This is a genomic window from Rhizobium etli 8C-3, assembly GCF_001908375.1.
In the GTDB taxonomy this organism is placed as follows: domain Bacteria; phylum Pseudomonadota; class Alphaproteobacteria; order Rhizobiales; family Rhizobiaceae; genus Rhizobium; species Rhizobium etli_B.
Genome location: NZ_CP017241.1, coordinates 515664 through 571068 on the forward strand (window position 1 = coordinate 515664; position 55405 = coordinate 571068).

Sequence of the window (55405 nt, forward strand, 5' to 3'; positions counted from 1 at the left end):
CAGATGAACCTTGCCCCGCTTCAGAAGGCCAGAATGGCCCAGCCGAGCAGGCCGTCCTGGACCGTACTCTTCTTGAAGGGATACGCGCTTCTCTCCCGGGAGACACCGGACCTCAGGCGCGCTTACATCAAGTTCCCGAGAGCTCAGCTCTACGAGTATCCAGAAAGCGTGGCCTCGATTGCCCACGAGCGCGAACATGACGGCGAGCGGATCGTCCTGCTGAGCTCCATCAAGGCCCCCGAGCGGCGGCCGATCGCCGAACTCGAAGCCTTGATCCAGGTGGCGCGCTCGCGCCCGGTCCTGGAAATCAAGGAGTTCCGGCGTGCATTGAAGTTCGCCCGCGCACCGGCGCCTTTGAGGTGGCTGTTGATGTGGCTCGGGCTGAACATCGGGCGGCAGCGTGCCCGCCGGTTCGGCACTTTCCAGCTGTCGGTCTATTCCGGTCTCGGGGCAGAGTCCCTCAACCCTCTTTCGCCTTTGACCACGCTCTTCAACTACGGCCCGATCTCGGCAGATGGATCGGTCACGGTCCGGATCCACTACGACCATAGGGTCATGGATGGTGCCAATGTCGCGCGGGCGCTGGAACGGTTCGAAAAGATATTGAACGGCGAAGTCGCCAGCGAAGTGAAGAGCATCGCCCCACAGGGTGCTGCCGCTCTCGATAAGACGGCTTCAGGGACGGCAATATGATCATGCAGAATGAGTTTCGTCCGGCCGCCGTCGTCATCGGTGCGTCGCGCGGCATCGGCAGGGCAATTGCCAAAGTTGCCGCCCGGGAGCACGGGGCTGTCGTTGTGCTCGTTGCGCGATCGTCTGAAGGCCTGCTTGGCGCCGCGGCAGAGGTGGGGGCGGCCGGCGGCGAAGCATTCACGCTGGAATTGGATCTCCTTGCGGCCGATGCCTCGGCGCGCTTGCAGGAGTTCCTGACTGCAAACGAATTGTATTGCGATGTTCTGGTCAACAGCGCCGGATATGGATTGCGCGGTGCAGCGACGCTGCTTCCGGTCGATGATCAGCTTGGCATCATCGATCTCAACATACGAGCCCTCAGTGAATTGACCCTTCGCTTTCTGCCGGAAATGGCAGCGCGCGGGCGCGGCGGCGTTCTCAATCTAGGTTCCATCGCCGGTTTCACGCCGGGGCCGAACATGGCCCTTTATTATGCGAGCAAAGCTTTCGTGCGCTCCTTTTCGGAAGCGCTTCATCAGGAGCTGCAAGGCACGGGCGTCACCGTCACATGCGTTGCGCCGGGACCGGTGTCTACCGAGTTCCTCGAAAAATCGGGCGCCGGCCGGGCACAGCTTTTCAAGATATTGCCGAAACTGGATTCGGAGACTGTGGCAGAGTGCGCCTGGCGCGGCTTCAGATCCGGCCGTCGGCTTGTCGTGCCTGGCATCTCGGCCAAGCTTGTCGCCCTTGTGGCCGCCCTGCTGCCTTCAGCAGCAACGCTTCCTCTGATCGGCCGCCTGCAGCGGCGCAGCGGCGATCCATGTCCATGCGGTTCAGGAAAGACCTTCAAGGAATGCCGCCGCCTTGGCCATCGCGCAGTGACGACGGCAGGCCCCTGAGGGGCAAGCTCAAGGCGAGCGAACGCACGCAACTGGTCACTGCGCATAGAGCAGCAACACCTAGAGCGGACAAACGCTGCCAAGCCGCCCCCCTCGCGAATTCCATCAGGCGGACGCAAAACAGCGAGAAACAGACCCCTACCGCGAAGAAATGCAGACGCTGAATGGGCAAACGGCGCGGACATGAGGCATCAAATCGCGCTCAATCCGCCTGTTCTTCGCCCGACCGATATGTGTGCCCGAGGATTCTCAAGTGGCAGCAGATACAGGCCGACAGCACGAGGACAAATAGCAAGGTTCCGAGCGGTGAATAAGATAGCGGCAGGAAAGACCAGTCGCCCCGCAGCAATTGCGGCAATGAGAAGCTGGAAATGCCGGCGTGCGCCACGGCCGCCCGCCCCATGGTCAGGCCGGTCGCGATCAGCGCGACATGCGCATGGATGAAACCTGACCGCAGGTACCGCTGAGGCTGCAAGGCAAGTTGAATACCGAAGACGGACGCAAGTATCAGCAGTGCGATAGCGATCCGGATCCCCACTCCAGGTACCGCAAAAAGCAGGTAGATGGGCTCGCGCATGATCGGAAGGATCGTCATGTATAGCCACCAGGCGGAAGCGCTCGAGGGAGAATATTCCAAGAGCAGCATGCTGATGAGGAAGACCGACGCTGTCGCATAAGCCAAGGATGGCCCCAGTCGCACCAGCGTGAATAGAGCGGTCCGCATATGACAATTCGTCCTTTGGCTTACGGTCACGCGATGACCGACAGGAACAATATAGGTGACGTTCGATTAATTTTTACTCTACGAATCACAATCCGCGAAGCGCGTCTTTCGAATCCTGCGCATCCAAAAACTGGCTCATTTTGCCTCACAACAGGCTGCGCATTTGTCGCTATTTTGCGACTGGTTCCCTAAATTATTGAGTTATTAGCTTTTTTTCAAGAAGATTTCTCGTGGACACATCCGAATGCTTGGCTAGGATGCCTGAATAATCGGGGGATCAAATTGCTAATGTTGCAGGTTAGAGCTCAGATCAGGTGCATTGCATTCCTGCTTGCGAGTGGAGCGGTCCTGGTCGGATGCCAGTCGTCCGGCCTTGATAGCCTGGCTGCCTACGGCGATAGCGCAAAGACCGTCGAGGATGATTCGGCCGTCGCCTTTTACAAGAACGACGAACTGATCACCACTGGCAAGCTGCAGTTTCAGGAAAAGAACTACGGAAAATCATACGCCATTTACAAGCGCGCGGTTAACGTCTTTCCCGAAGATCCTGCCGCCTGGCTCGGCTTTGCCGCCTCTGCGGACATGGTCGGCCGCTTCGATACTTCCGACCGCGCTTACCGGGAACTCGCAAGGATGATCGGCAAGACGCCTGTTTACTACAACAACATTGGGTACTCGCACCTCTTGCGCGGCGACCTTCCCAATGCCAGGCGGTACTTTCTCAAAGCCTACGAACTCGATCCCGCAAACGAGGTGACTGCCCGGAACCTCGAATTGTTGAAGAACAGCACGAAATTCGCACAACGGTGATAGGCTTTCGCCAATCCGGGCTCCCAGTCGACACTCCGTCGACGGACTGGCATCGTTGCCGAACCGGCACGTAGAACGACGATCTGCGTCGCCGGCGTTTGCATCGCTGATTCGGTGGGTCGCCGCTTACTGCACCTTCCGGAGTATAAGCTTCCCTTCCGGCGAGACCGTTCGCTCGTAGCGCGGCAGGTTGTCGACCGAAACACCCTGAGCATCGATGGACGTTATACCTCCATCCGGGCTCTGATTTCCAGCCGGCGGGGCAGCGGGCGATGGCGCGAAAAACTGGGTCGGTTCCTTGCCAGGCGCACTCAGTACCAACGCTCCGCTAGCGCGCGAAGCAAACGAACCGGAGCGCATCCGTTCATTCATGATGGAAATCGTCTTTTGCAAGCTTTCAGTCTGCTGGCGGATGACTGCCACGTCATCAGCCTTTGCATTTTCTACAAAAATGCGCCCCTGCTTGTCTACCTGTGCCTTCAGACCATCGATCGACCTCTTGAGCGCGACAATCGTTTCGCGGCTCTCGCGCAGATCCCCTGCGTTCTTGGCAGTATAAATCAGGATGCCTGCGTTGATCGGCAAAAGCATCACGACCATGGCGATGAGCGGCCCGTTTCTTGGATGCCTCTGCTCTGCGGTCGTGCGCATAACGCGCTGCCTTGCCTCGTCCACTTCGGCGTCGAGATTCGGGATGCTGGTCATTGGCTTTTCTCCCCCGCACGTCATCAGGTCATTGTTTCAGGTATTCCTCAATAACGCTGGCAACTCATTCCAGAGCAAACACCCCTTCCCAGGCCCGTTCCAGCATATCCAGAGAAGCGACCTTAGGGATCCCATTGAAATCGCAGTATGACCCGACGAAGTCGAGAAGATACTTCGGATGATAGCAGGACGCCAGCATGGCGCCGTGGTACTTGCGATCATAAAAGACGTTCAGATCGATACCACTGACATCTATCGCCGCACCGCCGGCATACGACTTGAAAATCTGGATATATTCGTCGCGCGACGGGTTGTTCACGAAGATCTTGTACTTCAAGCGTCTCAGACCAGCCTCGTCGGAAAGATCCCTCGGGGCGATATTCGTCGAAAAGACGACCAGCTCGTCGAATGGAACCTTGAACTTCTTGCCGGTGTGCAGAGTCAAAAAGTCGTATCCGCGCTCAAGCGGCACGATCCAGCGATTGATCAGCGCTTGCGGCGCCACCTGCTGGCGACCGAAGTCGTCGATGATGAAAACGCCGCCGGATGCCTTCAGATGCACCGGCGCTTCATAGACATTTGGTCCTTCGTTGAAGGTGAGATCGAGCAGGTCGAGCGTCAATTCCCCGCCGGTCTTGACCACCGGACGACGGCATTCGATCCATCGCTGATCGGCCTTCGGATACGGTTTTGCGTCAGCCCCGGCAACGCGTTGATGCACAGCTTCATCAAAGAAACTGATGACATGGCCACCAACCTCGATGGCATGGGGCACAAAGATCGTTTGGCGAAACAGTTGCGACGTCCGCTCGGCAATGCTCGTCTTTCCGTTTCCGGGCGGTCCGTAAAGCAGGATGGAGAGACCCGAGTTCATGGCCGGACCTAGTTTTTCGACCAGCGAATCCGAAAGCACCAGCCCTTCAAGGCTCTCGATCAGCCGCTCTGGGGTCACGCGCTCGTCATGGATGGATTGCAACCCCACTTGTCGGCAAAAAGCGTCCAGCGACACCGGCGCCGGCCCGACATACTGGGATTGACGCGACGCCGCGCGGACATATTCGAAGCCATTGGTGGAAAGCGTATAGCGAATGTCGGATCTCACATCCTCACCGGCCAGGCCACGAGCCTCCAGGAATGCGAGCTTCACAAGTTCCTTGATCAGGATATTGGCCAGCACTTTCGGCAATTTCATGCGGTCAGCCAGGTGAGATGCAGTGACTGTATCCTGCTCGGCCGCACATTTTGCCGCCAGCCTTAGCAGGAACGACGATTCCAGGCCGGTCTCCTCCAGGCTTGCCGGGGCCATCGGCATCCGTGGATCGAGGGGTACTACGACTTCTTGACGATTCTGATCGGGCGAATACTGCATACGGACCTCGCTTGGCTCAACCGCCGGGCTTCAAGCCGACGAGAATACTGACGACACGGATGACAATGGGCACGAGCACGATGATCAAGCTCACCGGAAACAGGAAGGCTCCGAGCGGCAGCAACATTTTGATCGGCAGGGCATTGGCCTTTTCCTCGGCCCGCACGATGCGAAGATCGCGCATTTCCTTACTGTAGACGCGTAGCGTCTGCGTAACGCTCGTTCCTAGCTCCTCCGATTGGCGAAACAGTACCGAAAGCGCCCGCGCCTCATCTATCCGTAATCGTGTCGCAAGATTGGCCAATGCATCGCGCAAGCGGCGTCCGCCGCGCACTTCCAGCATCATGATCGAGAGATGCAGGCCGAAGTCCTGCTGCTTGTCGACGAATTCCCGGGCTACGCGGTTGGCGGCTGCTTCAATGCTCATCCCGGCATCGAGACAGACGATCAGCATGTCCATGAAATCTGGAAAGAGCCGACGATACTCGCGCTCCTTGGCGCCGCCGCGCCGGTCGATATAGATGTTGATCAGAATAAAGCTCACGCCGGCGGCAAACATGGCGATGATCAGCGTAGCGATCCCCGACATCTCGGGCACGAAGCGGTTGAATGCCCAGACCGCCGCGACAAACACGCCGATACAGATCAGCGCGCGAACAACCTGGAAGATTGTCACTGCGCTGGCGTCGAAAAATCCGGCGCGGATCAGGCGGTTCTGGGTGGAGTTCTGATTGGTATCACGCCGGGTAATCTCGAAATAGCGACGGATCAGGCGGTTTTCCGCTTCGCCGAGGTCGGCAATCGTCGTATCGCCAAGGTGGAATTCCTCGCCTGCTGCCGTCGTGGCTTCCGACAGTCGCGCCCCGACCTCGCGTCGCCGAAAAACCAGTTCGGATGCCGCTGCTGAAAATATCAGCACTGAAAAGAAGACGATGAAGTAAATTCCATATTCACTCGACATGACGGCCTCAGTACTCGAAGTTGACCAGCTTGTAGAGAATGACATTCCCGACCGCCATGAGGGCCAGCAGTACACACACCACGATGGTTCCGTGGCCGCTGTCCCAGAGGGGATCGAAGTAGGTCGGCGACAGTGCCTTGATCATCCCGTAGAGCAGAAACGGGTAGAGCGACATGAAGATCGCCGTGATGCGCCCTTCCGAGGAGATTGCCTTGACCTTTGCCTTCAGCATCGTCCGGTCGCGCAGTGTCTTGGAAAGGTTCTGCAGGATTTCGACGAGATTGCCGCCGGTTCCGGCCTGTACGCTCAGCGATATTGCGAGAAGGTTCAGATCCTCGACGCCCACTCGGTCGGCCAGGTTTACGAGGGCGTTGTCAAGGGCCACTCCATAGGTGAGTTCGTCCGAGAGAAGGCCGAACTCGCTGCCGATCGGATCAGGCATCTCGCGCGCCACCAGAGCAATCGCCGCAGGAAGCGGGTGGCCGGCCGCCAGGCTGCGGTTGGCGACATCGAGCGCTTCGGGAAGTTTCAGTGCGAACTTTCGCATGCGACTCGCCCGGGTGCGCCAGACGACGAGCACAGGGATGAGAAGGCAGATCAGCAGAAAGACCGGTACCCTGACGAGATTGCTCGGCACCAGAAACTGAACGACCAGCCATATCAAAAGTGCGCCGGCGATCGCGAAAAGGCCAAATCGCCTGGCATCGAACTTGATGCCGGACTGGACGTAGAACTGCCGCATTCGCTGCAATGAGGGGATTTGCCGCCAGCTACCGTCGGCACCGCGCTCCTTGAGCATATGCCGGTAGGTCTTTCGGTGATCATCGCTGACGTCGAGCAGGCTCAGGCGGTGGTTCAGAGCGCGGTGACGTTCCGATGTCCTGAAGTAGCCGCGCACGATGGCTTCGACGCCAACAAGGGCTGCGATGAATACGGCCGCGTAAAGCAGGATCAGGGTCATTGTTCAACAGGCCCCGTTTGCAGCGGCTTACCGGGATCGAAGATCGCCGCAGGAATCTCGATCCCGAGTTCGGCAAATTCCTCGATAAAGCGTGGCCGGATGCCCGTGGCGCGAAATTCCCCGCGGATCCGCCCGTCGTCATCGGTTCCGGTCTTTTTGAATTTCATGATCTCCTGCATCTGCACGACTTCGCCTTCCATGCCGGTGATTTCCGAAATCGAGACGATCTTGCGGCTCCCGTCGCTCAAGCGCTGAACCTGAACGATGATCGTGATGGCGGACGAGATCTGCGAGCGAATGCTCAGCTGCGACATTGGCATCCCCGCCATGCCGACCATCTGTTCAAGCCGGCCGACGGCGTCGCGGGGCGTGTTGGCATGAATGGTCGTCATCGAACCCTCGTGACCGGTGTTCATCGCCTGCAGCATGTCGAATGCCTCGTCGCCGCGCACTTCGCCGACGATGATGCGGTCGGGACGCATACGCAGCGCGTTTTTCAGAAGCTCGCGCTGGCGAATTTCGTTGCGCCCATCGAGCGTCGGCGGCCGAGTTTCCAGCCGGCCGACATGCGGCTGCTGCAACTGGAGTTCGGCCGCGTCTTCGATGGTGATCAAACGCTCCTTCGGGGAAATTTGCGACGACAGCGCATTCAGCAAGGTCGTCTTGCCCGAACCCGTGCCTCCCGAAATGACCATGGACACCTTGCCTTTGACCGCGGCGCTGAGAAGGACGCGCATGGCGTTAGCCATGGCGCCATATTCCACGAGGCGCTCCATCGTCAGCGGCTTGCGGGTAAATTTTCTGATGGAAACGAGTGGACCGTCGACCGAGATCGGCCTGATGGCGACGTTCACACGCGAGCCATCCTTGAGGCGGGCATCGACCATCGGCGTCGATTCGTCGACGCGGCGGCCGACCGCCGAGACGATCTTGTTGATCACCCGCAACAGATGGTCCTCGTCCTTGAAACGCACGGCGGTGCTTTCGAGCTTGCCGCCCCGCTCCACATAGACGCTGTCGTGACCATTGATGAGAATGTCGGCAATCGTGTCGTCGGTCAGTAGCGGCTCGATCGGTCCCAGCCCGAGCATCTCATCCGTGATATCGCGGATCAGATCGTTGATTTCCTTGGCATTGAGCGGAAAGTTGTTGCGTCGGATATATTCCTTGACCAGCGGCCTGATCTCAGTTGCGATCTCCTCGTTGTCGAGCGTATCGAGAATGCCCAGGTTGATACGATCGAGCAGATAGCGATGCAGATTGACACGCTCCGACACCATGTCGGGCCCGAGCGAGGCTTCTTCGACATGCACCGGCGCTTCGCTGGCCGCCTGTTGCCGGGCCGGGACAAGGGGAACCGCGCCGGCCAGAGACAGTTCGATCGCCTCCGGATGCTCCCGGCTTTCCGGTTCCCTCGGCTTATAGAAACGCCCGATGATTCCGTTCGTCATGCTTTCGCCCTCGACTATTTTACAATGACCGTGGAACCGACCTTCACCCGTTCATAAAGATCGATGACATCGGCGTTGCTCATGCGGAAGCAGCCAGACGACGCGAATCCGCCGACGGTCGACTGCTCGTTCGTTCCATGAATTCGGTAAAGCGTGTCGGTGTTTCCCTTGTAGAGATAGATCCCGCGAGCACCCAGGGGATTGAACGGCCCTGGAGGTACAAGATCGGGAAGTTGTGGCGAGCGCGCCTTCATCTCGGCTGGTGGCCGCCAGTCGGGCCACTCTGATTTGCGCCCGACCTTCACGACGCCGCTCCAGCGAAATCCGTCGCGCCCGACGCCGATCTTATAGCGGATCGCTCGATTTCCGGAGATGACGAGGTCGAGCGTCTGGTTACCGCTGACAATGACGATGGTCCCTGCCGCGTAACTCTGTTTGATGGTCACCATGGCGCCTGTCCTCGGTCCGAGGGTTCGCGGCACGAGCCCGCCTGCCGCGGCATCCGCGACGGCTATCGCGAAAACCGCAAGGCCAAGAATGGCGGCGCAGGCACTTGTGCGCCGACGGTCGATCGCCTTCATCGCACCAGTGCTCCGAGCTTGCCGACCGCGCTGCAGAAGCGCGCTCGTGAATTCACTTCCACCGGCAGCACCCCTCGGTTGACCGCCTCGCTCAACGTGTCCCAATCATCCGCGATGACGTGAGTGGGGATCTGCTTGAATATCTTATCCGTCTGCTGCCGGCGCACCCCGAGGCCGAAAAGCTTGGTGCGGTATTTGTTGATGACGATGAATATCTGATCTGAATTGCCACGCAGCCGCACCAGATTGGCGAACAGGTCCTTGGCTTGCGAAAGCGCAGGTATCGTCATTTCGGTCACGATGCAGACGCTATTGACCGAACTGAGGACATCGTACTTCCACGGCGTATCGTAGTAGGGAATGTCGATGACGGTGTGATCGCTTTCGAAGGCGGCGACGTCCAGCATCCGCAGCACCAGTTCGGAGCCCCTCGGCGACAGAAGGACGGACGGCTGCTTGAAGGACAGCAGCGAAAAGCCGCCCGAATGACGCTTGCGGACCAGATCGATGAATTCCAGATCGACCCGGGAAGGATTGGCGATGACCGGCTTCAGGTCGTAATCGTTGACAAGGTTAAGATAATAGCCGAGTGACCCCGAAGAAAAGTCCATGTCGAACAGATTGACCCGTGGTGAGGAATTCTTGGTCGGCTGGGCAAGCACATGGGCCAGCGACGAAGCGATCACGCTGGCGCCTGCACCGCCGACGGCAGAAACCACGGCATGGACCCGGCTGTCGCTTGCCCCGGTGCCGGGAGCATGAGTCGAGATCATGTCGATCAGTGCGCGGCGCTCGAGGGGCTTCTTCAACCAGTCATTGCCGTTCAGGCGAAAGAGCAGCCGCAGCATGTCGTCCGGAAGATCTTCGGAAACGACAACGAGCGGAATGTCCCGATGGCTGGTTCGGAACGCAAACAATTCCGGACGATGCAGTGATTCGCCGTTGTCGACGTCGAGAACGATCAGGTCGAACTGGGTCGAATCGAACCGGCCTTTTTCGCCAATCGCCTTTAATGCCACATGGCGTACATCGTAACGCGACAGCGCACCGAACACGTCGAGCATGAGGCTTGCGGCCGCAGCATCGTCGGAAAGGACTAATATCCTGGTGGATGCGGCAATGTTGATGTGAGCTGTCATTTCGCTTTCCTACGCAAGATTTAAGGAGTCAGCAGGTTGAACAAGTCTTGAGGTCTTCCGTGGTGATCGTCACCGGATGGGCTGGAAGGGCGATGTCGTTGATTCCGAGCAGTGCCCCGAGGATCGGCAGATCGAAGGTGACGTCGCGCACCTCGAGCCGCATCGTGAGCACCGGTCCGTCCGGCCGGCCCCAGTAGCCCAGTCCCGAGCGCTGATAGGTCACCATCAGATTCTTAGGTTCTATCCGCCAGTTGAGGTCGCAAATGCCTGGGTGGGGATCAGCCGGCGCGCTGCAGAGCCCGTCGCTCCCTAAGACGATCCGGTTCAATGCCGCCGTGCAGTTCGCAAGAGCCGGTCCGCAGGTTGAGGCAACCGCGGCATCGTTCGGCGCGGCTTTGCCGTTGTCGAGTGGATCGGCCGCTTCGACCGGGAAAACGGCGTCGAAATCCGTCGTCAGCGGATCTGATACTGCAGCCAGGCGGGCGCCAAATTGCAATGCCTTGACCGTCTGGTTCCACTGCGCCATGGCATAGCCAAACTCGACGAAGGCTGCAAACACCAGCATAACGATCGGAAAGGTGAGCAGCCCTTCGGTGAGGCTGACGCCACGGGTATCCTGCCAGAAGCCGGCGAACGTCCGGGAGGTCACCATCCGATATACCTCTCTTCGTGGAAGGAGCTGATGGTGATGGCATCGAGTCCGAGCCAGCCAAACAGAGGCGAAGTCTGATAGAGGTGGGCGGTAGAAATGGTAATGTTCCCGTCGGCATCGGGCGGTGCAATGGTGATGTCGGCAGGGTCCTTCCAGCCTTGCACGCGCGGTTTGGCGTCCGCTGCAGGAGTTTGCGTTCCATAAAAGGCGATCGTCTTCGCCGTCGCCTGATTGCAAGTCGGTTCATAGGTTCCCGACGCCGGCCGACAGCGCGACAGATAACGCCCGGCATCGCGCAGGCCCGCGTCGATCTGCATCCGCTCCCAGAAAATGTTGCCGAACTCGAGAATTCCGGCTGCAAACAGCGTCACAAAGGGCACTGCCACCAGTGCTTCGGCCAGGACCGCTCCTTCCTGCCTAGACCAGAACCCGAGACCAAAGCCTTGCCGCACGAGATTGCGCATCGCCATCATCATCGGACCAGCTCCGCTTCTTCGCGCAAAAACTCGTCGAGCGTACCGCGTCCGCCCTTGCCGGTTATGTCGATCATTTCCAGGGAAAGGTACCGCTCACTGGCGTCTTTGATCGCGGGCTTTGTCAGGAACATCCGCGCAAAGGCGACCGCCCGCGTGGCCTTATGGCCGTTCAGGTGGCCAACGGACTGCTCGTAGCCGCAATTTACGATGGCAGAGAAGATCTCGCGACGATCGCCATATTCGGCCGCCGTATAGTCCGCCAGGTCAGGCCCGCCGTAGCACTGGCCGCCGGTCGCAGGCGTCCCCGTCTCGCCGTTTGCCGAGGCATGGCTGATCAGTGCGGGGTTGGCCAGTTCGTAGCGGTAGACGTCGTAGGCGGAAGGTTGGGATGGTGTACCGGCTGCCTGCTGCGGGTAACTGGAGGAGGTGCTTAGGATCGTACTGACTGAGGGAGCGGCCGTTCCCTGCGCAACGTTCCAGTATGTCGTATACTGCCAGTTGTTGCCGCTGCTGATCTTGCCGCCGGACAGGGAGGTCATGGCCGCTCCGTAACCTAGCGGCAAAGCCTTGGCGGGATCGCCGACAATGTCTCCGACCTTCACAGGATCGTAGGCTTTGCAGGCGTCCTTGCCCTTTTCGGATGCCGTTTGAGCGGAACGCACGTTCTGCGCCGGCCGGTAACGCGGATCGGTCTTACTGCCGATTGAACCGTAAAACCCGAAGCGCGTATTCACGCCGTCTTCGATCGGCCCCGCCTTTGCACCGGTCTCGGTATCCAGGCTGTCTCGCGTATAGCAGGTACCGGGATTGCCGGTGGCAAGAGCCTCCGCCAGCACGGCCGCCCCGTTGCCCAAGGGGGTTCGCAAGAACCCGAAGTTTCCGGGACCGGGGTTGGACGCCGAAGTGCTGTGAAGCTCGATCTGCACGCCATAGAGGTTCCCGGCCGCAAAGTTGGTGTGCAAGGCCTCAGCCGCATCTTCGCTTGCAGTCTCGCTCGTGTTCCCAACGGGCTCGAAGGGATTGCAGATAAACATCGGCGTCACATCGCAGGCGCTCACCCGGTAGACCGCCACGGCATCCGCCGAGACGTTCACTGTGTCACGCGTGAAGCCGACTGGTATCGGGAAGATCGTCTGCATCGCCTGTTCTTTGGCGACCACCCAAGCGTAGGAGGCTTCGTTGGAATTCTCCGCCTCCATCGTATCAAGGTCGATGTCGTCGTCATCCTGAGCCGGTATGCTCTTGAGATATTTGACAATAACGGTGCTGCCGGCATCGTTTCCGGGATCATAGCTCACCGTTATGTACGAGCCGAGCGACATGCCGTTTCCGCCACCGGAAAAAGCTGCACTGTTGGCAATTTTCTCAATTGCCGCATCCGCCCGGTCGATCGCATCGTCGCGGCCATCGAGTTCTCGGGCTCCGGCGAGCGCCATGGCATCGACGGCGCTCTGCAGGTCGGTATGCAGATTGCTGCTGCGGCCCACATCGATGACCAGCAGCGAAAAGCCCAGAAGCAGCGGCATGGCGATGAGCGTCAAGGCGATGACGTAGCCATGATGATCATTCCAGAACCGTCGGATAACCCTGCTAAGCATTGGCATACCCCCATCGCGGCGCGATCGCCGTGACGTCCCTGTCGTGTGTGTTTTTTCCCCCGGCGCTGCCGCCGTTCATGCCGTTCGATAGTTAGTTGCCGACGGCCGCCCCATTGGCCGTGGCCATGGCCGGCGCCGGCTGCATGTTAACAGACCCCCCGGTCTGGTACTCGTTGACCACTCTGCGGATCACCTTGCCGTCGCTGGCGATACGGGTTCGCTGCGCTTGCGGCGGGAAGGGGTCCTGCGTATGGATGGCCTTGTTGGCTTCCACGGCGTTCCCGAGCCCGAAGGTGATCGAGTCGCGATGGTTCATGTAGTCGGCGCAGCCGGAAACGAGGCTGACGACGATAAGGACGAGAAGCACGCGCCTATCTTTTTGCAACAGCAAGTTGGCCTCCCTGATCCAGATCGAGACGATGGCCATAGGGGCCCTTCACACCTTCGCCGTTGCGAAAGCGCCGCAACATGTCTTTGTCCACTTCCAGTATTCCAAGCGCAAACAGCTCCGCGTCGTTCGACGAACGTGTCTGGTCGAGCGGACTGTAGAGGTCCTCGCCTGGCGAGGCCGGCCGCACGATATGCGGTGTGACGACGATGACGAGATCGGATTCCTTTTTCTGGAAACTCGTCGAGCGGAACAGCGCGCCGAGAATTGGGATCTGCCCAAGGCCCGGTAATTGTTGGATGTCCTTGGCATTGATCGACTGCAAGAGCCCCGCCATTGCAAAGCTCTGCCCGTCGCGCAGCGCCACCGTGGTGCTGGCAGCGCGCGAGATGAAGCCTGGATTGCCGTTGACGTTGATCGATGTATCGAGCTCGGAGACTTCCGGCTCGATCTGCAGGTTGATGAGACCGTCATCGAGAACAACCGGCTTGAAAGTCAGCCGCACGCCGAACGGGCGATAGTCGGTCTCGGTGGCGACGGTCGCGCCGTTGGTCGTCGTCGTCAGGATCGGCACTTCGCCGCCTGCATGGAAGCTGGCGGTCGAGCCGCTCATGGCGATCAGGTTCGGCTGCGCCAGTCGGCGCACCACACCTTTCTGCTCGAGCGCGTTGATCACCACGTCAATTTGGCCACCCGAGATTTCCAGCACCTTGGCGATTAGTTGGCCGAAGGGCTGCATGCCTGTGGCCGCGCCCTTGGGGTCGAGCAGGGTGCGGACGAGGTTGCCGTCGTCCACTCCGATGCCCTGACTGGTCGTTGCCTTGCCGATGCCGTTATTTCCCTGCCCGGACCAACCAATCCCCAGGTCGCGGCCGGTCTGGCGCGAGGCTTCGATGACACGCACCTCCAGCATCACCTGCTGGCTGTCGCTGACTCTCAGCTGGTTCAGCACCGGTCGCTCGGAATAGGACTGGGCAATTTCAATCACCCGCTGCAGTTCCACGGCATCACGCACGGTGCCGGTTACGCGGATGCGATCGTTGGAGTTGAAAACACGGACCCGGGCCGAGGGCGCGGCGGAGCGGATTGCAAGCGCCGCCTCGCTGAAATCGCTGGCGACGCGGACGTCGATGACGCCGAGGAGTTTCTTGCTGTCATCATAGACCGAGATATTGGTGGCGCCGATCTGCTTGGCGCGGATGAATAGCGACCGGTCTGACAGCGGCACCACGTCGATCATATCGGCGCTGCCGATGACGAGATCGCCGAACGTCTGGCCGGTATTGAGGGTCAGCGTCTCGTTTGGAGGCAGCGTGATCTGCTGCACCGACCCGCCGAGCGTCACGAACTTTTCCTGTGCCTCGGCGCGGCCGGCAAAGTCCGGCCCCCAGCACACACAGGCCGAAAACACTGCGACTAGCGCCGCAAGGCTTCTGGATCCTGCTATTCCCTTCTTGCCACACCTTGACATGCCTGCCTTCACCCCCCATTCGGCCGCAGCGCGCACGTTGCGGGCCTCCGCATGTATGTCACTGGATCAGGCCGACTCTGTGCTCCTCGCGCTTCGTCGTGTTCCAGACGCCCACAGTTGCCCACTTTGGCTCAATCGGCAATACCGGTTCGACCTTGGTTTCGACAATCTGAACTTGTTTTTCGCGCTCTGGCGTCTTCGTCAGATCCTTGCCGAGTTCGGTCGCAGTCGGCCCACCGCCGAGATCGGCGATGGTGATCTGCCGGGTTTCTTCGACGGAGGACGAGGCGATGTTGCGAAGTGCCAGAGACAGCGTTCCGATTGTGGCGCCGAGCGTGAGACGTTGCGCCTCGTCGGTCGTCACCTCGAAGGTGACGGTTTTGACGACGGAAGGCTCGTCCTTGCGCTCGTCTGCGGTCTGGTCCACGGCGAGCACCTTTACCCCCTGCAGCAGCACGTCGACAAAGGTCTGGTCGTTGCCGGCCTGGCCGCGAACCAATCGCGTCAGGAGAACGTCGACGCGGTCGGACGGCCGCACAAAGCCGGCGACGCCGAGCACATCGTTGACGCGGATGGAAACGGCCTTCATGCCCTGGTCGAGCGCCGCCGACAGCGTGGCACGCTCGCCGGCACCGGTGATCTTCGAGGAAAGCACCGGCTCGCCCGGATCGATCGCTCCCATGGCATAGCGCGGCTGGGCATCGTCGCCGACGACCGCCTCGATGCTGGCGAAAGAGCCTGTGGGTGTTTCGTTTGAGGGCCACGGAATGGCCTTGAGATTTTCGGCACGCACTCGATCGCCGAAGCGCATCGGCTTGGCGGCGACAATTAATGACTTTTCCTGCGTTTTGGTGCGGCCCATTGCCAGGAGCCTGGCCTGCTGATCGGCGAGATACTCGCGCATCCCGAAAACCGCTGCTCCTGCGAGCACGAAAGCAATAACGAGACTGAAAATCGTTGAAGAACGCATCGCCGCTACTCGCTACACTGGACGGAATACATCCATCTGCGGTTACTAATTTAGTAGAGAGGCGTTAACAAAACACCTCTCTTCAGCTCCAAAAAGCTGCTCAGGAAGCAGCTGAGGTGTATCAAGCTTCAGCCGCCCGCAGCCGGGGCCGGTGCATCGAGGTCTTGACCTTGGAACCAAGTCGCCCACGATCCCCATGCCGTGTTGAGCTCCTCACCGATCAGGACAACCGATGCAACAACTCCGCCGACCAGCAAACCAAGCAAAATAAGATATTCAGTCAGTGCGACGCCGTCTTCTTCCCGCGCGAAAGCGCGTACGCGATTTACAAGTGCTTTCATCGAGAATTACCTCCAAAATACTTGGCACGCCGTCATTCCCCCGGCACTGCCTCTTGCCGTCGAGACCACCCCTCCGACTAGATCTATTAATAATCTGTTAATTCTAATTTAGTCAATTAGAGATATGTAAACAAAATGACATGTATTGTTTATGGTTAAGACGGGTCCCGGCATATTTCCTCGTAAAGACCGTTCCATCGCCGCCTACAGCGGATTCAAAACTGGATCTTAGTAGGCTATCCTTACCAATAGGGTTAGGTAGCATGATACCAATAGTCAGCTTTACTACATGGCTTGCAGTATTGCTTTTTCTTTACGCCGGGTGGACCGATTTCCAAACGTGGAAGATCCCCAATACGCTGGTCCTTGCGCTCATTGCCCTTTATGCGTTGCGCGCTGTGGCCGTGATGGTGAGCTCCGAGGATATCGGCGCGACGCTGTTTGCCTTAACTGGAATCGGCGGCGACGTCGGTGCCGGCCTGCTGATGTTTGTGCTCGGTGTCGTGCTCTGGGCTTTCGGGATGTTCGGCGCCGGAGACGCCAAGCTCTTCCTGCCGATCGGCCTTTTCATCGGCTGGCACGGCATGCTGCCGTTTTCGATCTTCCTCCTCGTCTTCGGCGTCGCGACCTTGCTGATGCTGCGGCTGCCCATCCCGCTACCCTTCAAGCATCTCGCCTTTTTCATGCGAATCGAGGAAATCCGGGCGAGCCGAAAGGTACCCTATGGTGTCGTCATGGTATTTGCGACGCTCCTCACCCTTGCCTCTGCTTAGCCGGAAGTTTCGCCTCATTCCCCATACACCGGACGGCCCCGAAAGCTCTCGCGATGACAAAAGCCATCGATGTGCGATGCTTGCCATACATGCCGCTGCAGATCGAATGCGCCGAGCTTTGGCTTAAGCGAAATGCGGAGACCGCCGTCGACGTGGTCAACTGTGGATACACGCCGGGGTTGCGTCATCAAGGAGCCGCAGAGCGTTCATTATGACAGCGGTGGCCGAAGTGTTCGTCGTTGGCCTGCATCATGCGACGGCCAGCTCGACGGGCAATTGCACGAGCTTGTCATTCGGGAGCGGACGCTGCAGCGCACGTGCCTCTTCCCATGGTGCCGTCAGCCAGGTCTCGATTTCATCCTCGTTCGACAGGACGACCGGCATGGCCTTTTCGTGGATCGGCGCCATAATGGCGTTCGGCTCGGTCGTCAGGAAGCCGTAGAGATCGGCCGTGACCAAGCCTTCCTTGATCTTGCGAACGCTTTGCCATTGCGGCACCCAGAATCCAGCGAAGAACATCAGCGGGCAATCCGGATTGGCCGCAAACCACGCATTTGGAGTTCTGCCGCCTTCGAGTTTGCTGGCCGGGTCCGGTTCGGCGAAAGCCGTAAAGGGAACGACGCAACGAAACTCAACGCCCTGCCAGCGCTTCCAATGCCTGCTTTCGACGTTGCGGACATTGGTTGTTCCGCCGTCGGGCTCCATTTTCAGGAGTTCCTGGAAATCGACGTCCCTGCCTTTCTTGCGCAGAGAGTCCGCTCGCTTGGTGGCCGCCTGAAACAGCGCCTGTGACGAGCTCGGAAGACCCCATCGCACATTTGCCAGCTCACGGCCGGCTGGTGTGTTGCGGACGATCGGCGCCATTCTGTCGGGCCACATTTCGACGATCGGCTCCAGATTGCCGGTGCTGTCGATCATTGCTCTGGTGATCGAGCGGATTGCCTCCTGGTTGCTCAGCATCCGGTAGAGATTGCACACATTGCCCTCCAACGGCTCCCAGTAGCCGCGTTTCGAAACTTCGTCAGTGTCGATGAACTGGCCGTTCCAGCCTCTTCGAGATTCAGGCAGCTTCGCGGGTCGGGAGGCAAAAGACAAGGTAGGTGTCGCCGTCAAAAAATGCGCGACATTGTTGGCACCTGCGATCGATTTGCAGAGATGACGACAGGACCTCGGCGCGCTCTTTGATCGTCGGGAACTTCCATTCTGTTTCCCGGTCGGTTGATCACCAGAGGATCACGTGAAAGGGCAGCTCGTAGTTGAGGCGCCAGCGGGCTAGTGGATTGTCTCGTCTTGATGCCACCGGGTCTCCTAAAGCGTGGCGTCTTCCCAAACGGGAACTTTGACTGTCTTGACCTTGACCAGCCGTCGGACGACGAGCTTGCCGAAATCCTGGCTATTGGGATGATGCACGTGCAGGTGCATGTAATCGCGGCGATTGCAGCGCTCACAGCGGAACTTGCTCACCAACCGGTCGAGACTCATATTGTTGCGCAACTGCAGGATATCGCGCGGCGTGTAACAATGCGTGGCGTTGCAGTACTGGCAGGTAATCACCAGGAGCTGACCGGCATCTGCCGCGTCCAGTAGTGTCCAACGGGAGAGCTTCCGCATGTAGTTCATTTCGGGCATGCTCTAATCCCGGTCGAAACTCGGGCGCCAGCCGCGGACCAAGCCGCGGCTCAAGGCTCTTTCCGCCAATGCCAGCTGCAGCCTCAGGTGATGATTATCGGCCAGCAATGTTGCTATCGTCGCCTTGGCATCGTCGTCATGAAATGCGAGGGCAGCTTCGACCTCATAGTCGATGTCTTCCTTCTTGGCGGGCAGCATCAGAGAACCCAGCCGTCTGCCTGGGTCATCTGAAAAACCTTCTCAACAGCAGGCTCGGCATCGTTTTCGCAGGGGAACCACACCGGTTTGCTGGTGATATCTTCGCCTTCGAATATCGTCCTGAATACCCCGCAAGCCCGCGCGTTGTCCGGGTCGAGAGCGATCTCAAAATAGCCTACAGGACTACCTGTAGCCACGTCGTAGGCGCAGGCAGTCATGAGGCGGATGCGATGGAAGCCCAGCCGAGGTGGCAGTTGAGAAATCAAGTTCGAATGAGCTTCACGTAGTGTCATTGGCACAGCCGGCGTCCAGTATGTGCCATGATCATCGTCGTCAGTCTCAATAACAGCCGCGTTGGCAAGAGGCCGCAGCTCATCGTTCGGATGTAGAAGCATATCCGTTCTCCGGTTTCCAATTATAGTGATGGCGGCCGACGCCGTTTGTTCTTATTATGTTCTCATCAGTGGCAGAGTCAAGGTGCCTCCAAGATGTTCGACCGTGTGAGATAAATCATGAGCACGAAACCTATGATAATCATTATCGCGGCAAAAACGGCGATCAAAAGCGCGCGTCCGCTCTGTTTCCGCCGCCGCCGATCGATCTGCTCGATCTGGTCTCGCCGCTCGGTTCCTTTCTTGTCTGCCATGGCAAGTTCCCCGGGGGCGCTCAGTTATCAGCCCCCTCGAACGACCACTCGGGGACCAGAGTTCCCACCATCGGTCGCAGCTCAAGGAATAGTGAGAAGCAGCTCGCCACGGCGACGACGATCCCCGACGGCGAGGCAATCGTGGTCGATGATCGTGGCCGATCGGACCTCGGGCTGCTGCAGCAATCGCTCGGCGGCCGGGGCGGCGAGCAGATCTCCGGCGAAGCGCTCTTGATGGCGTTCGACTTGCTCTATTTCGACGGGCATGATCTGCGGCAACTGGATCTTTCTTCGCGCCGCCATCTGCTCGAAGGTATGGTCACCGATCGAGAAGGCGTCATTCGGCCCATTGGATCCGGCCAACTTTTCGGAGGTCCCGCATATCAACGAAGGTGCGTGTTTTGATGAATGGTTAGTCTGGATAAGGACAAAATAAGATGAATGGTGCCGCTTACGTGACTCGAACACGTGACCCCATCATTACGAATGATGTGCTCTACCGACTGAGCTAAAGCGGCAACTTGGCAGCCGAACCGTGCGGCCCCCGTTTTGCATGGCGCTGATACAGGCATTGTTTGAAGATTTCAAGCGCCCTGTCGTGCCTTTGACAAAAAAGACGCTCCTCTTTTGAAGGTGGCGCGGGTCAGAGCGCGAGGCGAGCGCGTGCTGCCCGGTATTCGCTTTCCAGCCTGTCAACGAGCTTGGCGACCGGCTGGACAGCCTTGATGGCGCTGATCCCCTGACCGCTGCCCCAGACATCCTTCCAGGCCTTGGCGCCGCCGACGGCCTGCTCGAAATCCATCTTCGATGGGTCCGCCACCGGCAAGTTGTCCGGATCGAGGCCGACGGCCTGGATCGACGGCTTCAGGTAGTTGCCATGCACACCGGTGAAATAGTTGGAATAAACGATGTCGTTTGCAGCGCCCGCGACGATTGCCTGCTTGTAGGCGTCGGTGGCACGCGCTTCCTCGGTCGCGATGAACGGCGTTCCGATATAGGCCATGTCGGCACCCATCGCCTGTGCCGCGAGGATTGCGCCGCCGGTGGCGATGGCGCCTGCCAAAAGCAGTGGCCCATCAAACCATTCACGGATTTCCTGCACCAGAGCGAAGGGCGACAGCGTGCCGGCATGCCCGCCAGCGCCTGCCGCAACCGCGATCAGTCCGTCTGCACCCTTCCTGATCGCCGAATTTGCGTGGCGGTTGTTGATGACGTCGTGGAGCACGATGCCGCCATAGGAGTGCACGGCCGCATTCACTTCGGGCACGGCACCGAGCGAAGAGATCACGATCGGCACCTTGTACTTGACGCAGAGGCGCAGGTCGTGTTCGAGCCGCTTGTTCGACATGTGGACGATCTGGTTTACGGCAAAGGGTGCTGCCGGCCTGCCTGGATTGGCGGCGTTATAGGCTGCGATGTCTTCAGTGACCATTGCCAGCCACTCGTCGAGCTGACTTTCCGGCCGGGCATTCAGTGCCGGAAAGGCGCCGATCACGCCCGCCTTGCATTGCGCCAATGTCAGGGCAGGGTGGGAGATGATAAAGAGCGGTGAAGCAAGGACCGGCAATCTCAGATTTTCCGTGAGGATTTTGGGAAGGGACATCGCGTTCACCATCAAATTGACGTTTACGAAAACGTCAATCTGATAGCAGACCTGGCAAGCAAGGAAAAGAGGCTGCTTGCGCCCCGATCGTCGATTCCGGAGAGATCGGCTTTCCAGACGAGTGCGGCAAGGGCGGGGCAGGGGACATATTTATTGCCTGCGATGCCAAATGCTGCCAGCCGCAAGACTTGCGGTTTTCAGCCATTGACGCTACCGAGTTTCGTTAGGCATTTGTAAAGTTTTCGGTGATGCCGGATGCCAGCATGAAGGATCGGATGTGAGCGGATTAGAAACGGCAATCAGAACGGCGCTTAACAACTCCGATCGCGATAATCCGGAAGTCCGTGCAAGGATCTATCAATCGGCCCGCCAGGCATTGGAGGCCGGTCTTCGCAAGCAGGATATCACTGACCGGGAAGCGATTGCGCATCATCGTCATCGGCTCGAAACGACCATTCACATGATCGAGGCCGAAGAACGCGAGCGCCTTCATCCGCGCCAGGGGCCACCAGAAGTGCCCGTTCCGCCCGTCGCCGAAATCCCGCCGCCCGTCAGGCACGACGACGACCGCTTTGAAGACGACGCGCCTCAGGTCGGCGGTGAAACTCGAGGGTATTCGGCAAGGCCTGCCCACGACGAGTCGAGCCTTGATGACGTCCATGCCGCCACGTCCGGTCACCTCGGCACTGCACCTCAGACCGTCGAAGGCCTTGCCGCCGCAAGCCGCCCCTCCGCCCGTATGGATTTCCGGCCGGAGGGGGCTGCAAAACGCCGCAAGCCGCGAAAGCTCTTCTCGCGGCTGCTTGTTTGGTGCGTGCTGATCGCCTTTGTCGGCATGGGTGCCTGGTGGGCTTATAAGTCCGGCCTCTTCCTGACGGCGGCCGAACGTGACACCAGCGTGGCCAATCCGCCTGCCCGTACCGAGCCGGAAGACTTCGATGGTGCGGACGAAGGTGCTGCGAACACGGCGCCGCATGTCGATCAGCCGATAACGATCGACCCGCAGAACCGCTTTTCTGCGGAATGGATCGAGATATTCGAGCCTTCGGACGCTGCCAAGATCGAAAGCGGCCCGCGGGCACGGACGGAAAGCATCGCCGAAAACGATGGCCCAGCTGTTCGCTTGATCTCTGAAAGCAACGGCGCCGATGGCAATATCGGCATCGGCGTCCCGAAAGACGTACTTCGAGAGCTCGCCGGGAAATCCTCGACGATCGCGATCACCCTACAATCGACGAGCGACGAGCCGACGCAGGTTATGGTCGAATGCAATTTCCAATCGCTTGGAAATTGCGCTCGCCATAGGTTCAGCGTCACCCGCGAAAAGTCCGACGCTCTGCTCCAGGTTACCTTTGACAGGTCGATCGCGCCAAGTGGCGATGGCAGGCTGATGATCAACAGCGATGTCGACGGCAAGGCGCGAGGCATCAACCTCTACGCCGTTCGCATCCTTCCGGGGCAGTGATTTCTATTTTAAAAAGCCAGGCCCGGTGCCGATGATCTTGTCGTCGAGATCGCCGATCGCCTTGTCGTCCTTGTTGTCGTAATCGATTTTCTTCAGCATGTGACGGACGAGATTGAGCCGCGCGCGACGCTTGTCGTTTGCGCGGATCACCGTCCACGGTGCAAATTCCGTATGAGTCTCCTTGAGCATCCGCTCGCGCTTGTCGCTGTAGTCGTCCCATTTGGCGAGCGCCGCGATATCCATCGAGGACAGCTTCCAAACCTTCAGCGGATCATGCCTGCGGTCGTGGAAGCGCTTGAGTTGCATCTCGCGGCCTATATCCAGATAGAACTTGAAGAAGTGAATGCCTTCGTGGGCAATGATCTTTTCCAGCTGCGGCGCCTGCTTGAGAAAATCCTCATACTGCTTGGGCGTGCAAAACCCCATGACCGGCTCGACACCTGCGCGGTTGTACCAGGAGCGGTCAAAGAGGACGAACTCGCCGGCCGTCGGAAACTGCGCGATATAGCGCTGGAAATACCACTGGCCGAGTTCGCGGTCATTGGGCTTGGCGAGTGCGACGACGCGGGCAAGGCGCGGGTTCATGTGTGCGGACGAGGCCGAGATGGCGCCGCCCTTGCCGGCTGCATCGCGGCCTTCAAAAAGTGCCATCACCCGCTTGCCGGTTGCCTGCAGCCAGAACTGCACTTTGACCAGTTCGATCTGCAGCTTTTCCAGCTCTTCGAGATACTCCTCCTCTTTCAGCTTTTTCTTGTAAGGGAAATCCCCCGATTCCAGCGCCCCTTCATCGATCCAGTCTGGAAGTACCGGATCGTCGACATCGAAGACGCGCTTCTTGCCCCTGATGTCCAGTTCAACCGCGCGGCTTTCGACAGCTTCGGCCATGTTTCCTCCTCCGCCTGTGCTTTCTTTGCAGGCGATCATATTTTTGGTTTAAAATCAAATCCGTCGCGGTAGCCAAAGTTCCTGTGTGTTCGGTTGCCGATTTTGGCGGCAGACGACAGCGGCGGAAAAATTCTGTCATGAATCATCGCTATCAGGCAGAGTTTGAACATAAGAACGACTCGACGGGGCGAGGAACACTTGGAAGACGAAACGCCATGGACAACGGGGGTCGTGGCCCGCATCCGGCAGCAGCGAACGGTCCTTCTCGCGGCGATCGTCATCGGCCTCGTTGCGCTAGCGGCCGGCATGAACAAGTGGGCGGTGCTGGCGCTTCTTGTCTTCATGATCGCCATTGTGCTCTTAAACAGCATGCCGGCCGTGCAGGCAAAGCTTGCGAAAGAGCCGGAAGCCGAACCGGAAGCGCCCGCAAGTCTGCTGCCCGCCGTCTCCGCAACGCTGGCTGGCCTCGATATACCCGTGATGCTGCTGTCAGGCGATGCCTCCGTTCTCTACCAGAACCGGGCCGCGGAAAAGGCCTTTGGAGAAGTGGCGATCGGGGCGCATATTTCTGCACGCCTGCGCTCGCCGGGCATTCTGGACATGCTGGGAGAGACGATCGCCACCAATACTCCCAACCAGATCGAGCATTCCGAGCGCCTGCCGTCGGAGCGCGTCTACATTGTTCGCAGCGCGCCAATCGATCTCGGCGGTGCCGGGAATGGCGAGCACTTCTTCCTGCTTTCGTTCCGCGATATCTCCGAGGTGCGGCGTATCGATCGCATGCGGTCGGATTTTGTCGCCAATGCCAGCCATGAGCTGCGGACACCGCTTGCATCGCTCCGCGGCTTCATCGAGACCATCCAGGGTCCGGCAAAGAATGATCCGAAGGCGCAGGAGCGCTTCCTCGGCATCATGTTCGACCAGACGACCCGCATGAGCCGTCTTGTCGACGATCTTCTCTCGCTTTCCCGTCTTGAGCTCAAGTCGCACATCGCACCGGACGAAAAGGTCGATCTCGTGCCGCTGCTCGGCCATGTCAGGGACGCGCTTGTGCCGCTTGCCACGGAGGTTGGTGTCGAGATCAATCTGCACCTGCCGGAAGGCAAGGCGGAGGTTCTCGGAGACCGTGACGAACTGGTCCAGGTATTTGAGAATCTGATTGAGAATGCATGCAAGTACGGCCAGGAGGGCAAGGTCGTCGATGTTCGCGTCAAAAATACATCCGGCGAGGCGGTTGAAGTCAGCATCGCGGATAAGGGCCCGGGCATTCCCGCAGAGCACGTGCCGCGCCTCACGGAGCGCTTTTATCGGGTCAATATCGAGGATAGCCGCTCAAAGAAAGGCACCGGTCTCGGTCTGGCGATCGTCAAGCATATCCTGACGCGCCACCGCGCACGGCTGATCGTCAGCTCCGAAATCGGCAAGGGAACAGACTTCACCGTGCGTTTCTGACAACGTCAAGCCTGAGTATTGGTCGTGACTTGAAGTCGGAGTGGCAATTGCCAGACGAAAAAAACGGGCCCGCTGGGACCCGTTTCCGTTTGATACTTATCCGGCTCAGCTTGCGCGGGCTGCGGTCCGGCGGCGTTCGTTGACCGGCTGGTAGGCCATGCGCTGGTGATAGCTGCAATATGGGGAAGAGTCCGGGCTGTCGCAGCCGCAGAAGTGGAAGTCGTCCTTCAGCGGGTCGCCAACCGGCCACTTGCAGGTACGCTCCGTGAGTTCCGTCAGGCCGAGACGGCGGGAGATCGGCACGACGACGTTTGCGGCCGGACGATAGTCCATCTCCTCCATGAGATCGATTTCGACCTCTTCCTTGAGCATCGTCGCGCCCTGCTGGCGCGTGACGGTGCGGGTCGCGATCCGCGATGCATAATTGGGTGCGCGGACAGCCGAAGTGTTGCGCTTCGGCGCGCGTGCCGTAGTGGTCGCGCCGCCAGCCTTGGCGCGGCCTGGAAGGCTAAGCCTGTGGACCTTGCCAATGACCGCGTTCCTGCTCACTCCCCCGAGTTGCGCCGCGATCTGGCTCGCGCTCAACCCTTCGGACCAAAGCTTCTTGAGTTTTTCGACTCGCTCGTCTGTCCAGTTCATGCCCTGTCTCCGCCGTTTAGCGCCGTTGTGAAGGCAGAATCCCTCACCGTTGCTCCGGACACGTCCGAAGCAGGAAACGCCTGACCAATTGTGGTGACTAGTTCCGCCGCATGCAGTCTAGTAATTGAGTTTTAACCTAGTGTGAGGCTGACTCCGTGACAAGAGTCGCGGGAATCCGGATGAATCGAATTTCAAGTTTTCCCCAACTTGCTTCCCGAGCGAGTCATTTCTGCAACATTAGCTGTTGATAAATAGCTTGCCTGGCGGCCTGCCTGCCGTACGCGCGGAAATCCGCAGTTTTGTTGACATTGCGGCGCGAAACGTAAATAGTGACCCTCGCCGCCGAAAGGCGGCATTTTTAATTTTTTGGACCTGGTATTTAGCCGGAGTCCGGTTGCCCAAACGACAACAGGAGACCGCGTCATGGCTCAAGCCGCGCCGCTTTATGACACCTATTCTCGCGCCCCTTTGCGGTTCGAGCGAGGTGAGGGCGTGTGGCTGATCACCGAGGGTGGCGAGCGTTATCTGGATTTTGGCGCCGGCGTTGCCGTAACGTCCGTCGGCCACGGCAATCCGCATGTCGTCGAAGCGTTGAAGGCGCAGGCCGACAAAGTTTGGCACCTGTCGAACATTTATGAAATTCCAGGCCAGGAGGCGCTTGCCAAGCGGCTGACCGACGTCACATTTGCCGATAAAGTATTTTTCACCAATTCCGGGGCCGAGGCGCTGGAATGCGCGATCAAGACCGCGCGCCGCTATCAGTATTCCAAGGGCCATCCGGAACGCTTCCACATCATCACCTTCGAAGGCGCTTTCCATGGCCGTACGCTGGCGACGATCGCTGCCGGCGGCCAGGAGAAGTATCTCGAGGGCTTCGGCCCCAAGGCACCGGGTTTCGATCAGGTTCCGTTCGGCGATATCGAGGCGGTGCGCGCCGCGATCACGGATGAAACGGCAGGCATTCTCATAGAGCCTGTGCAGGGGGAGGGCGGCATTCGCCCGGCGACGCACGAATTCATGAAGGCGCTCCGCCAGATCTGCGACGAGAAGGGCCTGTTGTTGATTCTTGACGAGGTTCAGTCCGGCGTCGGCCGCACGGGCAAGCTCTTTGCCCACGAATGGTCCGGCGTGACGCCGGATATCATGGCGGTGGCGAAGGGCATCGGCGGCGGCTTCCCGCTCGGCGCCTGCCTTGCGACCGCGGATGCCGCTTCCGGAATGAAGGCTGGCACGCATGGTTCCACCTATGGCGGCAATCCGCTTGCCATGGCGGTTGGCAGCGCAGTGCTCGATGTCATCCTGGCGGAGGGTTTCCTGCAACATGTGCGCGACGTGGCGCTTGTTTTCCGCCAGGGCCTTGCCTCGCTGAAGGACCGCTATCCGGACGTAATCGAGGATGTACGCGGCGAAGGCCTGATGCTCGGCATCAAGGCAGCCGTCCCGTCTTCCGAGCTGCTGCAGGCCATTCGTGCTGCTCATCTTCTGGCCATTCCGGCCGGCGAAAATGTAATCCGCCTCCTTCCGCCTCTGGTCGTCACGGCGGAGGAAGCGCGCGAGGGGCTTGCCCGCGTGGAGCGCGCTGCCGAAAGCATTCGCGCCGCAAAGACCAAGAAGACGGCTTGAACGCATAGACGCCTCTCAAGGGGCATACAGGTAAGAACGACATGGCTTCCCCCAAACACTTTCTCGATCTCTCTGCGGTATCTGCATCCGATCTCAGATCCATCATGGATGATGCGATCGTACGCAAACAGGCCTTCAAGGCCGGTAAGGGCGATAAGCCGCTCGCAGGCAAGATGCTGGCAATGATTTTCGAGAAGCCCTCGACGCGCACGCGCGTCTCCTTCGACGTCGGCATGCGCCAGCTTGGCGGCGAGACGCTTTTTCTCTCCGGCACGGAGATGCAGCTCGGCCGCGCAGAGGCGATCGGCGATACCGCAAAGGTGCTCTCGCGTTACGTTGACGCGATCATGATCCGCACCACGGAGCATCACCGCATGCTGGAACTTGCCGAACGCGCGACGGTGCCGGTCATCAACGCGCTGACGGACGACACGCATCCCTGCCAGATCATGGCCGATATCATGACCTTCGAGGAGCATCGCGGTCCCGTCAAAGGCAAGACGTTTGCCTGGACCGGCGATGGCAACAACGTGCTGCATTCGCTGGTCGAAGGTGCTGCCCGTTTCGGCTATCGCATGAACATGGCCGTGCCTCTTGGTTCCGAGCCGAAGGATCACTATCTGAACTGGGCCCGCAACGAGGGCGCCCAAATCATGCTTGGCCATGATGCCGACCGTGCGGTCGAGGGTGCCGATTGCGTGGTAACCGATACCTGGGTCTCCATGAATCAGGAACATCGGGCCCGCGGTCACAACGTTTTCCAGCCCTATCAAGTCAACGCGGCTTTGATGGCAAAGGCCGGCAAGGACGCATTGTTCATGCATTGCCTGCCCGCCCATCGTGGCGAGGAAGTGACGGATGAAGTGATCGACGGCCCGCAATCCGTGGTTTTTGACGAGGCGGAAAACCGTCTTCACGCGCAAAAATCGATTCTTGCATGGTGCCTGGGAGTGATCTGAACCATACTGGGCGCCACCTTTGGCCTGATGGCCTCGTGGCCGCGCGAGTGGAGAGACTTCTGGTCTGCCGCTCGGACTACTAGGAGTAAGACCATGGCAGAAACCGCAAGTGCTCTCGGCGAATTCGATTTCGCCGGTGATGATCACGTTGTCCCGTTCCAGGTAGAGGGTCTCGATGTGCGCGGCCGCGCTGTCCAGCTCGGTCCCATGCTGGATGCAATCCTCGAGCGTCATCACTATCCGGCACCCGTTGCCCGGCTGCTGGCCGAAGTTATCGTGCTGACGGTGCTTCTTGGAACGTCGCTCAAGTTCGAAGGCAAGTTCACGGTGCAGACCAAGGGCGATGGCCCTGTCGACCTCCTCGTCGCGGATTTCGCGACGCCGGAGAACGTGCGTGCCTATGCGCGCTTCGATCAGGCCCTGCTCGACAAGGCAGTCGCCGCCGGCCAAACCGAGCCGGAACAGCTTCTTGGCAAGGGCGTGCTGGCTTTCACCATCGACCAGGGCAAGTTCAGCCAGCCCTACCAGGGCATCGTCGCACTCGACGGCACCTCGCTCGAGGATATTGCCGGCACATATTTCCGTCAGTCGGAGCAAATCCCGACGCGCGTGCGCCTGGCTGCCGCCGAATTGTTTGACCGCGACGAGGCGGGGAAGGCGCGCCACCGCTGGCGCGCCGGCGGACTCGTTGCGCAGTTTTTGCCGGAAGCGCCGGAGCGCATGCGCCAGCCTGACCTCCACGGCGGCGACGGTGATAACGCTGCGCTGGCACACAAGGAAGACGACGCCTGGACCGAAGCGCGAACGTTGGTCGACACCATCGATGCGGACGAACTGACGGATCCGCAGGTCGGCATCGAACGCCTGCTCTTCCGTCTCTTCCACGAGCGTGGCGTGCGTGTTTTCAGTACCCGGGCAGTATTCGACCGCTGCAGCTGCTCGCGTGAGAAGATCAAAAATGTGCTGAAGGGCTTTTCGGACGACGAGATCGACGCCAGCCAGGAGAATGGCGAGATTGCCGTTACCTGCGAATTCTGTTCCACGACCTACCGGTTTGAGGTCGTGGAAGTCGCATCGGCTGCTGAATGATCAATTCAGCACCCTGAGCAGCCCGGGAGAGTCCAGCGAGAAGGCGGGTATTTCGACATCGAAAAGCTCGCCGTCCTCCGTTTCCATCTGGTAGTGCCCGAACATGAGGCCAGAAGGCGTATCGAGCGGACATCCGGAGGAGTATTCGTAGGTGTCGCCAGGTTCCAGCCGGGGCTGCTCGCCGACGACGCCAGGACCGGTCACCTCGTCCACCAGGCCGTTCTGATCGGTGATGTTCCAGTAGCGATTGATGAGCCGCACCGTCAGGTCCGAATTATTGCTGATCACGATCCGATAGCCCCAGACATAGCGATCATCATCCGGATCGGATTGCTCCTCCAGATAAAATGGCTCGACGACAACTTCGATATCTCGTGTGAGGGCGCGGTACATGCCTTACACCATAGCCAGGATATGTTACCCGTATCTTATACAGCGCTCGATCCGTCAAGAAACGGCACACGCATCATCCTTCAAACCGCGATGATTGCACGTCGTTTCGAGCATTAATCCTAATTTTCGAAGTTAATTCCCGTATTAATGCGGAACTCCTGCGACATTTCTTAGGTGGAGCATGTGGCCGGACCGGCAAGGTCCGGCGGTCGCTATTGCAGTCAGGACTTAACGTTTGAAAGAGCCTGAGCGAAATCATCGATCAGGTCCTCGACATCTTCGATGCCGAGCGAAAGGCGAACGGTGCCGGGGGAAATGCCGAGTTCGGCGCGGGCGTCATCGCTCAGGTTCTTGTGCGTCGTGGTGGCCGGATGCGTGATCAGGCTCTTTGAATCGCCGAGATTGTTCGAGATTTTGATGATATCGAGCGCATTCTGCAGCGCGAAGGCTGCTTCCTTCCCGCCCTTCAGCTCGAAGGCGACGAGCGTCGATCCGCCGGACATCTGCCTGGCGATGATATCGGCTTGCGGATGATCCTTGCGGCCCGGATAGATCACCTTGGCCACCTGCTTCTGTTCGGCAAGGAAGTCCGCGATCCTGGCGGCACTAGCCGTTTGCTGCTTGACGCGAAGCGGTAGGGTTTCGATGCCTTTCAGAAGCGTCCAGGCATTGAACGGCGACATGGCCGGACCGGTATGGCGGAAATAGTCGTGCAGGTTTTCGTCGATCCATTCCTTGTCTGAAAGGACGACGCCGCCGAGGCAGCGGCCCTGGCCGTCGATATGCTTGGTCGCGGAATAGACGACGATATGGGCGCCAAGTTCCAGGGGCTTCTGGAAGAGCGGCGTTGCGAAGACGTTGTCGACGACTACCTTGGCGCCGATCTGGTCGGCGAGCCTGGCGACGCCTGCGATGTCGACTACTTCCAGCGTCGGATTCGTCGGGCTTTCAAGGAAGAAGACCTTTGTGGCCGGGCGGATTGCTTTCTCCCAGTTTTCGAGATAGCGGCCGTCGATGAGCGTACATTCGATGCCGTATTTGGGTGCAAGCGTTTCGACCACCCACCGGCAGGAGCCGAAGAGCGCGCGGGCGGCAACGATATGGTCGCCAGCCTTCAACTGGCAGAGAATCGCCGCGGTGACGGCAGCCATGCCGGAAGCGGTGGCGCGGGCGTCTTCGGCGCCTTCAAGAGCGCACATGCGCTTTTCGAACATATCGTTGGTAGGGCTTCCGTATCGGGCATAGATAAAGCCGTCTGTCTCACCCTTGAAGCGCGCTTCCGCAGCTTCAGAAGTCTCATAGACGAAACCTTGCGTCAGGAAGATCGCTTCCGAAGTCTCGCCATATTGCGAGCGCAACGTCCCTTCGTGAACGAGTTGGGTTGCCGGGCGCCAAGTCTTGCTCATGCCATCACCACCTTCAAACAACAAAAAAACCGGCCGCAAATGCAGACCGGTTTCATACCCGGTCTTTTTAGCCACTTCTTTAACGTGGCTGCAAGCCGACCGGCCAAATCACCACGGGATAAAGCTGCAATACTGCTGTTAGCTTCTTGCGTCAATTCCTTGAGTTTGGTTTTGTCTGGGGCAAATTATGGATGGAGCATGATGGCTCGCGAAACTGGAATCTTGGCCGATCGCGCAATTGCGGCGCTGTTTGAATTGGGCCGCCTCACGAGTGAGCGGGAACTGGACCGCGATCAGATTCAGCCGGCAAGCCTGGACCTGCGCCTGGGCGCCAGGGCGTTCCGCGTCCGGGCAAGTTTCATGCCGGGCCCCTCGCATCTCGTTGCCGACAAGCTCGACCGGCTGAGCCTGCACGTCATCGACCTTTCCGAAGGTGCCGTGCTCGAAACGGGCTGCGTCTATATTGTGCCCCTCATGGAGCGGCTCGATCTTCCCGCTGAAATGTCCGCCTCGGCCAACCCCAAGAGCTCGACCGGCCGCCTCGACATCTTCACCCGTGTCATTACCGACTACGCGCAGGAATTTGACAAGATTCCTGCCGGTTATTCTGGCCCGCTCTACCTGGAAATCAGCCCGCGCACGTTCCCGGTCGTCGTGCGCCGCGGCTCGCGCCTCTCGCAGATCCGCTTCCGCGTCGGGCATTCAATTCTGGGCGAGCCGGAACTGCAGGCGCTGCATGATGCAGAAACGCTGGTTGCAAGCTCCAAGCCGAACGTTTCCGGCGGCGGCATTGCGCTGTCGATCGATCTGGCGGGCGACAAGGATGGCCTGATCGGCTACCGCGGCAAGCATCACACGGCCGTCGTCGATGTCGATAAGAAGGCTGAGCACGATATCTTCGATTTCTGGGAGCCGCTTTACAGCCGCGGCCGCAACGAACTGATCCTCGATCCGGATGAGTTCTATATCCTCGTTTCGCGTGAAGCCGTACATGTTCCGCCGCACTACGCAGCCGAGATGACACCCTTTGATCCGCTCGTCGGCGAGTTCCGCGTGCATTACGCCGGCTTCTTCGATCCAGGTTTCGGCCACGCGCCTGCCGGCGGCATGGGCAGTCGCGCCGTTCTCGAAGTCCGCAGCCATGAAGTGCCCTTCATTCTGGAAGACGGCCAGATCGTCGGCCGCCTGGTTTACGAGCACATGCTGGAGAAGCCCGAAAGCCTCTATGGCTCCGGTCTTGGATCGAACTACCAGGCCCAGGGACTGAAACTGTCGAAGCACTTCCGCATCTGAGAGCCTTGACACCGCCATCCTTCTGTTGGAAGGCTTCTGTCATCGCGGGTGTAGCTCAATGGTAGAGCAGCAGCTTCCCAAGCTGAATACGAGGGTTCGATTCCCTTCACCCGCTCCAGCTGTCTTTTTGTCCAGCCCGGATACATCGGCAACAGATCGAATGACACCTGCCGCTTCCCCGCAGCGCCATGTAATCATGTGTCTCGAAGACCGGCATAGGGCGTAGAAGCGCATGCCAGCTTCGCAAAACGCTTTCCGGTTCTTAGGGCAGAACAAGTCGCGCAGAAAGCGGGCCACGAATGAGCGAATAAGAGCGGCACGGGCCAGCAGATGGAAGGCTGCCGGAAAGATCTCTGGAATTCGCATCGGTTGCCGTGTCGGTTCGCCCTCTTTCTGGGATAACGCTGCCTGTCGACACGCTGGACCATAGAGATGCCGTGAAAGCGGCTGCAGCGAACGAAGACTGGAGTTGGATGGGTTGAGCTTGACACCAATACCCCGCCGCCTTTCCCAGCCTTCTATAAAGGGGAAGCGCGCTGCAGGCACGCTCCTGGTTTGCGTTCACGATCCCGTTTCGATCGGACGGGTTCAACGCCCTGTATCGGCGGCGTCACGCGCTTTGCGCCGCGCTCGGACGGAGGAGTGCCCGTGCCGGAGCCGTGCTGGTGGTGCCACTCAAAATTCTGTCCAGTCGGCCTCCTTGTTTTGCGAAGCGCTGTTCATGCCGAATGCGCCGGCAAGCTTGCTGCCAAGCGCGCGGGCAGGCGAAGCGGCGGGCCGCGTGCTCACTGTCGCCACGCGGATTGGGGGTTTTGAAACCGGCGCCGGGCGGGTCGCCACAGGCCGTGCTGGTGCTTGCGGCGTCGAACGTGCCGCTGCGATGAAGCTGTCCGTTCCGCCCAGCTTGAACTGGCCGAGCAGTTCGTTCAGTGCGGCGGCCTCCGTTGCCAGGCTGTGGCTTGCTGCCGTGCTCTCTTCGACCATGGCGGCATTCTGCTGCGTGCCCTGGTCCATGGTGTTCACGGCCGTATTGATTTCCTGCAGGCCTGTCGATTGTTCACGGGAAGCCTCCGCGATCGCATGGACGTGCTGGTTGATCTCCTGCACCTCATGAACGATGGCGTCGAGCGCCTTGCCAGTTTCGCTGACCAGGGCAACGCCGGTCTGGACATGTGTGCCGGAATTGGTGATCAGCGACTTGATCTCCCTTGCCGCATTCGCCGAACGCTGCGCCAGTTCGCGCACTTCCTGGGCAACGACCGCAAAGCCCTTGCCCGCTTCACCTGCACGAGCTGCCTCGACGCCGGCATTGAGCGCGAGAAGGTTCGTCTGGAAGGCGATGTCGTCGATCACGCCGATGATATTGCTGATCTCGGCCGAGGACTGTTCGATCTGCTGCATCGCCTTGACGGCATTGCGGACGACTTCGCCGGACTTCTCGGCGCCTGCGCGGGTGCGGGCAACGAGCTCGCTTGCTTCCTGCGCGCGGCGGGCGGCGTCCTTTACAGTCGTTGTGATCTCTTCCAGCGCGGCGGCGGTTTCCTCCACGGAGGCGGCCTGCTGCTCCGTGCGCCTGGAAAGTTCGTCGGCTGATGAACGGATTTCGTTCGCCCCCGCGCCGATCGCCCGCGCATTGGAGCCGACGGTGCGCATTGCCTCGTTCAGCTTTTCGACCGAATGGTTGAAGTCGCGGCGCAATCCATCGAGATGTTCTGCGAACGGAACATCGATGTGGGAGGCGAGATCGCCCGATGCCAGACGGCGCAGCCCGTCCCCGAGCGCCTCGGCCGCGCCGGAAAATTCCGCCGCTTCGCGGGCTTTCTGGGCTTCGCGTTCGCGACGTTCGCCATCAGTCAGGTTGCGATCGACTTCCGCCTGGTTTTCGAGCTGGATGCGCTCGATCGCGCTGTTGCGGAAAACTTCGAGCGCTTCGGCCATCTGGCCCACTTCGTCGCGGCGCTCGAGGCCCGGGACATTGCTGTCGGTCTCGCCTTCGGCAAGGCGCGTCATTCGCTCACGAAGCTTTGCCATCGGCGACGTGATGCCGGCCTGTGCGATCACGATCCCGAGCGCGATTGCGCCTATAACGGCCGCCGCGATGATGGCAAGGCAGAGATTGATGCGCTCATTGACGCTTGCCGAAACGGCGTCTCCGCCATCGTTGAGCATTGACATCAAGGCATCGTTATTCGCCGTCATCTTCGGGGTCAGTGCGGTGAGCTTGGCATTCAGCTGAGCGGCGGCAATCTGGGCTGCGGCACTGTCGCCGGCCTTGCTCATTTCGGCGACCCTGCTTGAAATCGTTTCTATTTCGGCGATTGCGTTGAGAATATCGTCGATCGCCGGCTTGCGGCTGGGCACCAGAGCTGCCGCCTGGTTAAGAAGGTCACGCGCCTGCGGCAGCTTGTTCGGTGTAGAAAGCGCGGTATGAAAAGCGGGCGTGCCCGCCTTCAGGCTCGAGAGCCTCGTGGTCTGCAGCACTGCGGCGACGACAGACGCGCTGGCGCGCGCACCTTGCATGGCCGCCAATGCTTCATGGTCGATAAACGCACTATATCTCTCATCCGCATGACGGAATTCGGTGATGACGTAAATCAGGCCGCCCATGGCAATCACGCCCAGGACCATGAGGATGGACACGATCTTGGTTCGGATTTTCAGGTTCTTCAGCAATGTTCGCATCGAAAATTACCCGCTTTCTTGGGCCTTCTGCTTGCCCGGCATTCTGGAAAATCAATGGTTCGAAACTCGGCATGGAGCTGCGGCATGTTCGAAATGATTTGATGAGGCTCGACGCCTGCGTCATGCAGCCGGCTGAAAAAAGCCGTCGTCGTTTGCGGCATAAGAGTCGATATTGCTTAACGGGGGCCTAATGTTGGAAGCAGGTCCCCAGTAAATTCGAGGCGCCCATTGCTTGGACGCTACGTGCGATTTCCTGTGCTGGATTCTTGCCCGGAGTGTGAGCGCGTTGTCCAGGAAGAGAAGGTTCGTGCGGAGCTGCGGGCGGCTTGCCCTATGCCGGCCGAGCGGCGCCTGGTCCATCGAAGCAGGGTCGCCTGTTTGCCGCGGTCCATCTACGCTTTGCCTGGTCAGAATGAAGAGCCCATCCCTTTACAAGGGATCGAAGAGGGGGGCCGACAGGATTGGGCAGGCAGGATAAGGGGCCCTCGGCATGAGCCGTTATCGGACGGTACATCCATCCCGCTCCTCAAGGCCGAGCGGAGCGATCTGCCGCACATTGATCCAGCCGTTTGCCGTCGTCGAGACGGTGCGCCCGGCGCATATTCCCCGAAACGCATGACTCTGATACACGATCACCGAGCGACGATGCCCCGACCCCATGAGCCGGACATGAGACAATATTTCCTCGCCTCTACAAGAGTTATGGCTATTCTGACCGTAATTCTGATTCTAGCTGCATCATCTGCGGCGCCTGGCTTTGCGCAGCAGACGCCGTCGTCGCTGCCGCTGCTTTTTGATGCCCGCGAAAGACTTGCCAAGCCGGACCTTTCGTCGCTCGTCCGCCTCCGCTTTCTCACCTCCGTCGACTTCCCGCCTTTCAACTTCACCGATCAGAACGGTAAACTGGCGGGTTTCAACATCGATCTCGCCCGCGAGATCTGCGATGAATTGGAAGTTGCTGCGAAATGCGAGATCCAGGCACTGCCCTTCGCCGATCTCAAGGACGCGCTTGCAGCCTCCCAGGGCGATGCCGTCATCGCCGGACTGGCCGTGACTGCGGACTTGCGAAAGCAGTTTACCTTCACCCGCCCTTACCTCATGCTGCCGGCCCGCTTTGTGCGCAATGCGAAGGCAAATATCGACGGGAATACTGCCGCATCTCTCGTTAAGCGTCCGGTCGGCGTCGTCAAGGCGACGGTCCATGAGGCCATGCTCGCCGCCTTTTTCCCGGCGATAAAAGCCGTGCCTTTCGACAACAAGGAAGCGCTGCTTTCTGCTCTGAAGGATGGCAAGGTGGATGCCGCCTTTGCCGATGCCCTGCAATTGTCCTTCTGGGTTTCCTCCAGGGCCTCAGCAAGGTGCTGTGCGCTCTTCGACGGCCCTTATCTGTCGGAGCAGTTTTTGGGCGAAGGCATGACGATCATGCTTCGCCAGAACGACAGCGTATTGACCGCAGCGCTGGACCACGCGCTTGCAGCGCTTTCCAGAAACGGCCGTCTGCAGGAAATCTACCTTCGTTATTTCCCTAACGGGCTCTACTAACCGTTGCGGAAGCGGGCGATCGCGCTGCGTTCGATGGCAGCGCAGGTAAGCTTGTCGAGTTCCAGCCTGTCGCGGAGCATGCTGAGCAACCGAAGCTCCTCGGCCTTGACCGAAAGGTCGGCGGAGGCGACTTCGACGGCAAGTGCGTAGGCGGTGTCGTAGAGCCGCGAAGGCAGCGTGTCCTTCACCGTTTCCAAAACGACATCGAGGCCCTCTGGTCCGGCCAGCAGCGAGGCGCAGTCGCGGGCAATGGATATCAGCTTGTCGTCGTCGAAATCATTGAAGACCGGCAGAAAGCCGATCAGCTGGCCGATGCGCTCCATTTCCCGGTCATTCATCGTGCTGTCGACAGCGGATGCCATCACCATCACGTAGATCAGCGCGTCATGGGCGGAAAGCGGCTTGTTCATTCGGTTATTCCCTCTGCTTCGGCAGGAGTTTAGGAATTGCCGTGCGCCATTACAAGGGATCGCTAGTTCGGATCGAGAGGATTGTCCAGCTGTGGTGCGGGCGGCAGCGCCAGCGGCGCGCCCTTGCGCGGATCCTCGCCATAGACGCCTTTCTTCTCCGCTTTGGCCTGCGCACCGGCTTCGGCCAGCGCCGATCCGTCGGCCGCATCCGCCCAGCCGTTTTCCACCAGCCATTCGGAAAGGTCCTGCACACCGATCTTGCAGGAGGCGGTCGTGATGCCGGTCCAGTTGGCATCCTCCAGATCGCAGGTGACCGAGCGCAGCCGCAAGAAGAGCCGGAAATTCGTCTTCGCCAGCATGCCGCAAGGCCATTCGTTCCCGTCCGGTTCCTTGCAGACCTTGTCGGCCTGTGTCGGAACGATACCGGCAAGACGCAGCTTCCTGTTTCCGAAGCCGAGAATACCCGCACTCTCGGCAATCGGCCTCGGCAAGATCGCAGCTTTTTGCGGCTCCGGCTTCGGCCTTTCGGGCTTGGGCGTTACAACCCGTTCCAGCGGCTTGCCGTCGGCCTGTGCTGGATAAGATCGGCTTGCCTGGTCAACCGGCCGCGCAGTCATCGTGATCTTTGGATCGGATCGGGCAGGCGGCGGCCCTGGAGTCTCCCCGGATTTCGCAGTTGTGACGGGTTCTTCGCTCGCGCCTTGCGTGGCGTCCGGCCCGGCAGATCGCCTGCTGCCCACCGCCAGCATCCCGGCGACGATTGTTATTCCCGCAACAGCTGTCAGAAGTGCTGCAGGCCGCATGGAAGATTTTCCTATTGGCTGGCCCAGATAATACGTGCGATCCAATCCACATCGGAAAGCTCGATCGTCCGGTTCGGATGTTCGGGATTGAGCGACATGAGTTCGATGGAGCGCGGGCTCTGGCGCAGCAGCACTTTCGCCATCACCTCGCCCTCGCGCGTCTTGACGACGACACGATCGTTGCGACGCACCTGCGCACCCGGCTCGACGATCAGCACGTCGCCGTCGCGGTAAAGCGGCATCATGCTGTCGCCCTGCACTTCGAGCGCATAGACGCCAGCTTTGTGCGAGGGGGCCGCCGGAAATTCCACCACATCCCATCCCTGGCCTGCCGGGAAACCGCCGTCGTCGAAAAAGCCCCCCGCACCGGCCTGAGCGAAGCCGAGCAGGGGAATGGAGCTTGCCCGCGGCTCGGATTCGCCATCCGGCAGCCCGGACGAGCTGTTGGCCGGCCGCATGAAGCCCATGAACTGCTCCACGGTGGCGCCTGTCGCATCGAGTACCTTGGCAATCGATTCCGTCGAGGGCCAGCGCAGGCGGCCATCGGCAGAAAGCCGCTTGGATTTGTTGAAGGAGGTGGGGTCGAGACCAGCCCGACGCGCAAGCCCAGAGGGCGTCAGGTCATGCCGTTCGGCAAGCCTGTCGATCGCTGCCCAAATCTGCTCGTGTGACAGCATCTTGCCTGATCCTGCGCCCGGTGCTGCTCTCCAATCGGCAGGAAGACTAACGCCAAGCTTTATCATAGTAAAGAAGAAAGAGGAATAAAATCCTGCCTTGGAGTCAGGCGACCATCGCCATGTTGATCTTGCCGAGCTGGATGACGGCCTGCGTGCGGCTGTCGACGTTGAGCTTCAAGAGGATGGCCGAGACATGCGCCTTGATCGTCGCTTCGGAAACGCCGAGCTCGTAGGCGATCTGTTTGTTGAGCAGGCCTTCGCCGAGCATGGTGAGCACGCGGCTTTGCTGCGGCGTCAGCGTGTGCAGGCGGTGAATGAGATCGGCCACGTCCGGATCCTGTTCATGGCCGTCGCGATAATTCTCCGGCGTCGCAATATCGCCGGCAAGCACCGTCTGGATGCTGCTGCGGATATCTTCGATGCCGGACGATTTGGAAATGAAGCCGGAGGCGCCCAGTTCCAGCGCGCGGCGAATCGTCGTCGCGTCGTCGGTTGCGGAAATGATGACGATCGGCAGGCTTGCGAATTCGGCACGCAGTGCCATCAGCCCGGAAAAGCCGCTGACGCCCGGCATGGCAAGATCGAGCAGCATGATATCGGCATCCGGATGATCGGTTGCGGCAGCACGCGCGGCGGTAAAATCGCCGGCTTCGACGATGGCGTGCTGCCCCTCCATGCCGGTCACGGCCTGGCGCAGCGCATCCCGGAAAAGCGGATGGTCGTCCGCAATGATGATCGTTTGTTCCTGCATCGAAAACTCCCTCCCAAGAGTTCGATTCCATCCCCTCGTATGCGAAGCTTCGCGCCGCACATGCCTTCCGCTTATATTACTACATCAAATCATGTCTTCTGCGGAAGAGGTGCGGACTTTTCTTCCTCCTGGAATTGCTTCACCATGCCCATGAAGCTTTTCATCATTCGCTCCATGATGCTGATCGAGCGGTCGATCTCGGCATCGGTGGGCAGTGCCTTGTTGACGATGCTCTTGTTTTCGAGCGCAGTTACGCGGTCGGAAAGCCGGTCGAGTTCGTCGTCATAGGCTGCGCGTTCGTCGGCCGCCATGCGGCAGACAAGCGAGCCGTCCTTTTCCTCGCAAAGCGCCATTGCGCCTGTGTGCTTGTCAAGGCGGACGAAATGGTCGCCGCTTCGCTCGAGCTGGTAGCGGCCCGGGTCCGGCTCGGCCGCAAGCGCCGTCATCGGCAGAAGAATTGCAGCAATCCCGATTGCGATCGTCTTCATGATATGATCCTCCGGATTTGTGTTGCGGCTTTCCTGTTTTTCTTGGGGGAGCCGTGGACATCGCCGTTCGTTTCCGGCAAAGCGCTCTCACCAACAGCATCAGCCATTGCATGAGGCCATCATGAGCGTGACACCCGTCGTTTACAAGATCGTGACCGCGGCTCTCTGGCAGGAAGCCAGGCAAAGCGGCGTTTTTCGCGGCGAAGGCATCGATCTCAAGGACAATTTCATTCATCTGTCGACGGAAAGACAGGTGCGGCGGACCGCGGCGCTGTTTTTTTCAGGCCAGCCTGGCCTGCTGCTGGTCGCCATCGACAGCGGCAAGCTTAGCGACAAGCTGATCTTCGAACCTTCCAGAGACGGCGACCTTTTTCCGCATCTTTACGCCGAACTGCCGCTTTCGGCAGTCATCTGGGAAAAGCCGCTGCCGCTCGACGATGCCGGAGTGCATATCTTCCCGGAACTCCTGCCATGATCGGCGCGTTCAGGCACGCTGCCCGCAGGGGACTTTTCCTCTTCGATCCCGAAACCGCGCACGGCATGTCGATCGCCGCGCTGAGATCCGGCCTGGTTCCCGCCTGCCGCATTTCGCCCGATCCGCGGCTGGTGCAGACGGTTGCCGGCCTCACCTTCGAAAATCCGCTCGGCATGGCGGCCGGTTACGACAAGAATGCCGAAGTGCCGGAGGCCCTCTTGAAGCTCGGGTTCGGCTTCACCGAGGTCGGCACGGTGACGCCCAAGCCGCAATCAGGCAATCCGCGCCCGCGCATCTTCCGCCTGGTGGACGACGAAGCGGTCATCAACCGCCTCGGCTTCAATAACGAGGGCCATGACGCCGCATTCCGGCGTCTGTCGGCGATCCGCGGCAAGGGCATCATCGGCGTCAACATCGGCGCCAACAAGGACAGCGAAGACCGCATCGCCGACTATGTAACAGGCATCCGCCGTTTTTATTCGGTGGCGCGCTATTTCACCGCCAACATCTCCTCGCCGAATACGCCGGGCCTGCGTGACCTGCAGGCACGTGAGAGCCTGGCCGCTCTTCTTTCTGCCGTGCTTGCCGCCCGTGATGAAGAGGCCGCGAGATCGGGTCGAAAAATCCCGGTCTTCCTCAAGATTGCGCCCGATCTCACCGAGGAGGGCATGGACGATATCGCCGCCGAAGCGCTCTCCCATGGGCTGGAGGGCCTGATCGTCTCGAACACGACGCTCGCCCGCCACGGTCTGAAGGATCAGCGGCAGGCGAAGGAAGCGGGCGGTCTTTCCGGCAAGCCGCTTTTCGACAAGTCGACCGCGGTTCTTGCGAAAATGCGCAAGCGCGTCGGCGCAGCGCTCCCGATCATCGGCGTCGGCGGCGTTTCCTCGGCGGAGACGGCGCTGGAAAAAATCAGGGCAGGGGCCGATCTGGTGCAGCTTTATTCCGGGATGGTCTATGAGGGTCCAGGTCTTCCGGGCGAGATCGTGCGCGGCCTTTCAAAGCTCCTCGACCGTGAGCAGGTCAAGTCGATCCGCCAACTGCGAGACACGCGCGTTGATCACTGGGCGACCCGGAGCGTCTGATCGGCCCGCCGCTTCACCGGCATGGCCTGGCAGAAGCGCCGGAAGAGCTGGAAGCGTTCATCGACAGACATAGCCCGTGATTCTGACGAGCGGCACGAAGACCGCAAGTGCCGCAAGATAGCCCGCAGATGACATCAGCGGTTGCGCGATGTCGGCCAGTCGCGCCGATGATGACGTCCATCGAGGCGGTCAGGCGGAACCTTCGCTTCAACTTCCTGTATGCGGCTTTAGATCCTGTTGCAGTAGTCAGCGATTTCCTAAGTGCTTGGAGTGGCTCAACTGGTTCCACCAGGTGTCATGACGTGCCGTCCGCGATATTCCTGCCACAACGGCGTCAACCACGCCATTTCGCTTCGGTTCACTGGCGAACTTTTCCCGGTCGGGGCCCGTGTATGTCCTGGGCCGCGGCTGCGACGATGGAAACAGGCGACGCTGCATAAAGTGTCCTCGTCAAGCTTGTCCATACCAATTCGGATAATCTGTTCCACGGACGGTCTGCCTCGATTGAGATTTCAACGAACTCATTCTGGCACATCGATGCCGTTTGGAGCCGTCCACCTCAACAAGGCCCATGAGGTGCGAGAGCTTCAGCTGCCATTCGCCCTATTGGTTTCCCAACATTGCCATTTGGTCGGCATGCTTTGCGCCAGCGGGTTCGTCTCGTTCGAGAGGCAGAGTGAACAGAAACACTGCCCCACGAGGTTTATTCGCGGTCGCCCATAGCCGGCCCCCGTGAGCCTCGATGATCGAACGGCAGATCGCCAGGCCCATACCCATACCGGTGGATTTGGTCGTGTAGAAGGCCTCAAAAAGGCGGTCCATGCTTTGCGGGTCGAGGCCTGGACCCGAGTCGTGCACCCCGACGACCACGCCTCCTGAGGCGTCTGTCTCGGTGCTGATCAGCAACTCGCGCTCTTCCTCATGAATGCCACTCATCGCCTCAATGGCGTTCATGATCAGGTTTAGGATCACCTGTTGCAGCTGAACGCGATCCCCTTCCACGGACGGGAGGCTCGTGGCGAATTCGGTCTGCAGCGTGACGCCTTGCCGGAGCACTTCAGTGCCGGTCAAGGCAATCACGTGACGAATGGCTTCGTTGAGGTCGAACTGCCCCTTGCGAGGGGGTTCCTTCTTGACCAAGGCGCGGATTCGGCCAATGACATCGCCGGCCCGATTGGCGTTCTCGACGATCCGGCCGAGCGCCTGAGCCACCTCCTCCAGATTCGGCGGATAGGTACCGAGCCAGCGCAAGGCCGCCTGGGCGTTGGTAAGCGAGGCGGCGAGCGGCTGATTGACTTCATGGGCGATGGAGGCTGTGAGCTGCCCCATGGTGGCGACGCGGTTTGCGTGGGCCAGTTGCCCCTGCGCCTCGCGCAAGGCTTCCTCGCTCTCGCGTAACGCCTCTTCCGCCTGCCGGCGCTCCGTCAAATCGAGGACGAAAGAGACACCTTCATTCGTGCTTTCTTCTAACAGTGCACCGCCGATCAGCACGGGCAGACGGCTGCCATCTTTCCGAAAGTACTCCTTCTCGAACGGTTGGACCGCCCCGATCAGCTTCAGCTCTGCGGAGGTCCGTGCGTCGCGGTCGCTCCATTCGGGCGGCGTCAGGTCCGTCCAGCATAGTCGACCCGAGGCAAGATCCTCTCGGTCGTATCCCACCATGCGGAGGAATGCGTCGTTGGCCTCAAGAATGCGACCTTCGACATCCCAGATGACGATCCCGATGATGTTGGCCTTGACGAGGCGACGGATCTTGGCTTCTCGTTCAGCGAGATCGCGGTACAACCGGGTATTCTCGAGTGAGATCGCTGCCTGAGAGGCGAGCAGCTTCAGCACCGCGATTCGGGCTGGAGCGAATACCCGAGGGGCGAGATTGTTCTCAAGATAGAGGACGCCGGTTGGTTGGCCCTGGTTGAGCAACGGCACGCAGAGAATGGAACGAGCACGACGCTGACAGATGTAGGGGTCCGCAGAAAATGGGTTCTCAGCTGTGGCATCGCCGAGAACCACACTTTCGTTTGTGCGCAAGACATAATGAAGCAGCGATTCCGGCAGCATAATCGCGGTCGCGATCTCGTCACGCAGCTGCACCACGACCGCGTCGCCGGCGGTCGTGGCCTGCGCCGCAATCCGTGACTCACCGCCACGCTGCAGGATCAACAGGCCGCGCTCGGCCCCCGCCTGCTCAACGGCGGTGCGCAAGACCGTGTCGATCAGCTTTTGAAGGACGATCTCGCCCGACACAGCTTGCGAGATCTTGATAACGGTTGCGAGATCGAGTTGCTCGACCGGTGCACCAATGGTGGCGGTTGGAGCAGGAGTGCGTTCTTCCCCTCTCAGGTCAGGGTAAAGTTGGTCGAGTTGCCGCACCTTGCCGTCGGCGCCCCAGCGCAGATAGCAGGCGCGCGCGTTGCGGAGATAGAGGCGAGTGAAGTCCTCGAACCCGCCCTGCGAATAAAAGCGGGCGGCGAGTTCATATGCAATGGCTTCATGATGAATGAAGCCGTTGGCGCGCGCCGAGCGGATCGCTTCTTCGTAAAGACGCACGGCGTCGATTTCGCGGCCCTCAAGGCGTGCTATCTCGGCGCCGACCAGAGCGGCTCGGTTCTCGAAGTTCTCCGGGCAATTCTTCGCATAGATCTGAAGCTGTCGGTGGTGGGCGACCAGAGCCTCCGTATGCAGTGCCCGCTGGTCAGGCAGAGCAGAGTCGCAGCATGCGGCGCGGGCCAAAGCGCCGTAGAAATGATGTTCCGGCGTTTCTTCGAAATGCGACACCGATGTCCATGGCAGCCTCTGCGCCCGCAATGATGCATCGACGGCCGCCTCATAGTCGCCCGCAAAGAACCGCGCCTGGAGTTTTCTGACAAAGTAACAAGTTTCCGCAAGAATCAAGTTCGGATCCTCGGAAAATCGGCGCTCGATCTCAAGTTCGTCAAATCCATCGTCGTCGAAGGAGCCGAATTTCCCGGTCAACCCGCGCAGCGTCCGGACAAGGCCGAGTTGCGCGCTGGCGAGGTCTATGACGAATTGGAACCGCACCTTCTGCGCAAATGTGAGGCCAATCTCCGCTTGGCGTTGCACTTCCATAAGTGGATCGCCCGCCGCCAGCAGGTTCGAATTCAAACTGGCATAGCTATATCCGGCAAACGTGAGGTCGCCGCTCTGGTTGGCAATTTCAAGTGCTCGCCGCAAGATGTCGCGTCCGGTTCGGACATGTTTCGTCCACGGTACGACGTGGGCTCCGAAGTCTTTATAAGTCCTGGCTTGGAAGCGCTTCAGTTCGCGCTCTTCGACCAGTTGGCAACCGAGCCGACCAAATCGATAACCGGCCGCATAGTCGCCGAAGCGGGGCCCGGCAATATAGCCAAGCGACACATAATGGTAGCAGGAGCCGTCGCTGTTGCCTCGCTCGAGGCTCAGATTAACGGCCAGGCAGATCGCCATGCATGCAAGATTCGCATCAGTATGCCATACCGCCCCAACGAGCCGGGTGAGGATATCCAGCGCCGCGGAGGATGCTGGGTCGCTCATCAAAGGCAGATCAACGAGCTCCTCGATCGCGCGGCTTCCGAGCTGCGACCAGATCCGGCCGTATTCTCGTTGCACCTCCTCGTCGGCCGGATGCGGCGACCAGTCGACGCCGAGATGCTGCCTCAGGTAGTCGAGACCGACGGCTGCAGAGCGGCTGGTCTGACCGAGCGCAGCATAGAGATCGATGCGCAGGCAGGCGACAGCAGCCTGGTCGTCGGAGCATGCAGCACAGTTGGAAAGCTGTGCCAACCTCTCCTGCGCGTCCGCCAGCGCGCCCATGAGGAACTCGCATTCGGCTCGGTTCAGCTCAAGCGCGAACGCCAGTTGGTGCTGGCGCTCCCAGGCGTCTTCCGGCAGCAGTGTCGCGCCGGCGACAAAATAGTTGAGCGCCGAGGCGTATGCCGTCGAGGCCTTGGCGCGCTTGCCGGCCAGCAGATTGAACCTTGCCAGTTGCTCGCGCTCCTCAGCTGAGGTGATCAGTGCGGCTCCGCGATTGAGTTGGCTGACAATCTCGAAAACATAATCGTCGATCAGCTCCGGCGCAGTGTTCGCCGCAAGCAGTCTCCCTATGCGAAGGTGCAACTCGCCACGTCGCTCCTGCGGGATCAGCGAATAGGCAGCTTCCTGAACGCGATCGTGGACGAACCGGTAGGCGCCTGCCAGACGCTCGAGCAGTTCATGAGCGACGGCAGGCCACAAGGCCTCGTGGACTTGCTCCTCCGGCGTCTCGAGGACGAGTGAAAGCATCGTGGTATCTGCGATGTTTCCGAGACAGGCGAACTGCTGCAGTGCCTTTCGCGTTTCGGGCGGCAGGCGCGCGAGCTTGCCGACCATGAGGTGCACGACGTTGTCGGTGTATCCCATGGCGTTAATGCGCTCGAGATGCCAGGACCAGCATGCCGCGTCATGATCGAAAGTAAGCATTCCCTCTTCGGCGAGCGAAAACAGGAACTGACGGACGAAGAACGGATTGCCGCCGGTCTTGTCGTGCATCATTTGTGCGAGCGGGGCCGCGCGCCCGGGCTGACAGTGGAGCGCATCCGCAATCAGCTGCCGGAGATGGTCTTGACTAAGCGGCGCAAGCCTGATTTCCGCGACCTTGCCGCCGGCGGCCTTGATCGCCTCAAGCTTCCGCATCAAAGGATGGGAAGCGGTGACCTCGTTGTCGCGATAGGCACCGATCAGGATGAGCTGTCGCAGATCCGGCCGGGTCAGTAGATCCTCCAGCAGGTCGAGCGTCGCCGCGTCGAGCCATTGGAGATCGTCGAGGAACAGCGCTAGCGGATGTTCGGGCCGGGCAAAGACGCTGATGAACCGTCGGAATATCAGCTGGAATCGCCGTTGCGCGTCCTGTGGCGGAAGTTCAGCGACCGGCGGCTGGTCGCCGATGATGAGCTTCAGTTCGGGGACGAGATCGACCATCAGTTGTCCGTTCGGCCCCAGCGTCTCGCTCAGCGCCTCGCGCCACGGCGCCAAATCGGCCTCGCTCTTGGCGAGGAGTCCCTTGAGCAGGCCCTGAAATCCCTGCGCCAGGGTCGCATAAGGGATGTCGTGCTTGTACTGGTCGAATTTGCCGGCCGCGAACAGACCCCGCGGAGGCACCAGTACTTTGTGGAGTTCATTGACCACCGCCGACTTGCCTATACCGGAATAGCCAGAGACGAGCACCAACTCCGGCGCCCCGCTCAACACCACGCGGTCGAAGGAATTGAGCAAGGTCTCGACCTCGCGCTCCCGCCCGTAGAGCTTCTCGCGAATCAGCAGGCGGTCGGGGATGTCACGTTCGCCGAGCGCGAACGCATCAATCCGGCCCAGCATTTTCCATTGGCTGAGACAGCGGCCAAGGTCGTGCTCGACGCCGCCTGCCGTCTGGTATCGTTCCTCGGCCGTCTTGGCGAGCAGCTTCATGACGATGGCCGAGACTGCCGATGAAACATCCGCCGTTCGCTGGTTGGGCGGCATCGGCTGCCGTGCAATGTGGCAATGCACCCATTCCATCGGGTCGGAAGCAGCGAAGGGCAGGCTCCCCGTCAGCATTTCGTAGAGGGTCACGCCGAGCGCATAAAGGTCGCTGCGCGAGTCGATCGAGCGGTTCATGCGCCCGGTCTGCTCGGGGGCCATATAGGCAAGCGTTCCGGCGACCACTTCGGGTGGCTCGGGCGCCTGCCGTTCGCGGCAGAGGCGCGAGGCGATGCCGAAGCCGGTGAGCCGCACCTCGGCGCCTTCTTCCGTTACCAGGATATTGGCCGGTTTGATGTCCTTGTGGACGAGGCCGCGCTGGTGGGCCTTGCCGAGCGCAGCGGCGATGCTAATGGCGAGGCGCAGGAAAAGCCCCGTTTCCATTGCCGTTCCGAGCCGCCGGGCGAGCGGCTCGCCGCCCGGATCTTCAAGTACCAGCATCGTCCGGCCGCCTTCGCGCACCAACTCAAGCGGTCGCACCGCCCATGCGCTATCGAGCTCGTCCTTCAATCCATATTCATGGTCGAGGCGTTCGAGGCTTGAACGTGTCGGGTGCTCGAGGGCCGGAAGCACGACCAGTACCGGGTTCCACTTGCCGTCGACGCCCCGGCGTCGTTCCCGGTGGAACACGCGATCACCATCCTCCCAAAGAACCTCCAAACTGCAATCTCCACCAACGCCGAAGAAAGAGGATGTGCTTTGCCGACTTCGTCACCTCGCCTGTCTCATTTGGCACTGCCACTCCCGTATCGGAGATCCGTCCGATCACAGGGCCAAAGCGAGCACATTTGATCAACCGTAACCAATTCCCTACCTTTTTACCACATCTGTTCGTCCAGCGGATCGGCCGAGCGGCCATCACCCGCCCCTTCGATGGATGGTCTGCCTCTGATGACGAAAGGCTGCCCAGCGGCGGCTGGACGGTCGGGCGGATCGTGGACCCGCAGAGCTTCGGAGGAGAGCGCCGGCATCGAACCCATCCGTGAGCTTCTCCTCAGCGAGCGACATGCTCATGGATCGGCAATGCCACCGTCGCTCCAGACGCGTCAGCCGGCTGGAGCAGGCACTGTCAACAACCATCGGCTACTGAAAGCTATCCAAGCGTATAATGTCGTCTCCAGCCGACTTGTCCTAGACTCGAAGCGATCCTGAAACTAGGAGCGGTCATGATGGTATCCCCATGCGTTGTCCCCCAAGCCTCCTCGGCATCCAACACCAGGAGAGCCAGTGTCTTGGTAGCGGATCCGGAAATCGACGTTTTTTCCCCTCTTGTTGCGCGGCTCCTTTCTGAGGGGTTGGCGGTTCGGCTGGCCACGAGCGTTGCAGAAGCCAAGGCCCAGCTTGAAAGCGACGTGCCCGATTTCGCACTGATTGAACTCAAGTACGCTGACGGCAATGGTTTTGAGATCGTCGAAGCGTTGGCAAATCTCGGCACTACACGCGTCGTGGTCCAAAGTATCTACTGCAACATCGCCACGGCGGTCCGTGTCGTCAGAGAAGGAGCCAGTGACGTTTTGCCGAAACCGATGGAGGTCGATATCGTGCTGGCCGTGCTGCTTGGACGAAATCTCGAATCTGCGCCGATACCCGAGACGATTTCGCGGCCCGAGGCCGTTCGCATCGAGCATATTAAGAGAATTTACGCCATGTGCGGGGCGAACGTATCGCGTACTGCGCGCGCGCTTTCTATGCATCGAAGAAGCCTCCAACGGATCATGGCGCGGGATTCCTTCTCGCTGGAGACGCCTTAAGCTTGGCTGCCATCCCATGCGGCGTCTCGTATGATCGAGACGCCGCAGACGGAGATCGCGTTTGTCGTCAGCACGCAGGCTCCGACCGCCTAGAGAAATCCAGGAAAGAGTGCGGATCGCCTTTCGGTCCCAAATTGCGTAAAAACAAAAAGATTAGTGCCGTTGTGGCGACTCCGGTTTGGCTGAAGCTGCGCCCGCGATGGCGCTCCGGCACCTCTCTGCGCTCATGCGGGCCACGTCGGTGCGCTCAAATACCATCCGGCCGCCCGTACCTTTGACGAGGGTTGGTCCCCGAATTCGCACGGCATTCTCCCCCGACATCGCCATTGTTGACCACTCGCCTGCCATCTGTTCCTTCAGGTTTGTCTTCAACAACCTGAACTTGGAAGAGATCACTGGTGACCGTGAAGCCCGGCAAGCCCCACATGCCGTGGCGCAATCCTATAAGCAAATCCATATCGGTCGCTCTCAAGCGCGCGACCTGCCATGCGAGGGCCAAAAAGAAGCCTCCCGGGGGTGGGAGGCTCCAGGCGGGCCGATCGGGGGCGATACGGCCTGGGAGGCTGAAAGGAACCCGTACCATAAAAGAGAGCTCCGGCCCGGGCTATTGGCCACCAGGAAGGATCGATTACCAATGAGGAGGGGGTGACCTATACGCGCGGCAAGAACTACGAGTTCGTCTGCGGTTTTCCCGGTGCGATCATCAGCTTGTCAGCCATACGCGCGAGTTCGGGCAGGGACCTGGTACCCATCTTCTGCATGACCTGGCTGCGGTGAACCTTCACGGTAATTTCACTCACGCCTAGATCTCCGGCTATCTGCTTATTGAGCCGTCCGGCCACCACCAAAGCCATCACCTCGCGCTCCCGCGGGGTCAGGCTATCGAAACGCGCGCGCACCGTTGCCAATGCCTTTTCATTCTCAATCCAAGCACGGTCGCGCGCCAGGCCGACGTGAATGGCGTCGAGCAAATCCTGGTCGCGGAACGGTTTCGTCAGGAACTCGACGGCGCCCCCTTTCATCGCCCGGACGGACATGGGAATGTCGCCGTGCCCGGTGATGAAGACGATCGGCAGCTGAATCTTTTCTCGCGACAGCTCGAGCTGAAAATCAAGACCGCTTTGTCCCGGAAGCCGGACATCGAGCACGAGGCAGGTCGGTCCGTCGGGTCGTCCAGAGATCAGGAAGTCACCCACCGAAGCGAGGAGTTTCACGTCAAAACCGACGGAACGCAGCAGGCTGCCAAGCGCTTCGCGGATCTCCGGGTCATCATCGATGACAATGATAGTGGCCTCGCTCATCGTTCAGCGCCCCCCAAGGTCAACCAAAGCTTTGGGACATGCAGGACCTGCACCCCCTGCAGCAGCAGCGGGCATAGTCCAACCAGCAGAGCGCCAGTGACGCAATAAGAACACTCCTCCTCTCTCCTCAGCCGGTGCCGGAACGGAGTTTTTGGCACACCAGAATGCGCGCTAATTACCTTGGCAACAAGGCTAAATGCGGGCTGTCCACGAAAGCCGCTTGGGCGTCCTGTGGTCCGCCATGGCGTGCCGATGCGCCACATGGCCGGGATCTGCCGTCACAAGGGAACGGGTCGCAAGTATCAGGTGCGGCGGAAGACAAGCAAACTTCAAGCACTAGCGAGACTGTGCGGGGTGGACCCGACATGGAGATGAGACGTCGCGCTTGAATTCGACCAGGCGGCGCATCGGCCCAAGCCGCAGCCAAAGCTCCTGGTGGCCGCGCCACTGTCCGGCCATTTCACCACCCTTCCGCGCGGCACAGTCGAGACCTTCTCCCACCACCTCTTGTGCAACACCGACCGGCCCGACGCGCGCCCGGTGTGGCTTTCGAAAGGCGCGTGGATCTCAAAACTACATCGGTGTCTCATCTTCATGCTCCGGGCACTCAGGGGCACGGGCCCCTCTCGTTGCGGTAAGTCTTAGGCATCTATACGATCGTATAGCTTGCGACGCCTTTGTCGCGGTTAAATACTGAATCCATCCAGTCAAGCGCGCCACAACGCTCATTCGCCCGAGACCAATCGGCAAAGTTGGGAGGCGGCAGTGCCAACCAGGAGACCTCTGATTGCGATCGTCGACGACGACGAGTCGATTCGCGAGGCTATCAAGGGGCTCATGCGGTCGATGGGATTTGATGCCGAGACCTTCTCATCCGCGGATAATTTCTTGAGATTCCCCCATATCCGCCGCACGGCCTGTCTGGTGACGGACATCAATATGCCCGGAATGAGCGGGCTCGATCTGCACCGACGGCTCGTCGCGATGGGCAAGAGCGTTCCGACTGTTCTGATCACCGCCTTTCCGGAAAAGAACGTGCGTGCCTCTGCGTTGGGCGCGGACATTATCGGCTGTCTGACAAAGCCGTTTGACGAACAGGTTTTGCTTGATTGCATCCGTACTGCGCTGGCTCTTAGTAACGAGGGAAAAAGCGGTTCATGAGGTCGCAAAGACCTCTGCTGGGCAAAGCGCGCTGCAACTCCGCTTCAATCCGGGGGACTCCAGGGATTGGAACGCATCCGATCTGACGCCACCCCCTGAACATCCCGCGCGCAATCGATCACCAGGGGCCTTTTTCCAAGCATGATGTTCGAGAGCAAGCCGGTTCGGAAGCTTTCGATCATCAGCGCCACAGGGCCTTGCTCACAGGCGCAAATGATGGGGACTTACCCACCATCCGGTCGGAGTGCTCTCAGCGGCTTGCCGCACATCTGTAACCCCCCAGCTGAGGAAGGTTAAGCTCGATAACTCCGACAATCTGGTGGGGTGGGCTAAACCAAAGGAGGAAATGAGCATCCCTAGAATTCAGAAAGTCTTCCTCAAGTATTATGGACCGAGATAATGCCTGGAACTAGCCTCAAAGGTGCCAACTGAAGGGGAATGCCCGCAACCAAAGGAAGCGCAGTATGACTGACACGCCGGAGGAGAATGATACTGCCATCGAAGAACTGATGAAGGACGCAATAACCAGTTACATGCTGGACGTTTTCGACGTCGAGGATCGATTGAAGGCAGCCGTCCAGAAGATCGCCGCGGAACTGCTTGCTGAAGAGCTGGCGGCTCTGAGGGCGAAGGTTGCGAAGGCCAAGTTGTCGTATATCCAGGTCGGGGATGTGTTGACAGCGGCTTTAGGCTAAGGTCGGTCGGATATCCCAGCCTCGGGAGGACGTTGTTCTACGAGCGCTGCACCCCATTCCTTGGCAATGCTGTTTGAGTGCGGAGATCACCCGCAAGGTTGCCAGCAAAACATCAGCCCCAATACAATCCTCGCCAAAATGTCAGCAGGTCGCCGAGAGCGAGCCTTGGGACCTTTTATTCGCCAGACCGAGGTCCCACCCACACGCCCGCTGGTATCGCGGGGATACTATTCGCCAATCCGTCGAGCATGCCTTGCAGGACGCTCTCGGTCAGCGCCTCCACTTTGTCGCTGGGGCCGACGAGGCGGTCTACCAGCAGCAAAGTGAGACCATGCACTTGCGAGCGTTACGAAACAGATCGGAATGACTGCGGCCAATTTCGCCGGTTCGGCAGTGCGCGTAGTCGTTGCGGCTCCAGTCGCGGTGGCGCGCGAGGTCTTGAAGCGGGAGGTTTCCTCGGGCGGAGAACAGATTGTGGACGGACAGATTACCTACTGAACCGTCCAGCCGCCTCAATGAGATGGGTGCCGCCCGCACAGGGGGCGCAATAGGATTGGCAAATGGAAAATGGCACAGCGATCGACAGCACCGCCGGTGCGTCACGTCGAATGCCAGCCGGTTTCGCGGTGTTCCGGTATCCATTTCTGCCTCGCTCGTGAAAGGCAGAATGGCCTCAGCTGGAAAGAACCATGGCCCAGTAAGGTATGTTCCGGGAAGACGTATTGTGCGCAACGGCCACGCCGAGCCCGTTATAGCGTCCCAGCATGTTTTCGAGGTGGTGCTGCGAGTTGATCCAGGCCGTTACCGCGGCCTCGACGCTCTGTTGACCGGCGGCGATGTTTTCGGCCGCTGGAAGCTGCACGCCGCTTTTCGTCACACGCGCGCCGAAACTGTCGGCCATGCCCATCAGGTGCGTCATCTTGCCGGCGCTTGCCATTCGCTTGGCCTGGTAGATCGCCGCAGCGCTTGCAGCCGGATCGACGCGAAGCGCCGTCAGGCCGTTTTTGGCACGAAGCTGGTTGACGAGCGGCAGCGCCGCCGCCGTCTCGTCATCCCCGTCCGAAGGCGTGGAGGACATTCTGGGTGCGGTCGTGCAGCTTGCGACGCCCGTCAGAAGGACAAGGCCTGAAATGCGCAGCAGATTGCGCCTGGAAAGATCGATGGATGTCATGTTTACCGGCGGAAGTTGAAAAGTCGGATGATAATGAAGATCGGGATGACGACCGTTGCACCAAGCAGCAGATAATCGCCGATGCGGCCGAGAGCCGAAAAGCCCCGGTACCAGATCTCGCGGATGAAATCGCGGATGCTATAGACGAGGTCCAGCGGCGCCCATCCGAAAACGGTCATTACGAAACCGACAATCAGCGAAACGACCAAGAGCTTCACCAATGTGCGGCCGAGCGAGTCGCCCAGAAATTTGTTTACCTGATCGGACATGCGCCATCTCCTGTTTGCCCTGAAATACGGTTGCGGCGCGTCGCCCGCAAGCCTTTTCCGGAACTGGCCGTTCCGCCTCTGAAATAGGACTTGAGTTTTTTTGTGGCCGCCGCCAAATGCACAGGCATTCAACGGGCCAGATCATGCAGCAGAGCCAGCTTTCCTCCGGCGACGTCATCGCCGACCGCCGCGCCGACTATGCGAAGATGCTTGACGAGGGCGGCGAGCCGGATGCGGCCGCCGAACTGATGGAGCAGGCGCTGGAACTGACGCCCGGCTGGGCTGCCGGCTGGTATCGCCTCGCCACCTATCGGGAAAGGGCCGGCAAAGTGGAATCGGCGATCGAAGCCTTTCTGAAAACCCTTACGCTCGATCCGGAGGACATTTTCGGCGCAAGCCTCAAGCTTGCCCTGCTCGATGGTTCTAATACACCGGACCGGCCTGCGAGCCGCTATGTCGAGCGGCTGTTTGATGATTATGCCGCCCGTTTCGAAACCTCGCTCGTCGAAAGGCTGGACTACTCCGTCCCGCAGAAACTCGCAGCACTTGTCGCCGCCACCGGCCGCAAATATTCGCTGGCCGTCGATCTCGGCTGCGGCACCGGCCTGCTTGGTCCGGAAATTCGCGCTTATGCCGGGCGGCTTGAAGGCTACGACCTCTCGCAGAAGATGCTCGCCAAGGCCGGGGAGAAGACAATCTACGATCACTTGGCCCGAGCCGACCTTTCTCTTGCTCCCGAAGGCTCAGGCGTCTTTGCCGATGGCGCGGACCACCGTGCCGATCTGGTGACTGCTGCCGATGTGCTTATGTATCTCGGCGATCTCGAAAGCACCTTCGCGATCGTCGATCGCCTCGCCAGTTCGGGGGCGGATTTCGCCTTCTCGGTCGAAGACGCGGGCGAGGGAGACGGTTTTCACCTCGCGCCGTCGCTGCGCTATGCCCACACGGAAGCCTATGTTCGCAGCCTTTGTCGCCGTTGCGGTTTCGAGATCGTCGAAACCGTCAAAACCACAATTCGAATGGATGGCGCAAAACCGGTCGCCGGCATTCTTTTCATTGCACGGCGATAGCCTTTAGCGCATGAATCTTGCGATGTGAAAATAGGTCAGCATTACTTACATATTTCGCTTGCTCGCAACTGCGAAAAGCACGATAATTCCCCTCATAGCTGACCGGCGCGGCGGAAGAACAAGCAGGAACGCCTCAGCTCTTCACCATACGCGATCCGTTGCGCGGGGATTTGTCCGGCGCTCTGAACTTTTTTGCTCTTGGAGATTGCCGCCATGGCTCAACGCATCGGTGCCCTCGGTTTCTGGAACACCAGCGCGACGCGTCATACGCTGCTCGAAGATGTGCAGGGCATATTCTCCGGCAGCCTCGTGTCTGCACTCGGCCTTTATGTGCTCGCCAGCGCCGGGCTTCTCACCGGTAGCACGGCCGGCATTGCCTTTCTGCTGCACTATGCTTTCGGCGTGAATTTCGGCCTTGCCTTCTTCCTGCTCAACCTGCCGTTTTTCTATCTCTCCTGGAAGCGGCTCGGCATCGCCTTCACGACAAAGACCTTTGTCGCCATCGGCCTCACGTCGGTGCTTGCCGATGTGCAGTCGCGTTTTTTTGAGATTTCCAGTATCCATCCGGCCTGGGCAGCGCTGCTTGGCGGCCTGCTGCTCGGCTTCGGCCTGCTCGCGCTTTACCGCCACCGCGCCAGTCTGGGCGGCGTCGGCATTCTCGGCATCTACATGCAGGAGCGTTTCGCCATCCGCGCCGGTCTCGTGCAGCTATGCGTGGACATGTGCGTTCTTGCCGCCGCCTTTTTCGTCACCACGCCGCCGGTGGTCATGTTTTCCGTTCTCGGCGCGATCGTCCTCAATCTCTTCCTGACCATCAACCACCGCGCGGATCGTTATATCGCGCTGTAGTTCCGCAAGCTGCGGTTCGATCATAAACAAATCGTAACTTGTCTCCTTTGGGGCCGAGAGCGACACTCGCCGTGCGCCGGATAGATGAGGTGAAGATATGTCAGAGTTGGAAGAACTTGTCAGACGCCGCATGAACGAGGAGTATGCCAAAGGCTCTTCAGCGGAAAAGATCGCCCAAGTCATCCGTGAGATTATCAATAACTTCGATGGATCAGGTGCCCGAAGCAAATAATCGACAGTATTCCGACCCGATTCGCATCGGGTCGGTCGCTTCAAGCGGTGTGCCTCAGGCTTTATGCAGCAGAATTTCTCACGCAGCCTTCGCCGGCCGATCGATCGGATGCTGGCTGCGGAAGCCGACGGCCAGCCGGTTCCAGACATTGATCGTGCCGATTGCCACCGTGATCTTGGTGATTTCCTCCTCGCTGAAATGCGCTTTGAGGGCTTCGAAGTCCGCATCCGGAGCGCCGGTCTCCGCGATCTTGGTGACAGCATCGACCCAGCCGAGCAGGGC

At 59.8% G+C, this 55405-nt stretch carries 57 protein-coding genes, 2 tRNA genes, 1 pseudogene and 1 riboswitch (2 of these 61 only partly in view); of the genes and pseudogenes, 21 read left to right on the forward strand and 39 right to left on the reverse strand.

Features of this window, described 5'->3' with window-relative positions; genetic code table 11:
• Both AM571_RS02605 and AM571_RS02610 read left to right on the forward strand, forming a co-directional pair.
• Nucleotides 1-693: the 3' portion of a hypothetical protein gene (locus AM571_RS02605; protein WP_074060061.1), read on the forward strand. 96 nt of this gene lie to the left of the window's left edge; 693 of the gene's 789 nt are visible here — the last part of the coding sequence; its start codon lies off the left edge, out of view; its stop codon occupies nt 691-693.
• Nucleotides 690-1571 carry an SDR family NAD(P)-dependent oxidoreductase gene (locus tag AM571_RS02610; protein ID WP_074060062.1) on the forward strand — a complete coding sequence of 294 codons (882 nt, stop codon included), beginning with the start codon at nt 690-692 and terminating at the stop codon, nt 1569-1571. Before AM571_RS02605 ends, AM571_RS02610 begins: the two co-directional genes overlap by 4 nt.
• Nucleotides 1572-1773: 202 nt before the next feature.
• On the opposite strand, the gene AM571_RS02615 is transcribed toward AM571_RS02610, so the two are convergent.
• Nucleotides 1774-2295 (reverse strand): hypothetical protein, encoded by a 522-nt coding sequence (locus AM571_RS02615; RefSeq protein ID WP_074060063.1) that lies wholly within the window; start codon nt 2293-2295, stop codon nt 1774-1776.
• Between the two features lie 288 nt (nt 2296-2583).
• Between AM571_RS02615 and AM571_RS02620 the strand changes: the two genes are divergently transcribed.
• Nucleotides 2584-3105, forward strand: coding sequence for a tetratricopeptide repeat protein (locus AM571_RS02620; RefSeq protein ID WP_074060064.1), 522 nt, complete (start codon nt 2584-2586; stop codon nt 3103-3105).
• Between the two features lie 126 nt (nt 3106-3231).
• Here AM571_RS02620 and AM571_RS02625 read toward each other — a convergent pair whose 3' ends face one another.
• From AM571_RS02625 to AM571_RS02690, 14 genes are all read right to left on the reverse strand, one after another.
• A complete protein-coding gene (locus AM571_RS02625) occupies nt 3232-3810 on the reverse strand; it encodes a hypothetical protein (protein WP_074060065.1) in 579 nt (192 codons plus the stop codon).
• A gap of 64 nt (nt 3811-3874) precedes the next feature.
• A complete protein-coding gene (locus AM571_RS02630) occupies nt 3875-5179 on the reverse strand; it encodes an AAA family ATPase (protein ID WP_074060066.1) in 1305 nt (434 codons plus the stop codon).
• A gap of 16 nt (nt 5180-5195) precedes the next feature.
• Entirely contained in the window at nt 5196-6140 is a 945-nt protein-coding gene (locus AM571_RS02635) for a type II secretion system F family protein (protein WP_074060067.1), read from the reverse strand.
• Nucleotides 6141-6147: 7 nt separating this feature from the next.
• Nucleotides 6148-7101, reverse strand: a complete 954-nt coding sequence (locus tag AM571_RS02640; RefSeq protein ID WP_074060068.1) for a type II secretion system F family protein — start codon at nt 7099-7101, stop codon at nt 6148-6150.
• The gene (locus AM571_RS02645; protein WP_074060069.1) at nt 7098-8552 is read right to left on the reverse strand and encodes a CpaF family protein; all 1455 of its coding nucleotides are present in this window, start codon (nt 8550-8552) and stop codon (nt 7098-7100) included. The genes AM571_RS02640 and AM571_RS02645 overlap by 4 nt, the downstream gene beginning before the upstream one ends.
• 14 nt (nt 8553-8566) lie before the next feature.
• Nucleotides 8567-9133, reverse strand: a complete 567-nt coding sequence (locus AM571_RS02650) for a L,D-transpeptidase (RefSeq protein WP_074060070.1) — start codon at nt 9131-9133, stop codon at nt 8567-8569.
• The gene (locus AM571_RS02655; RefSeq protein WP_074060071.1) at nt 9130-10272 is read right to left on the reverse strand and encodes a response regulator/pilus assembly protein; all 1143 of its coding nucleotides are present in this window, start codon (nt 10270-10272) and stop codon (nt 9130-9132) included. Before AM571_RS02655 ends, AM571_RS02650 begins: the two co-directional genes overlap by 4 nt.
• A gap of 28 nt (nt 10273-10300) precedes the next feature.
• A complete protein-coding gene (locus AM571_RS02660; RefSeq protein ID WP_074060072.1) occupies nt 10301-10924 on the reverse strand; it encodes a TadE/TadG family type IV pilus assembly protein in 624 nt (207 codons plus the stop codon).
• Nucleotides 10918-11397: a TadE/TadG family type IV pilus assembly protein gene (locus AM571_RS02665; RefSeq protein WP_074063034.1), complete on the reverse strand. Its 480-nt coding sequence runs from the start codon at nt 11395-11397 to the stop codon at nt 10918-10920. The genes AM571_RS02660 and AM571_RS02665 overlap by 7 nt, the downstream gene beginning before the upstream one ends.
• Nucleotides 11397-12998: a TadE/TadG family type IV pilus assembly protein gene (locus AM571_RS02670; RefSeq protein WP_074060073.1), complete on the reverse strand. Its 1602-nt coding sequence runs from the start codon at nt 12996-12998 to the stop codon at nt 11397-11399. Before AM571_RS02670 ends, AM571_RS02665 begins: the two co-directional genes overlap by 1 nt.
• Before the next feature lie 91 nt (nt 12999-13089).
• A complete protein-coding gene (locus tag AM571_RS02675; protein ID WP_074063036.1) occupies nt 13090-13386 on the reverse strand; it encodes a hypothetical protein in 297 nt (98 codons plus the stop codon).
• Nucleotides 13370-14857 (reverse strand): type II and III secretion system protein family protein, encoded by a 1488-nt coding sequence (locus tag AM571_RS02680; RefSeq protein WP_074063035.1) that lies wholly within the window; start codon nt 14855-14857, stop codon nt 13370-13372. Before AM571_RS02680 ends, AM571_RS02675 begins: the two co-directional genes overlap by 17 nt.
• Before the next feature lie 58 nt (nt 14858-14915).
• Nucleotides 14916-15827, reverse strand: a complete 912-nt coding sequence (gene cpaB, locus AM571_RS02685; protein ID WP_074060074.1) for a Flp pilus assembly protein CpaB — start codon at nt 15825-15827, stop codon at nt 14916-14918.
• Nucleotides 15828-15955: 128 nt separating this feature from the next.
• Nucleotides 15956-16168, reverse strand: coding sequence for a hypothetical protein (locus tag AM571_RS02690; protein WP_074060075.1), 213 nt, complete (start codon nt 16166-16168; stop codon nt 15956-15958).
• Between the two features lie 263 nt (nt 16169-16431).
• Here AM571_RS02690 and AM571_RS02695 point away from each other — a divergent pair, with 263 nt between their 5' ends.
• The gene (locus AM571_RS02695) at nt 16432-16941 is read left to right on the forward strand and encodes a prepilin peptidase (RefSeq protein ID WP_074060076.1); all 510 of its coding nucleotides are present in this window, start codon (nt 16432-16434) and stop codon (nt 16939-16941) included.
• A 249-nt stretch (nt 16942-17190) separates the two neighbouring features.
• Here AM571_RS02695 and AM571_RS02700 read toward each other — a convergent pair whose 3' ends face one another.
• From AM571_RS02700 to AM571_RS37210, 5 genes are all read right to left on the reverse strand, one after another.
• Nucleotides 17191-17919, reverse strand: a complete 729-nt coding sequence (locus AM571_RS02700) for an SOS response-associated peptidase (protein WP_074063037.1) — start codon at nt 17917-17919, stop codon at nt 17191-17193.
• Between the two features lie 330 nt (nt 17920-18249).
• On the reverse strand, nt 18250-18570 hold the full coding sequence (locus tag AM571_RS02705; protein ID WP_074060077.1) for a hypothetical protein: 321 nt from the start codon (nt 18568-18570) through the stop codon (nt 18250-18252).
• Between the two features lie 3 nt (nt 18571-18573).
• Complete coding sequence (locus AM571_RS02710; RefSeq protein WP_074060078.1) at nt 18574-18768, reverse strand: hypothetical protein; 195 nt, start codon at nt 18766-18768, stop codon at nt 18574-18576.
• Nucleotides 18768-19163, reverse strand: a complete 396-nt coding sequence (locus AM571_RS02715) for a hypothetical protein (RefSeq protein ID WP_074060079.1) — start codon at nt 19161-19163, stop codon at nt 18768-18770. Before AM571_RS02715 ends, AM571_RS02710 begins: the two co-directional genes overlap by 1 nt.
• 77 nt (nt 19164-19240) lie before the next feature.
• The gene (locus tag AM571_RS37210) at nt 19241-19414 is read right to left on the reverse strand and encodes a hypothetical protein (RefSeq protein WP_237358571.1); all 174 of its coding nucleotides are present in this window, start codon (nt 19412-19414) and stop codon (nt 19241-19243) included.
• Between the two features lie 141 nt (nt 19415-19555).
• Between AM571_RS37210 and AM571_RS37215 the strand changes: the two genes are divergently transcribed.
• The gene (locus tag AM571_RS37215; RefSeq protein ID WP_420493362.1) at nt 19556-19819 is read left to right on the forward strand and encodes a hypothetical protein; all 264 of its coding nucleotides are present in this window, start codon (nt 19556-19558) and stop codon (nt 19817-19819) included.
• Nucleotides 19820-19856: 37 nt separating this feature from the next.
• Here AM571_RS37215 and AM571_RS02725 read toward each other — a convergent pair.
• Together AM571_RS02725 and AM571_RS02730 are read right to left on the reverse strand one after the other, a co-directional pair.
• Nucleotides 19857-19932 (reverse strand) — tRNA-Thr (locus tag AM571_RS02725).
• 125 nt (nt 19933-20057) lie between these two features.
• Nucleotides 20058-21017, reverse strand: a complete 960-nt coding sequence (locus AM571_RS02730) for an NAD(P)H-dependent flavin oxidoreductase (protein ID WP_074063038.1) — start codon at nt 21015-21017, stop codon at nt 20058-20060.
• A 277-nt stretch (nt 21018-21294) separates the two neighbouring features.
• On the opposite strand from AM571_RS02730, the gene AM571_RS02735 reads away from it, so the two are divergent.
• The gene (locus tag AM571_RS02735; RefSeq protein WP_074060081.1) at nt 21295-22482 is read left to right on the forward strand and encodes a regulator; all 1188 of its coding nucleotides are present in this window, start codon (nt 21295-21297) and stop codon (nt 22480-22482) included.
• Nucleotides 22483-22485: 3 nt separating this feature from the next.
• Here AM571_RS02735 and ppk2 read toward each other — a convergent pair whose 3' ends face one another.
• Nucleotides 22486-23367 carry a polyphosphate kinase 2 gene (gene ppk2, locus AM571_RS02740; RefSeq protein ID WP_074060082.1) on the reverse strand — a complete coding sequence of 294 codons (882 nt, stop codon included), beginning with the start codon at nt 23365-23367 and terminating at the stop codon, nt 22486-22488.
• Between the two features lie 231 nt (nt 23368-23598).
• On the opposite strand from ppk2, the gene phoR reads away from it, so the two are divergent.
• Nucleotides 23599-24819, forward strand: a complete 1221-nt coding sequence (gene phoR / locus AM571_RS02745; RefSeq protein ID WP_074063039.1) for a phosphate regulon sensor histidine kinase PhoR — start codon at nt 23599-23601, stop codon at nt 24817-24819.
• Between the two features lie 105 nt (nt 24820-24924).
• Here phoR and AM571_RS02750 read toward each other — a convergent pair whose 3' ends face one another.
• On the reverse strand, nt 24925-25458 hold the full coding sequence (locus tag AM571_RS02750) for a GcrA family cell cycle regulator (RefSeq protein ID WP_074060083.1): 534 nt from the start codon (nt 25456-25458) through the stop codon (nt 24925-24927).
• Between the two features lie 423 nt (nt 25459-25881).
• Here AM571_RS02750 and AM571_RS02755 point away from each other — a divergent pair, with 423 nt between their 5' ends.
• The 3 genes from AM571_RS02755 to AM571_RS02765 all read left to right on the forward strand — a co-directional run bounded on the left by AM571_RS02755 (nt 25882) and on the right by AM571_RS02765 (nt 29129).
• On the forward strand, nt 25882-27081 hold the full coding sequence (locus tag AM571_RS02755; protein WP_074060084.1) for an aspartate aminotransferase family protein: 1200 nt from the start codon (nt 25882-25884) through the stop codon (nt 27079-27081).
• Between the two features lie 41 nt (nt 27082-27122).
• Nucleotides 27123-28040, forward strand: a complete 918-nt coding sequence (argF, locus tag AM571_RS02760; RefSeq protein ID WP_074060085.1) for an ornithine carbamoyltransferase — start codon at nt 27123-27125, stop codon at nt 28038-28040.
• 93 nt (nt 28041-28133) lie between these two features.
• Nucleotides 28134-29129: an Hsp33 family molecular chaperone gene (locus AM571_RS02765; RefSeq protein ID WP_074060086.1), complete on the forward strand. Its 996-nt coding sequence runs from the start codon at nt 28134-28136 to the stop codon at nt 29127-29129.
• Here AM571_RS02765 and apaG read toward each other — a convergent pair whose 3' ends face one another.
• Together apaG and AM571_RS02775 are read right to left on the reverse strand one after the other, a co-directional pair.
• Nucleotides 29130-29522: a Co2+/Mg2+ efflux protein ApaG gene (apaG, locus tag AM571_RS02770; protein WP_022713591.1), complete on the reverse strand. Its 393-nt coding sequence runs from the start codon at nt 29520-29522 to the stop codon at nt 29130-29132.
• Nucleotides 29523-29743: 221 nt separating this feature from the next.
• Nucleotides 29744-30928 carry an O-succinylhomoserine sulfhydrylase gene (locus AM571_RS02775; RefSeq protein ID WP_074060087.1) on the reverse strand — a complete coding sequence of 395 codons (1185 nt, stop codon included), beginning with the start codon at nt 30926-30928 and terminating at the stop codon, nt 29744-29746.
• A gap of 46 nt (nt 30929-30974) precedes the next feature.
• A riboswitch (SAM riboswitch) is annotated at nt 30975-31053 on the reverse strand.
• Between the two features lie 73 nt (nt 31054-31126).
• On the opposite strand from AM571_RS02775, the gene AM571_RS02780 reads away from it, so the two are divergent.
• Complete coding sequence (locus tag AM571_RS02780; protein ID WP_074060088.1) at nt 31127-32221, forward strand: 2'-deoxycytidine 5'-triphosphate deaminase; 1095 nt, start codon at nt 31127-31129, stop codon at nt 32219-32221.
• A gap of 44 nt (nt 32222-32265) precedes the next feature.
• Nucleotides 32266-32339, forward strand: a tRNA-Gly gene (locus tag AM571_RS02785).
• A 557-nt stretch (nt 32340-32896) separates the two neighbouring features.
• On the opposite strand, the gene AM571_RS02790 is transcribed toward AM571_RS02785, so the two are convergent.
• Entirely contained in the window at nt 32897-34894 is a 1998-nt protein-coding gene (locus AM571_RS02790; RefSeq protein WP_074063040.1) for a methyl-accepting chemotaxis protein, read from the reverse strand.
• A 678-nt stretch (nt 34895-35572) separates the two neighbouring features.
• Between AM571_RS02790 and AM571_RS02800 the strand changes: the two genes are divergently transcribed.
• Complete coding sequence (locus AM571_RS02800) at nt 35573-36445, forward strand: transporter substrate-binding domain-containing protein (protein WP_074060090.1); 873 nt, start codon at nt 35573-35575, stop codon at nt 36443-36445.
• Here the strand turns inward: AM571_RS02800 and AM571_RS02805 are convergent.
• From AM571_RS02805 to AM571_RS02825, 5 genes are all read right to left on the reverse strand, one after another.
• On the reverse strand, nt 36442-36855 hold the full coding sequence (locus tag AM571_RS02805) for a tellurite resistance TerB family protein (RefSeq protein WP_074060091.1): 414 nt from the start codon (nt 36853-36855) through the stop codon (nt 36442-36444). The two genes, AM571_RS02800 and AM571_RS02805, sit on opposite strands and share 4 nt — an antisense overlap.
• A gap of 62 nt (nt 36856-36917) precedes the next feature.
• Nucleotides 36918-37658 carry a thermonuclease family protein gene (locus AM571_RS02810; RefSeq protein WP_074060092.1) on the reverse strand — a complete coding sequence of 247 codons (741 nt, stop codon included), beginning with the start codon at nt 37656-37658 and terminating at the stop codon, nt 36918-36920.
• A gap of 11 nt (nt 37659-37669) precedes the next feature.
• On the reverse strand, nt 37670-38335 hold the full coding sequence (locus AM571_RS02815; protein WP_074060093.1) for a S24 family peptidase: 666 nt from the start codon (nt 38333-38335) through the stop codon (nt 37670-37672).
• Nucleotides 38336-38438: 103 nt separating this feature from the next.
• Nucleotides 38439-39086, reverse strand: a complete 648-nt coding sequence (locus AM571_RS02820) for a response regulator (protein ID WP_074060094.1) — start codon at nt 39084-39086, stop codon at nt 38439-38441.
• Between the two features lie 89 nt (nt 39087-39175).
• The gene (locus AM571_RS02825; protein ID WP_074060095.1) at nt 39176-39574 is read right to left on the reverse strand and encodes a hypothetical protein; all 399 of its coding nucleotides are present in this window, start codon (nt 39572-39574) and stop codon (nt 39176-39178) included.
• Nucleotides 39575-39695: 121 nt separating this feature from the next.
• Here AM571_RS02825 and AM571_RS02830 point away from each other — a divergent pair, with 121 nt between their 5' ends.
• Both AM571_RS02830 and AM571_RS02835 read left to right on the forward strand, forming a co-directional pair.
• Nucleotides 39696-40049, forward strand: a complete 354-nt coding sequence (locus tag AM571_RS02830; protein ID WP_074063041.1) for a DUF952 domain-containing protein — start codon at nt 39696-39698, stop codon at nt 40047-40049.
• Nucleotides 40046-41134, forward strand: coding sequence for a quinone-dependent dihydroorotate dehydrogenase (locus AM571_RS02835; protein ID WP_074060096.1), 1089 nt, complete (start codon nt 40046-40048; stop codon nt 41132-41134). The genes AM571_RS02830 and AM571_RS02835 overlap by 4 nt, the downstream gene beginning before the upstream one ends.
• Nucleotides 41135-41737: 603 nt before the next feature.
• On the opposite strand, the gene AM571_RS02840 is transcribed toward AM571_RS02835, so the two are convergent.
• The gene (locus AM571_RS02840; RefSeq protein WP_074060097.1) at nt 41738-47284 is read right to left on the reverse strand and encodes a trifunctional serine/threonine-protein kinase/ATP-binding protein/sensor histidine kinase; all 5547 of its coding nucleotides are present in this window, start codon (nt 47282-47284) and stop codon (nt 41738-41740) included.
• 158 nt (nt 47285-47442) lie between these two features.
• Nucleotides 47443-47604, reverse strand: coding sequence for a hypothetical protein (locus tag AM571_RS36050; protein WP_155774405.1), 162 nt, complete (start codon nt 47602-47604; stop codon nt 47443-47445).
• A 252-nt stretch (nt 47605-47856) separates the two neighbouring features.
• Here AM571_RS36050 and AM571_RS02845 point away from each other — a divergent pair, with 252 nt between their 5' ends.
• Nucleotides 47857-48375, forward strand: coding sequence for a response regulator transcription factor (locus AM571_RS02845; protein ID WP_165918519.1), 519 nt, complete (start codon nt 47857-47859; stop codon nt 48373-48375).
• 668 nt (nt 48376-49043) lie between these two features.
• Here AM571_RS02845 and AM571_RS02855 read toward each other — a convergent pair.
• A complete protein-coding gene (locus AM571_RS02855) occupies nt 49044-49676 on the reverse strand; it encodes a response regulator transcription factor (protein ID WP_074060100.1) in 633 nt (210 codons plus the stop codon).
• Nucleotides 49677-50441: 765 nt separating this feature from the next.
• On the opposite strand from AM571_RS02855, the gene AM571_RS02860 reads away from it, so the two are divergent.
• Together AM571_RS02860 and AM571_RS02865 are read left to right on the forward strand one after the other, a co-directional pair.
• Nucleotides 50442-50837 carry a response regulator transcription factor gene (locus AM571_RS02860; protein WP_074060101.1) on the forward strand — a complete coding sequence of 132 codons (396 nt, stop codon included), beginning with the start codon at nt 50442-50444 and terminating at the stop codon, nt 50835-50837.
• Nucleotides 50838-51301: 464 nt separating this feature from the next.
• Nucleotides 51302-51532, forward strand: coding sequence for a hypothetical protein (locus AM571_RS02865; protein ID WP_074060102.1), 231 nt, complete (start codon nt 51302-51304; stop codon nt 51530-51532).
• Between the two features lie 175 nt (nt 51533-51707).
• On the opposite strand, the pseudogene AM571_RS37220 reads toward AM571_RS02865, so the two are convergent.
• Nucleotides 51708-51875, reverse strand: a pseudogene (locus AM571_RS37220) (TetR/AcrR family transcriptional regulator); the annotation flags it as partial.
• Between the two features lie 20 nt (nt 51876-51895).
• On the opposite strand from AM571_RS37220, the gene AM571_RS36055 reads away from it, so the two are divergent.
• Nucleotides 51896-52030 carry a hypothetical protein gene (locus AM571_RS36055; protein WP_420493363.1) on the forward strand — a complete coding sequence of 45 codons (135 nt, stop codon included), beginning with the start codon at nt 51896-51898 and terminating at the stop codon, nt 52028-52030.
• 175 nt (nt 52031-52205) lie between these two features.
• Here AM571_RS36055 and AM571_RS02875 read toward each other — a convergent pair whose 3' ends face one another.
• Nucleotides 52206-52703 carry a CAP domain-containing protein gene (locus AM571_RS02875; RefSeq protein WP_074060103.1) on the reverse strand — a complete coding sequence of 166 codons (498 nt, stop codon included), beginning with the start codon at nt 52701-52703 and terminating at the stop codon, nt 52206-52208.
• A 2-nt stretch (nt 52704-52705) separates the two neighbouring features.
• On the reverse strand, nt 52706-52972 hold the full coding sequence (locus tag AM571_RS02880) for a DUF6460 domain-containing protein (protein WP_022718289.1): 267 nt from the start codon (nt 52970-52972) through the stop codon (nt 52706-52708).
• A gap of 143 nt (nt 52973-53115) precedes the next feature.
• Here AM571_RS02880 and AM571_RS02885 point away from each other — a divergent pair, with 143 nt between their 5' ends.
• Nucleotides 53116-54042 (forward strand): class I SAM-dependent DNA methyltransferase, encoded by a 927-nt coding sequence (locus tag AM571_RS02885; RefSeq protein WP_074063042.1) that lies wholly within the window; start codon nt 53116-53118, stop codon nt 54040-54042.
• Nucleotides 54043-54255: 213 nt separating this feature from the next.
• Nucleotides 54256-54891, forward strand: coding sequence for a YitT family protein (locus AM571_RS02890; RefSeq protein ID WP_074060104.1), 636 nt, complete (start codon nt 54256-54258; stop codon nt 54889-54891).
• A 310-nt stretch (nt 54892-55201) separates the two neighbouring features.
• On the opposite strand, the gene AM571_RS02895 is transcribed toward AM571_RS02890, so the two are convergent.
• Nucleotides 55202-55405, reverse strand: the end of a protein-coding gene (locus AM571_RS02895) for a carboxymuconolactone decarboxylase family protein (protein ID WP_074060105.1). It continues 258 nt past the right edge of the window; 204 of the gene's 462 nt are visible here — the last part of the coding sequence; its start codon lies off the right edge, out of view — the gene reads right to left on this strand; the stop codon is at nt 55202-55204.

Coding starts and splice junctions, on each gene's coding strand:
- AM571_RS02670 (WP_074060073.1), bottom strand. CDS start 12,998: ATGCTTAGCAGGGTTATCCGACGGTTCTGGAATGATCATCATGGCTAC.
- AM571_RS02800 (WP_074060090.1), top strand. CDS start 35,573: ATGAGACAATATTTCCTCGCCTCTACAAGAGTTATGGCTATTCTGACC.
- AM571_RS02695 (WP_074060076.1), top strand. CDS start 16,432: ATGATACCAATAGTCAGCTTTACTACATGGCTTGCAGTATTGCTTTTT.
- AM571_RS02705 (WP_074060077.1), bottom strand. CDS start 18,570: ATGCCCGAAATGAACTACATGCGGAAGCTCTCCCGTTGGACACTACTG.
- AM571_RS02625 (WP_074060065.1), bottom strand. CDS start 3,810: ATGACCAGCATCCCGAATCTCGACGCCGAAGTGGACGAGGCAAGGCAG.
- AM571_RS02630 (WP_074060066.1), bottom strand. CDS start 5,179: ATGCAGTATTCGCCCGATCAGAATCGTCAAGAAGTCGTAGTACCCCTC.
- apaG (WP_022713591.1), bottom strand. CDS start 29,522: ATGTACCGCGCCCTCACACGAGATATCGAAGTTGTCGTCGAGCCATTT.
- AM571_RS02660 (WP_074060072.1), bottom strand. CDS start 10,924: ATGGTGACCTCCCGGACGTTCGCCGGCTTCTGGCAGGATACCCGTGGC.
- cpaB (WP_074060074.1), bottom strand. CDS start 15,827: ATGCGTTCTTCAACGATTTTCAGTCTCGTTATTGCTTTCGTGCTCGCA.
- AM571_RS02620 (WP_074060064.1), top strand. CDS start 2,584: ATGTTGCAGGTTAGAGCTCAGATCAGGTGCATTGCATTCCTGCTTGCG.
- AM571_RS02825 (WP_074060095.1), bottom strand. CDS start 39,574: ATGAAGACGATCGCAATCGGGATTGCTGCAATTCTTCTGCCGATGACG.
- AM571_RS02775 (WP_074060087.1), bottom strand. CDS start 30,928: ATGAGCAAGACTTGGCGCCCGGCAACCCAACTCGTTCACGAAGGGACG.
- AM571_RS02805 (WP_074060091.1), bottom strand. CDS start 36,855: ATGAACAAGCCGCTTTCCGCCCATGACGCGCTGATCTACGTGATGGTG.
- ppk2 (WP_074060082.1), bottom strand. CDS start 23,367: ATGGCCGAAGCTGTCGAAAGCCGCGCGGTTGAACTGGACATCAGGGGC.
- AM571_RS02610 (WP_074060062.1), top strand. CDS start 690: ATGATCATGCAGAATGAGTTTCGTCCGGCCGCCGTCGTCATCGGTGCG.
- AM571_RS02865 (WP_074060102.1), top strand. CDS start 51,302: ATGACTGACACGCCGGAGGAGAATGATACTGCCATCGAAGAACTGATG.
- AM571_RS02690 (WP_074060075.1), bottom strand. CDS start 16,168: ATGAAAGCACTTGTAAATCGCGTACGCGCTTTCGCGCGGGAAGAAGAC.
- AM571_RS02635 (WP_074060067.1), bottom strand. CDS start 6,140: ATGTCGAGTGAATATGGAATTTACTTCATCGTCTTCTTTTCAGTGCTG.
- AM571_RS37210 (WP_237358571.1), bottom strand. CDS start 19,414: ATGGCAGACAAGAAAGGAACCGAGCGGCGAGACCAGATCGAGCAGATC.
- AM571_RS02855 (WP_074060100.1), bottom strand. CDS start 49,676: ATGAGCGAGGCCACTATCATTGTCATCGATGATGACCCGGAGATCCGC.
- AM571_RS02665 (WP_074063034.1), bottom strand. CDS start 11,397: ATGATGGCGATGCGCAATCTCGTGCGGCAAGGCTTTGGTCTCGGGTTC.
- AM571_RS02715 (WP_074060079.1), bottom strand. CDS start 19,163: ATGCTTCTACATCCGAACGATGAGCTGCGGCCTCTTGCCAACGCGGCT.
- AM571_RS02880 (WP_022718289.1), bottom strand. CDS start 52,972: ATGTCCGATCAGGTAAACAAATTTCTGGGCGACTCGCTCGGCCGCACA.
- AM571_RS02755 (WP_074060084.1), top strand. CDS start 25,882: ATGGCTCAAGCCGCGCCGCTTTATGACACCTATTCTCGCGCCCCTTTG.
- AM571_RS36050 (WP_155774405.1), bottom strand. CDS start 47,604: ATGGGTTCGATGCCGGCGCTCTCCTCCGAAGCTCTGCGGGTCCACGAT.
- AM571_RS36055 (WP_420493363.1), top strand. CDS start 51,896: ATGACTGCGGCCAATTTCGCCGGTTCGGCAGTGCGCGTAGTCGTTGCG.
- AM571_RS02645 (WP_074060069.1), bottom strand. CDS start 8,552: ATGACGAACGGAATCATCGGGCGTTTCTATAAGCCGAGGGAACCGGAA.
- argF (WP_074060085.1), top strand. CDS start 27,123: ATGGCTTCCCCCAAACACTTTCTCGATCTCTCTGCGGTATCTGCATCC.
- AM571_RS02780 (WP_074060088.1), top strand. CDS start 31,127: ATGATGGCTCGCGAAACTGGAATCTTGGCCGATCGCGCAATTGCGGCG.
- AM571_RS02765 (WP_074060086.1), top strand. CDS start 28,134: ATGGCAGAAACCGCAAGTGCTCTCGGCGAATTCGATTTCGCCGGTGAT.
- AM571_RS02875 (WP_074060103.1), bottom strand. CDS start 52,703: ATGACATCCATCGATCTTTCCAGGCGCAATCTGCTGCGCATTTCAGGC.
- AM571_RS02885 (WP_074063042.1), top strand. CDS start 53,116: ATGCAGCAGAGCCAGCTTTCCTCCGGCGACGTCATCGCCGACCGCCGC.
- AM571_RS02820 (WP_074060094.1), bottom strand. CDS start 39,086: ATGCAGGAACAAACGATCATCATTGCGGACGACCATCCGCTTTTCCGG.
- AM571_RS02615 (WP_074060063.1), bottom strand. CDS start 2,295: ATGCGGACCGCTCTATTCACGCTGGTGCGACTGGGGCCATCCTTGGCT.
- AM571_RS02710 (WP_074060078.1), bottom strand. CDS start 18,768: ATGCTGCCCGCCAAGAAGGAAGACATCGACTATGAGGTCGAAGCTGCC.
- AM571_RS02650 (WP_074060070.1), bottom strand. CDS start 9,133: ATGAAGGCGATCGACCGTCGGCGCACAAGTGCCTGCGCCGCCATTCTT.
- AM571_RS02890 (WP_074060104.1), top strand. CDS start 54,256: ATGGCTCAACGCATCGGTGCCCTCGGTTTCTGGAACACCAGCGCGACG.
- AM571_RS02815 (WP_074060093.1), bottom strand. CDS start 38,335: ATGCTGTCACACGAGCAGATTTGGGCAGCGATCGACAGGCTTGCCGAA.
- AM571_RS02655 (WP_074060071.1), bottom strand. CDS start 10,272: ATGACAGCTCACATCAACATTGCCGCATCCACCAGGATATTAGTCCTT.
- AM571_RS02680 (WP_074063035.1), bottom strand. CDS start 14,857: ATGTCAAGGTGTGGCAAGAAGGGAATAGCAGGATCCAGAAGCCTTGCG.
- AM571_RS02750 (WP_074060083.1), bottom strand. CDS start 25,458: ATGAACTGGACAGACGAGCGAGTCGAAAAACTCAAGAAGCTTTGGTCC.
- AM571_RS02730 (WP_074063038.1), bottom strand. CDS start 21,017: ATGTCCCTTCCCAAAATCCTCACGGAAAATCTGAGATTGCCGGTCCTT.
- AM571_RS02640 (WP_074060068.1), bottom strand. CDS start 7,101: ATGACCCTGATCCTGCTTTACGCGGCCGTATTCATCGCAGCCCTTGTT.
- AM571_RS02835 (WP_074060096.1), top strand. CDS start 40,046: ATGATCGGCGCGTTCAGGCACGCTGCCCGCAGGGGACTTTTCCTCTTC.
- AM571_RS02810 (WP_074060092.1), bottom strand. CDS start 37,658: ATGCGGCCTGCAGCACTTCTGACAGCTGTTGCGGGAATAACAATCGTC.
- AM571_RS02830 (WP_074063041.1), top strand. CDS start 39,696: ATGAGCGTGACACCCGTCGTTTACAAGATCGTGACCGCGGCTCTCTGG.